Annotated in this window: 41 protein-coding genes and 1 pseudogene (1 of these 42 only partly in view); 22 read left to right on the top strand and 20 right to left on the bottom strand. The window is 57.3% G+C overall.

Features of this window, described 5'->3' with window-relative positions:
* Window positions 1–190 precede the first annotated feature (190 nt).
* The 4 genes from gcvT to BQ5361_RS00470 form a co-directional block, all read right to left on the bottom strand.
* Window positions 191–1,288 carry a glycine cleavage system aminomethyltransferase GcvT gene (gcvT, locus tag BQ5361_RS00485; RefSeq protein WP_035474061.1) on the bottom strand — a complete coding sequence of 366 codons (1,098 nt, stop codon included), beginning with the start codon at window positions 1,286–1,288 and terminating at the stop codon, window positions 191–193.
* Window positions 1,289–1,324: 36 nt separating this feature from the next.
* Window positions 1,325–2,521: a hypothetical protein gene (locus BQ5361_RS00480; RefSeq protein ID WP_035474063.1), complete on the bottom strand. Its 1,197-nt coding sequence runs from the start codon at window positions 2,519–2,521 to the stop codon at window positions 1,325–1,327.
* 280 nt (window positions 2,522–2,801) lie between these two features.
* Entirely contained in the window at window positions 2,802–4,541 is a 1,740-nt protein-coding gene (locus tag BQ5361_RS00475; protein ID WP_143047439.1) for a hypothetical protein, read from the bottom strand.
* 5 nt (window positions 4,542–4,546) lie between these two features.
* Window positions 4,547–5,230, bottom strand: coding sequence for an Ig-like domain-containing protein (locus BQ5361_RS00470; protein ID WP_071424849.1), 684 nt, complete (start codon window positions 5,228–5,230; stop codon window positions 4,547–4,549).
* 411 nt (window positions 5,231–5,641) lie between these two features.
* Between BQ5361_RS00470 and gdhA the strand changes: the two genes are divergently transcribed.
* Window positions 5,642–6,982 (top strand): NADP-specific glutamate dehydrogenase, encoded by a 1,341-nt coding sequence (gene gdhA, locus BQ5361_RS00465; protein ID WP_022062686.1) that lies wholly within the window; start codon window positions 5,642–5,644, stop codon window positions 6,980–6,982.
* 113 nt (window positions 6,983–7,095) lie between these two features.
* On the opposite strand, the gene BQ5361_RS00460 is transcribed toward gdhA, so the two are convergent.
* The 8 genes from BQ5361_RS00460 to BQ5361_RS00425 all read right to left on the bottom strand — a co-directional run bounded on the left by BQ5361_RS00460 (window position 7,096) and on the right by BQ5361_RS00425 (window position 16,348).
* Entirely contained in the window at window positions 7,096–7,383 is a 288-nt protein-coding gene (locus BQ5361_RS00460; protein WP_022062687.1) for a winged helix-turn-helix domain-containing protein, read from the bottom strand.
* Entirely contained in the window at window positions 7,368–7,997 is a 630-nt protein-coding gene (locus tag BQ5361_RS00455; RefSeq protein WP_035474099.1) for a hypothetical protein, read from the bottom strand. The genes BQ5361_RS00460 and BQ5361_RS00455 overlap by 16 nt, the downstream gene beginning before the upstream one ends.
* Before the next feature lie 603 nt (window positions 7,998–8,600).
* Window positions 8,601–9,863 carry a retropepsin-like aspartic protease gene (locus BQ5361_RS00450; RefSeq protein WP_035474097.1) on the bottom strand — a complete coding sequence of 421 codons (1,263 nt, stop codon included), beginning with the start codon at window positions 9,861–9,863 and terminating at the stop codon, window positions 8,601–8,603.
* 451 nt (window positions 9,864–10,314) lie between these two features.
* Window positions 10,315–11,202, bottom strand: a complete 888-nt coding sequence (locus BQ5361_RS00445; RefSeq protein WP_071424848.1) for a Bor/Iss family lipoprotein — start codon at window positions 11,200–11,202, stop codon at window positions 10,315–10,317.
* 1 nt (window position 11,203) lies between these two features.
* Window positions 11,204–11,569 (bottom strand): Bor/Iss family lipoprotein, encoded by a 366-nt coding sequence (locus tag BQ5361_RS00440; protein WP_046445395.1) that lies wholly within the window; start codon window positions 11,567–11,569, stop codon window positions 11,204–11,206.
* 355 nt (window positions 11,570–11,924) lie between these two features.
* Window positions 11,925–12,869 carry a hypothetical protein gene (locus tag BQ5361_RS00435; RefSeq protein ID WP_143047438.1) on the bottom strand — a complete coding sequence of 315 codons (945 nt, stop codon included), beginning with the start codon at window positions 12,867–12,869 and terminating at the stop codon, window positions 11,925–11,927.
* Window positions 12,870–13,132: 263 nt separating this feature from the next.
* Window positions 13,133–13,600: a methylglyoxal synthase gene (locus BQ5361_RS00430; RefSeq protein WP_022063283.1), complete on the bottom strand. Its 468-nt coding sequence runs from the start codon at window positions 13,598–13,600 to the stop codon at window positions 13,133–13,135.
* 126 nt (window positions 13,601–13,726) lie between these two features.
* Complete coding sequence (locus BQ5361_RS00425) at window positions 13,727–16,348, bottom strand: valine--tRNA ligase (RefSeq protein ID WP_071424847.1); 2,622 nt, start codon at window positions 16,346–16,348, stop codon at window positions 13,727–13,729.
* 171 nt (window positions 16,349–16,519) lie between these two features.
* Here BQ5361_RS00425 and lon point away from each other — a divergent pair, with 171 nt between their 5' ends.
* Complete coding sequence (gene lon, locus BQ5361_RS00420; RefSeq protein ID WP_035474093.1) at window positions 16,520–18,952, top strand: endopeptidase La; 2,433 nt, start codon at window positions 16,520–16,522, stop codon at window positions 18,950–18,952.
* A 294-nt stretch (window positions 18,953–19,246) separates the two neighbouring features.
* Here the strand turns inward: lon and BQ5361_RS00415 are convergent, their stop codons facing one another.
* Complete coding sequence (locus BQ5361_RS00415) at window positions 19,247–20,065, bottom strand: helix-turn-helix domain-containing protein (protein ID WP_052131116.1); 819 nt, start codon at window positions 20,063–20,065, stop codon at window positions 19,247–19,249.
* A 195-nt stretch (window positions 20,066–20,260) separates the two neighbouring features.
* Here BQ5361_RS00415 and BQ5361_RS00410 point away from each other — a divergent pair, with 195 nt between their 5' ends.
* Entirely contained in the window at window positions 20,261–21,475 is a 1,215-nt protein-coding gene (locus BQ5361_RS00410; protein WP_052131115.1) for a multidrug effflux MFS transporter, read from the top strand.
* 307 nt (window positions 21,476–21,782) lie between these two features.
* Window positions 21,783–23,152, top strand: a pseudogene (locus tag BQ5361_RS00405) (MATE family efflux transporter).
* 163 nt (window positions 23,153–23,315) lie between these two features.
* Here the strand turns inward: BQ5361_RS00405 and cysS are convergent.
* Window positions 23,316–24,782: a cysteine--tRNA ligase gene (gene cysS / locus BQ5361_RS00400; RefSeq protein WP_022063277.1), complete on the bottom strand. Its 1,467-nt coding sequence runs from the start codon at window positions 24,780–24,782 to the stop codon at window positions 23,316–23,318.
* 260 nt (window positions 24,783–25,042) lie between these two features.
* On the opposite strand from cysS, the gene BQ5361_RS00395 reads away from it, so the two are divergent.
* Entirely contained in the window at window positions 25,043–28,141 is a 3,099-nt protein-coding gene (locus BQ5361_RS00395) for a glycosyltransferase family 117 protein (protein ID WP_071424846.1), read from the top strand.
* A gap of 113 nt (window positions 28,142–28,254) precedes the next feature.
* Here BQ5361_RS00395 and BQ5361_RS00390 read toward each other — a convergent pair whose 3' ends face one another.
* The 3 genes from BQ5361_RS00390 to mnmA all read right to left on the bottom strand — a co-directional run bounded on the left by BQ5361_RS00390 (window position 28,255) and on the right by mnmA (window position 30,752).
* Window positions 28,255–29,196: a hypothetical protein gene (locus BQ5361_RS00390; protein WP_035474091.1), complete on the bottom strand. Its 942-nt coding sequence runs from the start codon at window positions 29,194–29,196 to the stop codon at window positions 28,255–28,257.
* 8 nt (window positions 29,197–29,204) lie between these two features.
* The gene (locus BQ5361_RS10640) at window positions 29,205–29,375 is read right to left on the bottom strand and encodes a hypothetical protein (protein WP_022063274.1); all 171 of its coding nucleotides are present in this window, start codon (window positions 29,373–29,375) and stop codon (window positions 29,205–29,207) included.
* A gap of 189 nt (window positions 29,376–29,564) precedes the next feature.
* The gene (gene mnmA / locus BQ5361_RS00380; RefSeq protein ID WP_035474087.1) at window positions 29,565–30,752 is read right to left on the bottom strand and encodes a tRNA 2-thiouridine(34) synthase MnmA; all 1,188 of its coding nucleotides are present in this window, start codon (window positions 30,750–30,752) and stop codon (window positions 29,565–29,567) included.
* 170 nt (window positions 30,753–30,922) lie between these two features.
* On the opposite strand from mnmA, the gene BQ5361_RS00375 reads away from it, so the two are divergent.
* From BQ5361_RS00375 to BQ5361_RS10635, 7 genes are all read left to right on the top strand, one after another.
* A complete protein-coding gene (locus BQ5361_RS00375; RefSeq protein ID WP_035474085.1) occupies window positions 30,923–31,969 on the top strand; it encodes an endonuclease/exonuclease/phosphatase family protein in 1,047 nt (348 codons plus the stop codon).
* 132 nt (window positions 31,970–32,101) lie between these two features.
* Entirely contained in the window at window positions 32,102–34,822 is a 2,721-nt protein-coding gene (gene ppdK / locus BQ5361_RS00370) for a pyruvate, phosphate dikinase (protein WP_071424845.1), read from the top strand.
* Between the two features lie 529 nt (window positions 34,823–35,351).
* Window positions 35,352–36,845, top strand: a complete 1,494-nt coding sequence (locus BQ5361_RS00365; protein WP_083389203.1) for a BACON domain-containing protein — start codon at window positions 35,352–35,354, stop codon at window positions 36,843–36,845.
* 399 nt (window positions 36,846–37,244) lie between these two features.
* Window positions 37,245–38,699 carry a BACON domain-containing protein gene (locus BQ5361_RS00360; protein WP_081976885.1) on the top strand — a complete coding sequence of 485 codons (1,455 nt, stop codon included), beginning with the start codon at window positions 37,245–37,247 and terminating at the stop codon, window positions 38,697–38,699.
* A 557-nt stretch (window positions 38,700–39,256) separates the two neighbouring features.
* A complete protein-coding gene (locus BQ5361_RS00355) occupies window positions 39,257–40,741 on the top strand; it encodes a BACON domain-containing protein (protein WP_161940407.1) in 1,485 nt (494 codons plus the stop codon).
* Between the two features lie 26 nt (window positions 40,742–40,767).
* On the top strand, window positions 40,768–42,120 hold the full coding sequence (locus BQ5361_RS00350; RefSeq protein ID WP_071424843.1) for a BACON domain-containing protein: 1,353 nt from the start codon (window positions 40,768–40,770) through the stop codon (window positions 42,118–42,120).
* A 9-nt stretch (window positions 42,121–42,129) separates the two neighbouring features.
* Window positions 42,130–42,291, top strand: a complete 162-nt coding sequence (locus BQ5361_RS10635; RefSeq protein WP_154818432.1) for a hypothetical protein — start codon at window positions 42,130–42,132, stop codon at window positions 42,289–42,291.
* Window positions 42,292–42,439: 148 nt separating this feature from the next.
* Here the strand turns inward: BQ5361_RS10635 and BQ5361_RS00345 are convergent, their stop codons facing one another.
* From BQ5361_RS00345 to BQ5361_RS00335, 3 genes are all read right to left on the bottom strand, one after another.
* Window positions 42,440–42,640, bottom strand: coding sequence for a helix-turn-helix transcriptional regulator (locus tag BQ5361_RS00345; protein WP_035473770.1), 201 nt, complete (start codon window positions 42,638–42,640; stop codon window positions 42,440–42,442).
* A 32-nt stretch (window positions 42,641–42,672) separates the two neighbouring features.
* Complete coding sequence (locus tag BQ5361_RS00340) at window positions 42,673–43,116, bottom strand: hypothetical protein (protein ID WP_035473719.1); 444 nt, start codon at window positions 43,114–43,116, stop codon at window positions 42,673–42,675.
* A gap of 431 nt (window positions 43,117–43,547) precedes the next feature.
* Window positions 43,548–44,891: a glucose-6-phosphate isomerase gene (locus tag BQ5361_RS00335; protein WP_071424842.1), complete on the bottom strand. Its 1,344-nt coding sequence runs from the start codon at window positions 44,889–44,891 to the stop codon at window positions 43,548–43,550.
* Between the two features lie 309 nt (window positions 44,892–45,200).
* Between BQ5361_RS00335 and BQ5361_RS00330 the strand changes: the two genes are divergently transcribed.
* From BQ5361_RS00330 to BQ5361_RS00285, 10 genes are all read left to right on the top strand, one after another.
* Window positions 45,201–45,911 (top strand): TlpA family protein disulfide reductase, encoded by a 711-nt coding sequence (locus tag BQ5361_RS00330; RefSeq protein WP_071424841.1) that lies wholly within the window; start codon window positions 45,201–45,203, stop codon window positions 45,909–45,911.
* 185 nt (window positions 45,912–46,096) lie between these two features.
* Window positions 46,097–46,624 carry a GrpB family protein gene (locus tag BQ5361_RS00325; protein WP_035473712.1) on the top strand — a complete coding sequence of 176 codons (528 nt, stop codon included), beginning with the start codon at window positions 46,097–46,099 and terminating at the stop codon, window positions 46,622–46,624.
* Window positions 46,625–46,802: 178 nt separating this feature from the next.
* Entirely contained in the window at window positions 46,803–47,822 is a 1,020-nt protein-coding gene (locus tag BQ5361_RS00320; protein WP_022063044.1) for a rod shape-determining protein, read from the top strand.
* A 112-nt stretch (window positions 47,823–47,934) separates the two neighbouring features.
* Entirely contained in the window at window positions 47,935–48,771 is an 837-nt protein-coding gene (mreC, locus tag BQ5361_RS00315; RefSeq protein WP_022063043.1) for a rod shape-determining protein MreC, read from the top strand.
* Window positions 48,772–48,780: 9 nt separating this feature from the next.
* Window positions 48,781–49,305 carry a hypothetical protein gene (locus BQ5361_RS00310; protein WP_022063042.1) on the top strand — a complete coding sequence of 175 codons (525 nt, stop codon included), beginning with the start codon at window positions 48,781–48,783 and terminating at the stop codon, window positions 49,303–49,305.
* 79 nt (window positions 49,306–49,384) lie between these two features.
* A complete protein-coding gene (gene mrdA / locus BQ5361_RS00305; protein ID WP_022063041.1) occupies window positions 49,385–51,202 on the top strand; it encodes a penicillin-binding protein 2 in 1,818 nt (605 codons plus the stop codon).
* On the top strand, window positions 51,183–52,640 hold the full coding sequence (gene rodA / locus BQ5361_RS00300; protein ID WP_022063040.1) for a rod shape-determining protein RodA: 1,458 nt from the start codon (window positions 51,183–51,185) through the stop codon (window positions 52,638–52,640). Before mrdA ends, rodA begins: the two co-directional genes overlap by 20 nt.
* A gap of 129 nt (window positions 52,641–52,769) precedes the next feature.
* Entirely contained in the window at window positions 52,770–54,806 is a 2,037-nt protein-coding gene (locus BQ5361_RS00295; RefSeq protein ID WP_035473709.1) for a M13 family metallopeptidase, read from the top strand.
* 346 nt (window positions 54,807–55,152) lie between these two features.
* The gene (locus tag BQ5361_RS00290; RefSeq protein WP_161940406.1) at window positions 55,153–56,643 is read left to right on the top strand and encodes a BACON domain-containing protein; all 1,491 of its coding nucleotides are present in this window, start codon (window positions 55,153–55,155) and stop codon (window positions 56,641–56,643) included.
* A gap of 23 nt (window positions 56,644–56,666) precedes the next feature.
* Window positions 56,667–57,671, top strand: partial view of a BACON domain-containing protein gene (locus BQ5361_RS00285; RefSeq protein ID WP_035473703.1) — the 5' portion only. It continues 516 nt past the right edge of the window; only the first 1,005 of its 1,521 coding nucleotides appear in the window; it begins with the start codon at window positions 56,667–56,669; its stop codon lies beyond the right edge, outside the window.

Here is a 57,671-nt window from a genome sequence, read left to right as displayed (position 1 = left end):
TCCCTGCCGACGGCATCAATCATCCTCTCCGTTTTTCGCCTTTTCGTCTTCTCCGCACGAAGCAATGCTGCCGTTGGCACAGCCATTCTCCCCGCCGACGCATGTCCGCTCCTCCAAGCCTTACGTCCCCAAAGCAGTCGGGCCGCAGGATACCTGCGGCCCGACTCGTTTCCGTATGCAAAACGCTCCGTTATACGAACGGCAGTTTTACCACCTCGGCCTTGAGCAGTTTCTCGCGCACCTTGATGTACACGTTGTTGCCGGCCTTGGAAAACTCCGGCTTCACATATCCCATGCCGATACCTATCTTAAGGCAGGGCGACATTGTACCCGACGTCACGACGCCGATTTTATTCCCCTCGGCATCGGCGATATCGTAGCCGTGGCGCGGTATACCCCGGTCTATCATCTTGAAGCCTACCAGCTTGCGGGTAACCCCTTCGGCTTTCTGCTTCTCCATGAGCGGACGGTCGATGAAATCCTTGCCCTCGACGAACTTGGTTATCCATCCCAGACCGGCTTCGATAGGGGACGTCGTATCGTCTATATCGTTTCCGTAGAGACAGAAACCTTTCTCCAGACGGAGCGTGTCGCGTGCCCCGAGGCCGATATTCTTGAGACCGTACTCCTCGCCGGCTTTCCAGAGTGCCTCCCAGAGCTTGTCGGCATCCTCATTGGCGATGTATATCTCGCAGCCGCCCGCACCGGTATAACCCGTCGCGGAGAGGATAGCATCCTTAATACCGGCCACTTCAGTCTTGACGAACGTGTAGTAAACGAGGTCTTCGACAGGCTCCTTGCACATCTTCTGGACAATCTTCATGGCAAGCGGACCCTGTATGGCGAGCTGGCATATCTCGTCCGAAGCGTTGTATATCTCCTTGCCTGCGGTGAGACCGAACTTCTTGCCCTCCTCCACGATGTGGTCGTAATCCTTCGCGATATTGGCCGCATTGACTACGAGCAGATAGGTTTCGGCATCAATACGATATACGAGCAGGTCGTCCACGATACCGCCGCGGCCATTGGGCATGGTCGTGTACTGTACCTTGCCATCGGTCAGGGCAGCCACGTTGTTGCTGGTTATCCGCTGGAGGAAATCGAGCGCTTTCGGTCCCTTTATCCATATCTCGCCCATGTGGCTCACGTCGAACACGCCGGCTTTTTCACGCACGTTGAGGTGCTCTTCGTTGATGCCCGTAAACTCGATAGGCATGTTGTACCCCGCGAATTCGGACATTTTCGCACCGTTCGCGATATGGTACTTGGTAAATGGTGTAGTTTTCATTATCTGAAGTTTGTATATGAAGTTAAATCGTCTCTGTCAGTTCCGTTTCACCCCCAGGCGCGGGCAGCGCTTGAACTCCTTGGTACGGTCGAAAAGGTAACGGTAGGTCACGTGCGTCTTATTGCGGTGGGCACAGACGTAATTCTCCACCATGCGTATCATGACGGGGTTGAAGTCGCCCATCCAGGCCAGCTCCAGCGTCTTGTAGTGTATCTCGCCGCGTGCCACCGTCTGCTCGAATTCGTGCATGATACCCGACTCGATTCCGCGGCCGTGATATTCCGGCGCTACGCCGAAGATGATGGCGAAAACCCGGTCGGCCTTGTGCGTACACTTCAGGATAGCCATCAGACGGAGTTTGTTCACGAGGTTCATCTTTCCGTGGAAACGCCCTATCACCCGGTTGAGGTCGGGAACCATGATGAAGAAACCGACCGGCTCGTCGTTGAAATAGGCGAAATAGATGAGTTTCTCGTCGATGATGGGTTTCATGTTCCGCATAAGTGCCTGGGCCGCCTCGCGCGTCATAGGACGCACCCCGGGGAAATTGGCCCATGCCTTGTTATAGATAAGGCGGAAATCATCGGCCACCTGCTCGAGGTTCCTCTTGTCGATGTGGTCGAAGCGGTAACCCGGCGTCTCTTCCAGACGCTTCACCCGGTCGTAAACGCTCTGGTTGAATTCACCCACCCGTATGTTCCGCTGATAGGTATACTGGTTGAAATAGTTCTGGAATCCGTAATGCTCGAACAGCTCCTTGTAATAAGGCGGATTGTAGGGGTTGGTATAGAGCGGCTGAAGCTCGAATCCCTGCACGAGGCACCCCCACCATTCGTCCCGGTTACCGAAATTGATGGGACCGTCCATCGCCTCCATTCCCTTGCTGCGGAGCCACTCGCGGGCCGCATCGAAAAGCATGTCGGCGACCTCCTGCGAATCAATGCATTCGAAGAATCCGCAGCCACCGGTAGGCTGTTCCTCCTCTGCGGCCTGGTCGATATTGTAAAAGGCGGCAATACGTCCCACCACATCGCCCTCCCCGCTGCGGGCAATCCAACGGATGGCCTCTCCGCCCTCGAACATCCGGTTCTTTGCGGGGTCGAACACGGCCCTGATATCGTCGTCCAGGGGCTGTACCCAGTTGCGGTTACCGCGGTAGAGTCGCTTGGCCATGGAGAGGAACTCCCGCTCCTGCCGTTTGGTCACGACCTCTTCGAGCATATATTTTCCCATACGCTTTCTGTTTTGGCATCCAAAGATACGAAAAGTCGGGTGCAAAAACGAATATCATTCGTTTTTGCCGAAACGAAGTATCTAAAATAAAGTCAAAGGTACGAAAAAAACACGGAATGTCGCTTCTTGTGCTCATTCCGCCGCCCGGTCCTCCGGTGTCTGTCCGCATGAACCGGCTCCCCCGGCGGAAATACGGGGGAGCCGAAACGCGAAAACGGCCGGCATATAAAAGTATCGGACAGACTGCCGGCAGAAAGACGGACGCCGTCCCTCCAAATCGCTACCGGTATTCGATACCGACGATTTCATAGTCGTACCGGTATCCGTGGAGCGTGAGGTAATCCTTCGCCTCGAATGTGTAGGGCAGGTTGTAGGTCGTAACTCCCGCCGGAAGCATGACCGTATCCTCCATCACCTTGTCGTTCTTCGTCGGATTGCCTTCTGCGTCGTGGTGACGCCTCCATACGATGTAGTGGCAGGCGGCGGAGTGCTGCAGCGAAAGCTTCTCCGTGCAGGCTTCGTCCGAATAGAAGTCGATGTAGTATTGGATGACTTTATCGAAGTCTATCGCCCGCCAGTTCAGCGTATGGTAGATGTCTTTGGGATTCGTCAGTTCGGGAAGGACGAAATCTTTGCGGATAACGAGGGTCTCGGAACCGTTCGATACGGTGGCCACCGCACGATAGGTGCCCCGTTCGGTCAGCCTGAAGGCCCAACGTTCGTTCGGCGTGTAGGATTGGTGCGTTATCTCCTCCCCGGTCCGCAGATTGACGAGTTGGACGGAGCAGGAGAAGTTTCTCCATGCGGCATCGTCGGTCTCGAAGGAGCAGCGCACCACGATTGTGCGCGAGAGGTCGATGTCTTCGGGATGGGAGAGGATGGGCATGGTGAGTTCGAATCCGGGGAGAGTCACCTCGAAATCCGCGGTGCCGTAGCGGCACTCGAAGGTGCCGTCTTCGCGCCGGACGGCCGCCCCGTAATGGAGCGTGTACTCGCCTGGCTGCAGCCGGCAGCTGCCGGCCTTTCCGCGCATGACCTCCTCGCCGGTGTACAGGTCGTATATCCGCATCCCCCTGACCTGACCGTCCGCCCATTCGCTGCCTGTCAGCCGTACGCGAACGTCGATATTCACCGAACCGTAGGCATACGGCCCGCCCATGGCGATGGCGAAGCCGTCATCCGCTATCCATTCCATGGACCGGTCGCTGAAATCGACTTCCGGTTCCGGCTCGGGTTCCGGCTCGTCGGTGGGATATACGGCCTTGAATGCCTTGATGTCGTTTTCACTGAAGCCGCTCCAGCGCAGCGGGTCGGATTCCCTGACCATGATGGATGCGGGGTCGTATTCCGCCGTGCCTTCGATGTAGGAGCCGTCGCCCTTGTCGCCCGGCGATTCGGGCGTATGTCCGAATCCAAAAGCATGTCCGAAGGCATGGAGAAGCATATACATGGCCTGTTCGCCAGACGGAAGGTATCTGCAGGCCGTATTGATGACGATATCGCCCGGTTCGCCTGTTGAGAAAGGCGGTGAAACGACCAGCAGCGTCTCCTCGTCGGGAGTGTCGAGTACGTCGCCGTTATAAGTCCAAAGTACCTCTTCCCGAATGGAGATTTTGTGCATCCAGTTCTTATCATCGAAGACGATGTTGCATTGGGCATTTTCGTTCCAATATTCCATGGCTTCAAATATCTTTTCGTTAAAGTTTGGTCCGCCATAGGTAACGTATAATATTTGTAGGTCTTTGCCCACAAAGTAATTCCCGTTGCGGGTATGCCGTGTCTGGGGTGCGGAGAGGAAATCTTCGAGGTGTTTTGAAGTCAGCAGGATATCGCCCTCGACGACATATCCGTCTTTGACCGCGAATGCTTCCGATGTATCGTATCCCATCTCCCGGATGGTGTTCATGTCCTGTTCGTACTTGAGTTGTTCCGGCGAACATGGTTCAAGCGCAGTTTCCCGTCCGCAGGAAACTACGGAAAACATAAGCGCTGCGGCTGCAAATGAATAAAAAGTTTTCATAAGGTTCATTGTTTAATTTGTTTCGGATTATGCCCATATTGGAGTACGACCTCCTTTTCTCGATTGGACCATACGACTTTTACAGCAGCAAGTGTTTCATAATGAGTGTAAAAGTTGATAACGTAGGCATTGATTGGAACTGGCAGGTATCGTTCGGACAAAAAATTCTTTACTTCGCTTTCATATCCTTTGTCAAACCGAACGGTTATCGCATTAAGCTCATCTTCATCGGCTACATCATAAAAATACTCGACCCTTTTGATGTAAGGCAGTTCTCCTTTATATGCAATCGAAAACTTCGTTTCTTCGATTTTTTCCCGTTTTTCGACCGCATCTATCTCCGCATGCGAAATCGTTTGGCCGATTAATTCGTAGGCCGGTTCGACGAACGTATTGTACCGGGGCTGGACTTCCACGGTGCATGCGGCGCTGCCGGAGTCGGCTGTAGCGGTCACGGTCGTGGTGCCGACATGCCGGGCGGTGACGGTACCGTCGGCGTCCACCGCGGCATAGAAGTCGTCCGCGGCGCTCCACGCGACGGGCCTGTCGGCCGTGATTCGTACCTGGTCGCCCACATAGAGCCGGACGGCCTGCCGGTCGAGTTTCGGTGCATCCTGCTGTTTGCATCCTGCCGTCCCGGCAGCGATGCCTGCCACTACGGCCAATAAGAGCATACGTTTCATAAGCATGAGTAGTGAATGGTTTATATTTTATCAAAACATGTATCGTAAAGTTAATATTAATCCGGTTAATGACAAATATTTTATACTAAAAAACACGGCGGAGGGGACAGACCGGCCAACCGACTGCCGGGGCGACGGACATCGCGCCCGGAGCGGGGACCGCTCACCCGGACGGTCACTACGCGCGCGAAGCTACGACAGGCGGCCGACGGGACGAGAGAAGGAAGCATGCCGGACGGTTTTACATTATTTTTTATTCCGTAATTATAATCTATAAGGAAAAATGCCTATATTTGGGCGAAATTAAAAGGGGGTATGGAGAGTCCCCTTTGGTTTCGGAAAATTGCAGGAAGCTCGTTAATAAAAGAGTATATTTTAGATTAACATTTTCTTTAAACAAACTAATAACTTTCAATCATGAATGTTCAGAAATTGATGGCGGACCTGGAACTTCGCCACCCAGGTGAAAGCGAATACCTGCAGGCAGTACGCGAAGTCCTCGAATCTATCGAAGAGGTTTACAACCAGCATCCCGAATTTGAGAAGGCCAAAATCGTTGAACGTATCGTCGAGCCGGACCGTATCTTCACTTTCCGCGTAACGTGGGTTGACGACAAGGGCGAGGTACAGACCAACCTCGGTTACCGCGTACAGTTCAACAGCGCAATCGGCCCGTACAAAGGCGGTCTGCGTTTCCACAAGGCAGTGAACCCCTCCATGCTGAAGTTCCTCGGTTTCGAGCAGACCTTCAAGAACGCCCTCACCACGCTTCCGATGGGCGGTGCAAAGGGCGGTTCCGACTTCGACCCGGTAGGCAAATCCGACGCTGAAATCATGCGTTTCTGCCAGGCATTCATGCAGGAACTCTGGAACAACATCGGCGTGGATACCGACGTTCCCGCAGGTGACGTAGGCGTAGGCGGCCGCGAAATCGGCTTCCTCAACGGCATGTATCAGAAACTCGCCCGCAAATACCACACCGGCGTGCTGACCGGCAAGGGCATGACCTGGGGCGGTTCCATCCTCCGTCCGGAGGCAACCGGCTACGGTGCACTCTATTTTGTACAGCACATGCTCCATCTCGCAGGCAAGAGCCTCAAAGGCGCTACCATCGCCATCTCTGGCTTCGGTAACGTGGCATGGGGTGCAGCCAAGAAGGCTACCGAACTCGGCGCCAAGGTTATTGCCATCTCCGGTCCGGACGGTGTCATCTACAACCCGAACGGCATGACCGACGAGAAAATCAACTACATGCTCGAGCTTCGTTCCTCGAACCGCAACATCGTCGCTCCGTTCGCAGAGAAGTTCAAAGACGCTACCTTCACTCCGGGCAAGAAGGCTTGGAGCGTGAAGTGCGACATCGCCCTCCCCTGCGCATTCCAGAACGAGCTCAACGGCGACGACGCTGCCGAACTGCTCAAGAACGGTACCTGGTGCTGCGCCGAGGTTTCCAACATGGGATGTACTCCGGAAGCTATCCACGCATTCCAGAAAGCAGGCATCCTCTTCGCTCCGGGCAAGGCCGTTAACGCAGGTGGCGTTGCGACTTCCGGTCTCGAAATGACGCAGAACTGCATGCACCTCTCCTGGTCGGGCAAGGAAGTGGACGAAAGACTCCACACCATCATGGAGAGCATCCACGAAGCCTGCGTAGAGTACGGCAAGCAGCCCGACGGCTACATCAACTACGTGAAGGGTGCGAACATCGCCGGCTTCATGAAAGTCGCTCAGGCAATGCTCGAACAGGGTATCATCTAATCCATACCCCGCATACGAAAAAGGGAGAACCGAAACGTTCTCCCTTTTTCTTTGTTGCTACACCGGCAAGGCGGTACCCGAAAGGAACCGTCTTGTTCGCTTCCCCTCCGGCCCTACTCCGTACCGATATATCCTTTCAGCGCCTCGACATACTCCTCGAACGCTCTCCTGCCGTCCGTCGTGATGCTGCACGATGTACGTGTCTTCCGCCCTACGAACTCCTTCTTCACCCGGATATAGCCCGCCCCGGAGAGCTTGTCCAACTGTACGCTGAGATTCCCCGCCGTGGCACCGGTCTTCTCGCGGAGCCAGGTAAAGTCGGCCTCCTCCACCGAAACCAGCAGTGACATCACCGCCAGCCTTAGCCGCGAATGGAGCAGCGGATTCAATTCCCGGAACATGCCCTCTTCGCTTTACGGTTGATAATATGTCCCGGCACTACCATCATCACCAGAAACGAAAGCCCGAACCAGAGCCCCCAGTAAAGACGACAACCGTCGACCGGCAGGGCATAGGAAACCAACATGCCAACAGCGGCCACGAAGCCGACAAGCGGCATACAGACCAACCACGGTTCCTTGATGACGATGCCGGTAACGGATGTGCCGAAACAGGCATACAACAGGCCGAGCGGCAGCATCAGCGAGAAATCCGCCACGCCGTAAACGAAGGCCATCGCACACAGGACAATCACCGTCAGAAAGAACAGGGCGCCCACTATCCGCCACATGCCGGACAGCACACCGTCCATATAGGTGACGACCGCCGGCCTTCTCTTTCGGGAGGCGGCTGCATCGACCATTCCCGGAATGAACATCAGGAACCATGCGAAATTCCACCGTGGGTCGCCTGTAAAGCGTATCAACAGGAATACCGCTACGGAGAGCGCTACAGCGCTGTATCCGTAAAGCAGGAATTTGTTGCCGCTTCCGACCTCCATACGCTTCTTCGTCGTTTCAATCATCCGGGAGATGAGCTCCAGACTCTCCGCTCCCGTCAACTTCTTCTCTTCCATGACACATATAAATTAAAGGTTAATGAATTACGCCCGTACCGTCGGCACAAGCTCCGTACGCCACAAACAAGTTTACAATATAAACTATATAAAGCAAAAAAACGATTCGCCTCTTCTCCGGCATCCCAACCGGACGAACGGGCATCCTTCTGCCGCCGGGCTGCAAACTCTACCGTCTGTCATATCCTGTACCCACTTCGTCTTTTCTTCTGCAAATATAAACAAGTTTATATTATAAACAAAATATTCCACCGACAAAGCGATGGAAAGAAAGGCCTCGAACGCCGTCCGACCTTTTCCGAACCATTGCGCGCACACAGCGCAATCCGTCCGAAGAAGGCACAACTATGCATACAGCCGGTCATCGTCCGCAAAATTACGTTAGCCGATGCTTCCTCCGCTGCCGGCCGCCCGCTCCGACAGAAACCATCGGTTTTCCCGTCCGGCAACAGTCCGGAACAAAACGCTGCCGGAAACCGCAGGAAACGATACCAACGCATCCGCCGGAAAGCGACGACACGAAAATCCGTCCGTTTCCGCGGTCGGATTACAAAAAAACGCAGGTACAGCGATGCACGACGCGTCACCCAACCCGCTTCTGGTTCAAGGTAGGAAAATCAACCGGCCGCTCCGGTAACTCAACACCGTCTTCTGGCCGGAGAGTATCGGAAAGCCGATTAATCCGTCCAGTCCGCGTTTCAGAGAACGGTTAAGATGGCTCATATCGTTGAATACGGTCGGGACCCTCCGGAACTCTCTGTCGCCGATTTTCAGCCGCTTCACCTTGGCGGAACGCACCCGGCGCGCTTCAGCGTCCGCCCCCGTAAGCGTCGTCTCCCGACGCCCGGTCAAGGCGGGCCGCAACGACTCCCACAACCGGTCGTCCAGCAAATCGGCACCGGCCCCGCAGTCGATGCCAAGACGCAACATACGTTCGCCGATGCACGCTTCCACACAGGCAATATGTCCTTCCATTTCAATAGGCACTTCCGTCACGGGACGTCCGCCTGTCAGAGACGCCACACAGGCATCCGTAACAGTCGGGTCGAGCAGCGTCAGCGTTCCGCCCTCGTAATCGAACAACAAATCCCAATCCTTATAGACTTCGTAACCGAGCAGGCCGAAAATCTCCGTTTCCTGCTCCAGATGCGACATGTCGAACGCGAGAAACCTTCTCCTTTCCGCACGGATTCCGTGAAAATCGAATTCGGAGACTTCCACAATATCCATTCCCCCGATGGAGGAATTCACTCCTTTCGAGGACGAAATCCGCAATGCAGCCGTATCGCGGTCCGTTCCATAGCGGCTGCTGTTGAGCATCAGTCTCGGCGCTCCATTGTCGATGATGAACGTACGTTCCCTTCCGTCCAGGAACGCCGTCGCGGCCAACAGGTTGCCGAGCCGGCGAACCGGTACGTCGAGCCGACCGGAAGACGGCCCCACAAAAGCGTCTTCCTCCTCCGGTAACGTTTCGACCCGCATCGGAAACAGTTCCAAACGTTCCAGACGGTTTTTCCCGTCGAAAAGGAAAGTCGCCTCCTTCCGGCCCAGTGCGCCCGCATAGGTAAAGGCACAGACCAGTTCCAGACCTCTTTCCGTCCGTTCCGCCCGAAGCATTTCAATCCGCTCCACCCGGTCGTCAAGCTGTTCCACGAGCAGTTTCATCACCGACCGGGCCCGGTCGCCCTCCTGTCCCGAAAACATGAATCCGGGCGCCAGAAAAGGCTCGACCCCCTCAATCGAACCGGCCCCGACGGCCTCCGCCACGAGGTGCACAATCCGTTCGCATTCCGCCCGGTCCTGAGCATGCGATGCCGTGCATACGCTCCACAGCGATGCCACGACCAACAATATTTTCCTCATCATCTCCGTAAACCATATTCCCCGACGACACCGATTCCCCCTCCGGTCATGCCAACCGATTCATGGATTCGCACCGACGGATGATAAATCATACCATAGCTACGCCGCCGACCGACCGGCCCGATACTCCGCGGAACACGGAATACCGGAAACCGCCCTGCATTTCCGGCAACGGTCCCATTCGTCCGAACGAGGCAAATATAATCCGATACAACCATACAAACAAAATACGAATATGAAATCACCGTCATGCTGCCCGTATGTCCGAATACCCGTGCATCCGCGGACACACACCCGGACGTCCTGCCCCGCAGTCCTTCGCAAAGGCGAAGAGCGATGGCAATCGCAGCGGATACGACACCCCCACAACCAACGGAAACGTCCGGAAAGCGGCCCTTCCCAACACGAAAAAGGGAACGGTTTTCCGTCCCCTTCTCCTGGCCCGACGTTTCGTTCAAAGCGTGATGCTGAACCCGATTTTAAGCAACAGCGCGTTCAGCGAACATTCCTTGAGCACGAAAGGGGAATCGATTTCAGAGAAAAACTCGCCCAATCGGTAGCCTATGCCGATGTCGAAACCGGCATTACGATGGCGCCCCACCCGGAAGCGGTATCCTATCATGGGAGTGAGGGCCAATGCAGGGTCCCACTCGTCTCCCCAGTTATCGCTTTCCACACGCTCCAAAGGCACGCCGAGGTCGATGCCCACGAACGGCGAACTGTTCCGGTCGAGCACCGTGTAGCGGAAACGCAGGAAAGGCTGCAACAGCGTAACGAGGTCTCCGTCGCCAGGCATCGAGTAAGCGCTCAAATCGAAACCCGCCGCCATGTAAAAGTGCGGATTCGCCTGATAACCGAACGTCAGCGCGGTATTCACCGTAGCTTCTGTCAGCCAACGACCGATGCCCGTGCGCGGACCGGGCCATGCACCGCCGCCCGTCTCGACTCCGATAACGAACCCCCTGTCTTTGTGTACACGCTCTTTGCGCTGCTTTTCTTTACCCACGAAATCGAAGTCATCCATATACCGCACCGGAATGTAATACTTCGTGGTCGTCGGAGTGTAAATATAACCCGTCACGAACGACAGCATGATGTCTCCGAACCCGTAACGGGTAAGTACGGCGTAATTCTCCGCATCGCCGACATGTTCCTGCGCGATGGTCTTTCCCGTCTTGACCAACCCGCCGAGGAAATGAGCGTTGTGTTCCTTGGATACTTCAATCATCGGCTCTTTGGGTTTGACGTCGCCGACAAGAATACGACTCGTGCTGCACGAGGATGCACAGACTGCCGCCGCGACCGCTGCGGCCGCAACGACGATTCCTTTCACGGTTTTCATACTACTCCTCCTCTTTTGCAGACTCCCTGCCGGCAGCCGCCGTCTTGTTCAACTCCTCTACCGGCAGATAGAATTTGGTCTGGGTCGGGGTATAGATTCCCGCCGTGACTCCCCCGACAAGGCCGTTCAGAAAACCGGTACTGGTCTGAACGACGAAACTGTCGGCGTCGTCCACATACTCCGACGCCGTCATCGTGGTATTGCCGCCGGGAATGAGTCCGCCGACGAAATGGTGATTGAACGATTCCTGACTCACCTTGACTTTTCTGTCGTCGGGCCGGGCATTGCCTACATAAAGGTTCGTGCGGAAACAGGACGTCAGTCCCACACAGCACAAACACAGGCAAAACGGTAAAATTCTCTTCATGGCTTATATATTGAAAGATTCAGGTCGCCTCTTCATGTTCCGGCAGAACGGGTCATCACCGCACACCGTGCTGCCGGCTCCGGCACCTGCGAACGGCAGACCTCCTCCCGCCCCTGCACCGACGTACTGCCATTCCCGTCTCAATAAGCTACGGTACCGTCTTCAACCAACGGTAAAATCCTCTTCCCGGAAAGGCCGTCGCGCACATCTCGCGCATACGCCGGAACGCACCGCATCGCCGTCGGATTGCGCAGGGAACAGCCGCATTCCGCCGCCGACGGATGCACTCGTTCATCGCAAAGGTAACGAGGGAACAAACAATTGTCCAATATAATATATTATATTATTTTAGTATTCAATAAAAAAGACTATCTTTAGAAATTGCATGCATCGCCGGAATCCGACGGACAGCCCACCCCAGTGCAGGCAGCCCCTGCGGAAACACTTCCGGAAATCCGGCCCCGTCCCTTCCGAAAAACATGCGGTCCGTTCCGTTCACGGCCCCGGCCGTATCATCCGCCCGGACGATACCAACCAGACCGCGATACCATCGCCAGACGGTCACCTGCTCCACGGCAATGACCTCCGTACCGCCGGGAACGATGAACTCTCCCAACCCCCTCCTCTGGTCAGCGTCCCGATGCCAGTCATAGGTATATCCGAGACGTGTCCACGGATACGGATTCTCCTCTCCGTATGAAAGCGCCGTCCGCGCCTCGAACCACTTCCGGTACGGTGCAGGCAGGTCGCCGGGAGACACATCGGGAGCCGCACACGCCCCGACGTCCGGATTGGGACACGGTCTGAGCAACGTACTGCGGTCGGCATAGAAAAAGAGGAGCCGGTCGTAAGGGCTGTCCGGCGGAAGGCCGAGCAACTGCAGCATCCGCATCCTACACTCCAATGAATCCCCCATCAGAGGCATACGCCGCATACGCTCCTCCAGTTCATACGGCAGAACGACCCACAACGTATAACCGTCCGTAACGAACTGCCGTCCCGCCGTCCACACACCGGCATACTCCCCGTCCGTCATGGAACAGACGAGCACGAACTGCCGTCCGCCGCGCTCCGTCCACTCCAACCCGTCGCCGGAGTCGGGGGAAACGATACAGGGCAGGTCGCGGTACACCTCCGACGCGTCGGACACAACGGCATCCGCCACGGCCGCCAGATAATCCGTCCGCAACTGCGCCCGGTCGAGATACCACGGCGCACCGCTCCACCGGCCGCACGCCGCATGGAACAAGACACATGCCGCACATACGGCTACATATCCTGCATGAACCCTTCTCTTCATACGGCTTTCATTCTTCCTCTGTCTGCCGCTCCGACACCGCCCGAAACGGAAACCGCCCCGACAGCCAGCATACGGGAAAGAGCGCCCGTGCACTCCGGTACCGCACCGTTCCCTTTCCACGCACCGTCTGTTCTGCACCGCTCATCCCCGACCGCCAATGATGGAAAGTCCCGTCCTGCATGAACAGAACGGGACAGATGATTCACTGACGGAAGAACGACGGACAAGCCACGCTTCCGCCGCGACACCCCACCGCCGCCGGCCTATCTGCCGAGGCTTCGCTCCACATACCCGCGGTAATCCTTCACCACCGGTTCATAATCCCCGTCGAAGAGCGGCGAGGAGACCATGAAATCGGCCGTGGAACGGTTCACCGCCGTCGGAACGTTATACAACGTCGCCAGACGCAGAAGCGCCTTCACATCCACGTCGTGCGGCTGGGCCTCCATCGGGTCCCAGAAAAATATCAGGGCGTCTATCCTGCCCTCGGCTATCATCGCCCCCAACTGCTGGTCGCCGCCGAGGGGACCCGACTTGAGCAGCCGGATGTCGAGCCGGCATTTTCCGTCCCCTTTCTTGCCTATCAGGACGTCGGCCACCATCCTGCCGGTCGTCCCCGTACAGACGAGACTATGACACAGCAGAAGTTCGCGGTTCCAGTCGGCCCACTCCACCAGGTCGGGCTTCATGTTATCATGCGCTACCAGCGCTATCGTCTTCTTTCTTTCCATCGGTTCAATCCATTCGCGGTGCAATGAAAACACAATGCCGTTGCACCGCCGTCACGACACCGTTACGATTCCGTTAATATTCCGGGGCCTCAATCCGACACAGCATACAGGCCCGACACCTCTTTCTTACTTTAGGGCGGCCATGCGTTCGCGGAGCGCCTTTATCTTCGCCTCGGCATCGTTCTTCTTGGCGTATTCCGTCTCCACCACCTTTTGCGGAGCCCCGCTAACGAACCGCTCGTTGGAGAGCTTCTTCATCACCGACGCGAGAAATCCCTCCAGATAGGCGAGTTCGTCGGCCAGCTTCCGCAGCTCGGCCTCCACGTCCACCATTCCGTCGAGCGGTACGAAATACTCCGTAGTCTTGACAATGAAAGAAGGCGCCGCCGGACTCTTCTCCGCCACGCACTCCACGCCCGACAAATTCGCCATCTTGACCAAAAGCGGATTATAGGCCTCATGATAGTTTTCGTCGCGGATGACTTTCAGGGCAAGCGGTTCCCTGTTGGGAATACTCTTCTGCTGCCGGATGTTCCTTATCGCCGTCACGGTCTCTTTCACCAGTTCGAAACGCGCCAGCAGGGCATCGTCCCATGCAGCTGCCCGCGGCATGTCGCTCACCATGATGCTCTGTCCCTCCAGACGCGGGGCAAGGTGCTGCCACAGCTCCTCGGTAATGAAGGGCATGAAGGGGTGCAGCATGCGCAGCAACTTATCGAAGAACGCTTTGGTCTGGGCAAAGGTCTTCCCGTCGGCCGGCATCCCGTATGCGGGTTTCACCATCTCCAGATACCACCCGGAAAATTCGTCCCAGAACAGCCTGTAAATCTTCATGAAGGCATCGGAGATGCGATAAGCCGCGAAATCGGCCTCGATACCCGCCAGGCTCCTGTCAAGCAGATTACCGAACCACTCTGCCGCCAGACGGCCGCTTTCGGGCTGCTCCAGTCCCTCGTCCACGCTCCACGAGCTCACCAGCCGGAAAGCGTTCCATATCTTGTTCCCGAAATTGCGTCCCTGCTCGCACATCGCCTCGTCGAACATGATGTCGTTACCCGCCGTGGAACAGAGCAGCATGGCCACCCGCACCCCGTCGGCGCCGTAACGGTCTATCAGGTCGAGCGGGTCGGGCGAGTTGCCGAGCGACTTGCTCATCTTGCGTCCCAGCTTATCGCGCACGAGCCCCGTAAAATAGACGCTCTGGAAAGGCTTCTCGTGCATATACTCGTATCCGGCCATTATCATGCGCGCCACCCAGAAGAAGATGATGTCGGGCGCCGTCACCAGGTCGTTGGTCGGATAGTAATAGCGTATCTCCGGATTCCCGGGATGCATGATGCCGTCGAAGAGCGCGATGGGCCACAGCCACGAACTGAACCACGTATCCAGCACGTCGTCGTCCTGCCGCAGGTCAGCGAGCTGCAGGTCGGCACCGCACTTGCGGCGGGCAAGCTCCAGCGCCTCCTCCGCCGTTTCGGCCACCACATAGCCGCCTTCGGGCAGATACCAGGCCGGAATGCGGTGTCCCCACCAAAGCTGCCGCGAAATACACCAGTCCTTGATGTTCTCCATCCAATGGCGATACGTATTGCGGAACTTGGGCGGCACGAAGCGTATCATGTCACTCATGACAGCATCGAGTGCCGGAACTGCCAATTTGTCCATTTTCAGAAACCACTGCATGGAAAGTTTCGGCTCTATCGGAACATGCGTACGTTCCGAGAAACCGACGTTGTTGGTATAGGCCTCCGTCTTTTCGAGCAGACCGGCCGCATCGAGGTCCTTCTCTATCCGTTCACGCAGCGCGAAACGGTCCATACCTTCGTACAGACCCACCTTGCCGTTCACCGTACCGTCCGGATTGAAGATGTCGATGACCTCCAGATTGTATTTCTCGCCTATCACATAGTCGTTCACGTCGTGGGCCGGGGTCACCTTCAGCACACCCGTTCCGAACTCCGTATCCACATAATCGTCCGCGATGACGGGAATGCTCCTGCCCACGAGCGGCACCCTCACGGCACGCCCCACGACGCCCGCGTAGCGGGGGTCGTTCGGATTGACGCAAAGGGCCACATCGCCGAGTATCGTCTCCGGACGCGTCGTGGCCACCGTCAGATAGCCGCCGCCCTCCTCCAGCATGTAGCGCAGATAGTAGAGCTTCCCGTGCGTCTCGCAAAAAACCACCTCCTCGTCCGAAAGAGCCGTCTGCGCGGCGGGGTCCCAGTTCACCATACGTACCCCGCGGTAAATCAATCCTTTGTTATAGAGATCCACGAAGACGCGGATGACGCTGCGCGAACGCACCTCGTCCATCGTGAATGCGGTACGCTCCCAATCGCACGAGGCGCCCAGCCGGCGGAGCTGTTTGAGGATAATCCCCCCGTGCTCCTCCTTCCACTGCCAGGCATGGCGCAGGAACTCCTCGCGCGAGAGCGACGATTTCTCGATACCCTGCTCCCGGAGCCTGGCCACCACCTTGGCTTCGGTAGCTATCGAGGCGTGGTCGGTTCCCGGCACCCAGCAGGCGTTCATCCCGTTCATCCGGGCACGGCGGACAAGCACGTCCTGCAGGGTATTGTTCAGCATGTGCCCCATGTGGAGCATACCTGTCACATTCGGGGGTGGTATGACTATTGTATAGGAAGGTCTGCTGTCGGGTTCCGAATGAAAGTACCCGCCCGCAAGCCAGTAGTCGTACCACTTGCCTTCGAGCTCCTGGGGAACGTATTTGTCTGCTATCTTCATAGTGTATGAATATTTCCGTTACAAAATGTGTGAATTGCAAAGATAGCGATTTTGACGTTCGGATGGAGCCGGACATGTTAATAAACTGATGATTGTTTTCGGAATACAGATAACATTTAAGGGAACGGATTCGTTATCTTTGTACCCAAATCGAAAAGGAGATTTCAAAGAATGAGCAAAAAAAGCAATAAGATAGAGATAGATATCCTGTCGGATATTTCCGACATTCAGGAGGGACACAGCCAGGTCATCCCGATAGTTACCGAAAACGAAGACGAACTTTCGGAAAACTATTCGATACCCGAATCGCTGCCCATCCTCTCGCTGCGCAGCTCGGTGCTGTTCCCCGGCTCGATTACCCCCATTACGGTGGGCCGGGAGAAGTCCATGAAGCTGATACGCGACGTGGAGGCCGGCACGGGAATACTCGGTGCGGTACTTCAGAAGGAGTCCGACGTCGAGCAGCCCGCACCGGACGACATGTACCGCATCGGCACGGCAGCCCGCATTCTCAAGACGCTCGACATGCCCAACGGCAACCTGACCGTCATCCTGCACGGCCTCGAAAAAATCGAGATAAACGAATACCTCTCTTCAGAGCCCTACTTCACGGCGACGGTCACGCCGCTCAAGGATACGACGCCCGCCTCCGGCAACGTGGAGTTCGAGGCGCTCGTGGAGTCCATCAAGGACGTGGCGCTGAACATCATCAGCGTTTCGCCCAACATACCGAAGGAAGCATCGTTCGCCATCAAGAACATCGACAGCAAACGCGGCATCATCAACTTCATCTGTTCCAACCTCGACTTCGAGGATGCCGACCGCCAGCGGCTGCTCGAAGCGCCGGGACTGCTGGCGCGTGCCCGCCGCCTGCTGGAGATACTCGTACGCGAACAGCAGCTCGTGGAGCTGAAGAACAAGATACAGAGCAAGGTCAAACAGGATATCGACCAGCAACAGAAAGAATACTACCTCCAGCAGCAGATACGCACCATCCAGGAGGAGTTGGGCGGCAACGAGGACGAAGCCGAAATCGCCCGCATGCGCGAGGAGGCCAAGACGAAGAAGTGGAGCAAAGAGGTGGGCGAAATGTTCAACAAGGAGCTCAACAAGCTCGAGAGGCTGAATCCCGCCGTGGCGGAATACTCGGTACAGATGAACTACCTGCAACTGATGCTCGAACTTCCGTGGGGCGAGTGCACGCAGGACAACCTCGACCTCAAGCATGCCCGCGAACGGCTCGACAACGACCACTTCGGCCTGGAGGAGGTCAAGGAGCGGCTGCTGGAACATCTGGCGGTCATCAAGCTGAAAGGCGACCTCAAGTCGCCGATTATCTGCCTCTACGGCCCTCCCGGAGTGGGCAAGACGTCGCTCGGCAAATCGGTGGCGGGAGCATTGGGCCGCAAGTTCGGACGCATATCGCTCGGCGGCCTGCACGACGAATCGGAAATCCGCGGCCACAGGCGCACCTACATCGGCGCGATGCCGGGCCGCATCATCCAGACCATCAAGCGATGCGGCTCCTCCAACCCGGTCATCATCCTCGACGAGGTGGACAAAATCGGCGTAGGGAACCACGGTGACCCGTCGTCGGCACTGCTCGAAGTGCTCGACCCGGAACAGAACACCACGTTCCACGACAACTACCTCGACACGGAGTACGACCTCTCCAAAACGCTCTTCATCGCCACGGCCAACAACATACAGAACGTACATCCGGCCCTGCGCGACCGCATGGAGATGATAAACATCCCCGGCTACCTGCTCGAAGAGAAGATTGAAATCGGACTGCACCATCTGCTCCCCAAGGAACGCGAGGCGCACGGCATCCCCGCCGAGAGCCTGCTCCTGTCGCGCGAAGTGATGGAGCGGATTATCTCCGACTACACCCGCGAAGCAGGGGTGCGCGGACTGGACAAGATGCTGGCCAAAATCGCACGTCACCGGGCGAAAGATATCGGATTCGAGCAGGAGTACAACCCGGAGATATCGGTCGAAGATTTGGAAAAGATACTCGGCATGCCCAAGTTCCGCAACGAAAAGTACGAAGTGAGCGGCATCACGGGTGTAGTTACCGGCCTGGCATGGACCGAAGTGGGAGGCGACATCCTCTACATCGAGTCGATACTCAGCCCCGGCAAGGGCAAACTGAGCCTGACGGGCAACCTCGGCGACGTGATGAAGGAGTCGGCGACGATAGCCCTCGAATGGACGAAAGCCCACTATGCGGAGCTGGGAATCGACAAGGAGAAGTTCGAGAATTTCGACATCAACATCCACGTACCGGAGGGAGCCATCCCGAAGGACGGCCCGAGCGCAGGCATCACCATGGTGACGTCGCTGGTATCGACCTACACCGGCCGGAAGGTGAAAGACCGCATCGCCATGACGGGTGAAACGACGCTCCGCGGACGGGTCATGCCCGTAGGGGGCATCAAGGAGAAAATCCTCGCCGCCAAACGCGCGGGCATCTCCGAAATCATCCTCAGCGAGGACAATGCAAAGGATATCGCCGAAATCAAGGAGGACTACGTAGAGGGACTGAAATTCCACTTCGTCCGCACGAACGAAGAGGTACTCGAACTCGCACTCGAAAAATAGAACAAGGTACGTATCCGTATCGGCGAAAGCCCCGGAGGAACCGGTTCCTCCGGGGCTTTTCGTTTCCTGCTCCGACAGTCAGTCCGGACAAACAAGGAACCGGACGGCCCTCCGCCTCGAACAATGGAACGGTTCCGCTCAAGCGGCCCCCACAGGAGCCGAAACGGGCGGCATACCGACGGCTAAACAGTCTCAAGGAAAACCGCCAATCATACCGTCCTGCAAACAGCAGGAATTGCGGTACCGGAGAAACGGACCCGCAACGGCCCCATCCTTTACAGCACACACGGCAGTTTACCGGCGGCACCGCATACGGTAATCGTAGGGAGAGAACCCCGTCTTCCGTTTAAAGAAGCGGCTCAGATAGGACTGGTCGGGAAAGCCGAACCGGTCGGCTATCTGCGTCACGGAGAGGTCGGAGATGTAAAGCAGGGCCTTGATTTCGGCCACGAGCTGTTCGTCTATCAATTGCTTGGGTGTCTTATGGGGTGCAAGCCCGGCCGTAACCACCCGCAGGTAACGCTGCGATATGCAGAGTTCGCCGGCATAAAACGCCGTATCGCGCCGTTCGGTACAGTGCTGCCGCACCAGCGACAGAAAACGGTGGAAGATGTATTCCCGGCCGAAAGATTCGGCCGAAGCCGTCTTCTGCGGCATACTCCGGCACATCGCCACCAGGAATCCCTGCAGGAAGTTGCGCCGGGCTATCTCTCCGTATATTCCGCCCTGACACACCTCCCGGGCCATATCCATCCACAAAACGGCCGAGGCCCACGACTCGGAACCCGCCGGGTGGAGAAAAAAGGGTTCGTCGCGCAGGAAGCGGATACAGCCGGCATCGAGCGGTATCGCCGCCTCATGGAAAAGTCCGTCCGGAAAAGTGAACATCCGAACGGCCAAATCCTCCCCCGCTTCGAGCAGATGCAGTATCGCACCGGGAAAGAGCAACAGTTCAGCTCCCGCCTGCAGGCGGTAATGTTCGATACCCGTCGAGACATCGGCACGGCCGTGCACACAGAGCATGTTCACCCCGCATCCTATCCGCACCGGCCAATGCCTGAACATCTCCACTCCACCTTCTGCATAAGCCATCTGCCCGTCGCTCCTCTCCATAACCGTCACCCCTCCCTTTGCAGACGCACGCCCCCTTGACAGAGGTAAAACCCGCGCATCCCTTTACGACACAAAATTACGCCATTTCCCGATACTCTCCGCCCTTTTTATGCCGGAAATGAAATATTACGATGTAAATACGGCCGCCTGCCCATCCGGTTCCGTACCCTATCTTTGCAGACAAAAAAGAACGCAATGCAAACCGGTATTTCCTATTCGCATGCCAAGACGTCCGCGGCACGCTACTCGAACTACCTTATCGTCCTGCTCGGCATCCTCACGGCCTTCGGTCCGCTCGTGACGGACATGTACCTGCCGACGCTCCCCTCCATGACAGTTTATTTCGGCACTTCGCAGTCAATGGTACAGATGGGCCTCACCGCGAGCATGGCGGGCCTGGCGCTCGGCCAGCTCCTTTTCGGCCCGCTGAGCGACAAGTTCGGCCGGCGGCCGCTGCTCCTCGTCTCCCTGCTGCTGTTCGTCGCTTCCACAGTGATTTGCATCTTCTCGCCCACGATATACGTATTCGTGGGCATGCGGCTCTTCCAAGGCATAGGGGCCGCCGGCGGCATCGTCATCTCCCGTTCCGTGGCCACCGACCGTTACCGCGGCAAGGAGCTGGTCAAGGTCCTCGCCGTCATCGGTGTCATCAACGGCATCGCTCCGGTGGCGGCTCCGGTACTCGGCGGCGTACTGACCGATGCCGTCGGGTGGCGCGGCATCTTCGTCATCCTGCTGGCCATCGGCGTCATCCTGCTCGGAGGCTCGATGCTGTTCCGGGAGTCGCTTCCTCCGCGCCGCCGGGCAGGCCAAAACCTGCTGCGCACGTTCGGGAATTTCGGAACCATCCTGCGCAACAAACGCTTCATCCTGTACGTCCTCCAACTCGGTTTCGCCCAGGGTATCCTCTTCGCCAACATCGCCTCCTCTCCATTCATCATACAGGAACACTACGGATTTTCGGCACTAGAATTCAGCATCGTTTTCGCAGTGAACTCGCTCGCATTCATGGCCGCGGCCCCGCTCTCGCTTCGCTTCCGCCGCCCGCAGGACGGCATCATGGCGAGCTGCATCGGGATGTGCGTGCTCTCCGTCGCCGAACTCGCAGCCCTGTGGTGTGGATGCGGTTTCTGGGTATATGAAGGCATCCTGTTCCTGCTGCTCTTCACCATGGCACTCACCTTCACCCTCTCCACAACGCTCGCCATGGAGAGCGAACGCCGATATGCCGGGAGTGCATCGGCCATTCTCGGTGCGGTTTGCTTCGCCTTCGGCGGTATCGTCTCGCCCATCGTAGGAACGGGCGACATTCTCAAGACCACCGGCATCGTCTTCGTCGTATGCGCCGCCGCATCGCTCTGCTGCGCAATCGCGGCAGACCGGCAGCATCCGACCGCATCGCGTCCCTGAACCGAGAGCGGCTCTCCGTTGGGAAAAGAGAGAGGGGGCCCGAAGATACCCCATCCTTTCCGTCTTCCGGTCCGCGGGGAGTATCCCCGACAGATCGGAAGACGGAAGACACGGCGACCCCACATGCGCCAACCCGCCCTTCCCTTTCCGCTCCCCGCCCGACCGGATAAAAAACAACGGACGCATACCGGATTTTCGAGGATATTCCGTACCTTTGCCCCGCCTTAGGGACGGGACCCCCGCCTTGACACCAGGCTATGCATTCCCATGCCTGTCTCCCGATTCCCCTTTCCGGCTGCAAGCATTTATGACCTTATCGAGAAACAATCCCGAACTGCTGGGAACGGAACCCGTCGGCAGGCTGCTGAAGCGGTACGCCCTGCCAGCCATCATAGCGATGTCGTCGTCATCGCTCTACAACATCATCGACAGCATCTTCATAGGCCACGGCGTCGGAGCGATGGCCATCAGCGGGCTGGCCATCGCCATGCCGCTGATGAACCTCATGGCGGCCTTCGGGTCGCTGGTAGGCGTCGGAGCCTCCTCGCTCATCTCCATACGTCTGGGACAGGGCAACAAACAGCGGGCATTCCTGATACTCAGCAACGCCATCATGCTGAACGTGGTGATAGGACTCACCTTCACCACGCTGGGGCTCATCTTCCTCGACGACATTCTCTACTTCTTCGGCGCAAGCGACCAGACCATCCCCTACGCCCGCGACTTCATGCGCATCATCCTGTCGGGCAACGTCATAACCCATGTCTTCATGGGAATGAACGAAATTCTGCGTGCGTCCGGCTATCCGAAAAAAGCGATGGCATCATGCTTACGGCCGTGTTCATCATCGTCTGCCTCAATCCGCTCTTCATCTTCGGATTCGGCTGGGGCGTCCGTGGCTCGGCTTTCGCCACCATCACCGGACAGTGCGTGGCGCTCGTACTCGAATTCACGCACTTTCTCAACCGGAAACACTTCCTCTACCTCAAACGCGGTACGTTCCGTTTCATCGGCACCATCGTACGCAAGGTGCTCTCCATCGGCATGGCCCCCTTCCTGCTCAACGTATGCGCCAGCATCGTCGTCATCTTCATCAACAATGCCCTCAAAAAAACGGGCGGCGATATCTCCATCGGCGCCTACGGCATCGTGAACCGCGTGCTGATGCTCTTCGTGATGATTGTGAACGGACTCAACCAGGGCATGCAGCCCATCGTGGGCTACAACTACGGCGCCCGTCAGTTCGACCGCGTCATCCGGACACTGAAACTGAACATCGTGTGCGCCGTATGCGTCACCACCTTCGGCTTCATTCTGGGCCACTTCTTTCCCCACCTCGTGGCCGGTATGTTCACCGACGACCCCACGCTGCTGAGCGTAGCCGAAATGGGACTGAAGATATCGCTCCTCGCATTCCCGATAGCCGGATTCCAAATCGTCTCCTCCGGTTTCTTCCAATACATCGGCAAACCGCAGAAGGCCATCCTGCTGTCGCTCACGCGCCAGCTCCTGTTCCTCGTACCGCTGCTGGCCGTCCTGCCCGACCTTTACGGCACCATGGGCGTATGGGCGAGCATGCCCATCGCCGACTGCCTCGCGGCATTCCTCGCCGGGGTGCTCCTCTTTTTCCAGATACGCAAGATGCGCAGGCATCCGGACGAAATCAAGGTCATCTGACTGTTCCGCACCGCTCCGGTACAAGTGACGGCGGTTTCCGCTCTGTCCGCAAACAGTACAGCGTTGTGAAGCGGGCAACATACCGACCGGATGCCGGCAAACGAAAACGGCGGGAGGATATTTCGAATATCTTCCCGCCGCCGTACCGGTATCGTTCCGGCACCTATTCGATTTCCCAGTCGCAACCGTCCTTACGGTCCTTGACACGGATGCCTATTTCGTTCAGCCGGTCCCGGATGCGGTCGGAAGCGGCCCAATTCTTCGCAGCCTTGGCCTCGGCCCGCACGTCGAGCAGCATCTCCACCAGCGGCGTCACCAAGTCGTCAGCCTCGGCGGCCTTTTCATCGCACAGGCCGAGCACATCGAACACCACGGTATGCACCAGGACGCGCAACCGGTCGAGGTCTTCCGCCGTTATGGATTGCTGTTTCTCGTAAATCTGGTTAATGATGCGCACCCAATCGAAGAGGGCGGCTATCACGAGAGGCGAATTCAGGTCGTCGTTCATCGCCTCCTCGTAACGCTCCCGCAGGTCGTCCACCTCCACGGTGGAAACGGCCGACGGGGTGAGCTTGCCGAGCGTTTCGACCGCCTTCATCAGGCGGTCCAGTCCCTTCTCGGCGGCTTGCAGCGCCTCGTTCGAGAAATCGAGCGTGGAACGGTAGTGGGCCTGCAGGATGAAGAACCGGATAGTCATCGGCGAATAAGCCTGCGCCAACAGGGCGTGGTTCCCCGTAAAGAGCTGTTCGAGGGTGATGAAGTTGCCCAGCGACTTGCCCATCTTCTGCCCGTTGATGGTAATCATGTTGTTGTGCACCCAATATTTTGCGGCACCGTGCCCTTCGGCCGCGGTATTCTGCGCCAGTTCGCACTCGTGATGGGGGAACATCAGGTCCATTCCGCCTCCGTGTATGTCGAAAGTCTCGCCGAGATATTTGGTGCTCATGGCCGAGCACTCCATATGCCAGCCGGGAAAACCGTCGCTCCACGGCGAAGGCCAGCGCATGATATGCTCCGGCGAAGCCTTTTTCCAGAGCGCGAAATCGGCCGGGCATCGCTTGTCGCCCTGTCCGTCGAGGTCGCGCGTCCCGCAAAGCATGTCGTCGAGCCGACGCCCGGACAGGATGCCGTAATCGTAATCCCGGTTGTAGCGTTCCACGTCGAAATAGACCGAACCGTTGCTGACGTAAGCATAACCGCGGTCAAGAATGCGCTGCACATAGGCTATCTGTTCGATGATATGACCGGAGGCGAGCGGTTCGATGGAGGGCGAAAGCACCCCGAGCGCACGCATGGCATCGTGGTAACGCTCCGTATAGTAGTGAGCTACTTCCATGGGTTCCAGCTCTTCGAGCCGCGCCTTCTTCGTTATCTTGTCTTCCCCCTCGTCGGCATCGTTCTCCAGATGGCCCACATCGGTGATGTTGCGCACGTAGCGCACCTTGTAACCGAGCGAACGCAGGTAGCGGAACAGCAGGTCGAAAGTAATGGCCGGCCGTGCGTGCCCCAGGTGCGGGTCGCCATAGACGGTCGGGCCGCAGACGTAAATGCCCACATGGGGCGGATTCACCGGTTCGAACTCCTCCTTGCGCCGGGTGAGGGTATTGTGGAGCATCAGCTTTGACTTCATATACGGATATCTTTTAAATTCGGATTCGGGACAATCCCGCACGGCGGGAAGCCCTGCGGTACGCATCGGCAGCACAGCCCCGCCGACGGTTCCGGCAGCCGCCGTTTGCGATGGTAAAAATAGCAACTTTAGCCGATAAGTCCGGAAGATTTGCAGTTTTACCCCTTTATTTTTTTACTTTTGTGAACCGGAGCATATTTTTTCCGCATTTTCTCCGTTCTAACGATTAAAAACCGCTCGGACAATACGAAAGCAGACAGATGAACTATTTCAAGAAGTACGACAGGATAACGGGATGGCTCGTGTTCGCCATAGCCGCTGCCGTTTACCTGCTCACCATGGAGCCCACCGCCAGCCTGTGGGACTGCGCCGAATTCATCGCGACCTCCTATAAACTCGAAGTGGGACACCCCCCCGGAGCACCGCTCTTCATGATGATATCGCGCTTCTTCACCCTTTTTGCCCCCGGAGCGGAATACGCCGCGGTCATGGTGAACACCATGTCGTCGCTGGCCAGCGCCTTCACCATCCTCTTTCTCTTCTGGAGCATCACGCACCTGGGACGCAGGATAACGGCCAACCGCGGCCAGGAACTCACACCGGCCCGCACATGGACCATTCTGGGCGCCGGCATCGTCGGTGCGCTGGCCTACGCCTTCACCGACACCTTCTGGTTCTCGGCCATCGAAGGGGAGGTCTATGCTCTCTTCTCGTTCTTTACGGCCGTGGTCGTATGGGCCATTCTCAAATGGGAGGAGGTGGCCGACGAGCCCCACGCCAACCGCTGGCTCGTGCTCATCGCCTACCTCATGGGGCTCTCCATCGGTGTACACCTGCTCAACCTGCTCGCCATTCCGGCCATCGTCTTTATCTACTATTTCAAGAAGACGCCGAAGGTGACCGCATGGGGCGTGGTCAAAGCCACGCTGATAGCGGCCGCCATCCTGCTCTTCATCAACAACATCGTCATTCCCTATACCGTAGCGGCGGGCGCCGTCGTGGACCGCTGGTTCGTCAACGGGCTCGGACTGCCGGTCAACAGCGGACTGCTGACCTTCGTCCTGCTGCTCATCACGCTGGTTGCCGGTGCCGTCTATCTCACCTACCGGAAAGGAATGGCGGTATGGAACACCATACTGCTCTGTCTGGGCGTCATCCTGATAGGTTACAGCAGCTACGCATCGGTGGTTATCCGCGCCGCGGCGAATCCGCCGATGAACAGCAACGACCCCGACAATGCCTACGGGCTTCTTTACCTCCTCAACCGCGACCAGTACGGCTCCGTACCGCTGCTGACGGGGGCCCAGTTCTCCATTCCCGATGCCCCCATCGAAGACGTAAAATACGCCAAGAAATACTACCTCGACACGGAGGGCAAATACCGCGCCACCGAAAGCGTGGCGGACTATACCTATCCGGCCGAGTTCGTCACCCTCTTTCCCCGCATGTGGTCCACCAACCCCTCCCACATCGAAGGGTACAAACAGTGGAGCCAGATGGACAAAGGGAAGACGGTCTTCTACAAGGGAGAGCGCTACGAAGTCCCCACCGGCGCCCAGAACCTGCGCTACTTCTTCAGCTACCAGATGAACTTCATGTACTGGCGCTACTTCCTGTGGAACTTCGTGGGCAGGCAGAGCGACAACCAGTCCTACGGCGAAATCACCGACGGACAGTGGCTCTCCGGCATCGGCCCCATCGACCAGCTCTACCTCGGCCCGCAGAAAGAGCTACCCTCGGAGATGGCCGACAACAAGGGGCGCAACAAATACTACTTCCTCCCCTTCATTCTCGGCATCATCGGTCTGATTTACCAGCTCAACCGCGACCCGAAGAACTTCACCGTGGTGATGTGGCTCTTCGTCATGATGGGCATCGCGCTGGTCTTCTACTTCAACCAGACCCCGTCCGAACCGCGTGAAAGGGATTACATCTATGCCGGTTCGTTCTATGCCTTCTCCATCTGGATAGGGCTGGGTGTGATGTGCGTCAGGGAGTGGGTCGGAAAACTGACCCGCAAAGACAACGTGGCGACCTCCGCGATAGCCACTGCGGTATGCTGCTGCGTACCGGCGATATTGGCGGCACAGAACTGGGACGACCACGACCGCAGCCACCGCTACGTGGCGCGCGATATCGGCTACAACTACCTGATGACCTGCCTGCCGAACTCCATCATCATGAACTTCGGGGACAACGACACCTTCCCCCTGTGGTACAACCAGGAGGTGGAAGGCGTGCGGCCCGACGTGCGCATCATGAATACGAGCTACCTCGACGGAAGCTGGTACATCGACGAAATGAAGCACCGCTACAACGAGTCGGCCCCGGTACCCTTCTCGCTGCCGCAGCATAAATACGCGATGGCGGAGAACGACTTCATCTACGTGGAAGATGTGTTCCAGGAGCCCAAACCCATCAAGCAGGTCATCGACTTCATCCGCAGCGACGCCCCCATCAGCCGCATCAAACTCGACGAACAACTCGCCGTCGACTTCATCCCGACACGGACGCTTCTGCTGCCGGTGAACAAGGAGAATGCCGTGAAAAGCGGCATCGTCAAGCCGGAAGACGCCCACCTGATGGTCGATACGATAACCATCAACCTGCAGGCATCGTCGCTGCGCAAATCGGAGATGATGCTGCTCGACCTGCTCGCCAACTTCGACTGGGAGCGGCCGCTCTACGTCACCTCTCCCTCACTGGTCGCCAATTTCGGTCTGCAGGATTACCTGCAGTTCGACGGTTACGCCTACCGGCTCGTCCCGATAAAGACGACCTACACGGACCTCTGGAATGCAGGCCGCATCGACACCGACCTCCTTTACCATAACCTGATGGAGGTCTATCGGTACGGCAACGTCGCCGACCCGCGCGTCTACGTGGACACCTTCGTCAACTACAACTTCAACGCGACCAACATCCGGATAGCCTTCGCAAGGCTGGGCGCCGAGCTCGCCCGACGCGGCGAAAAGGAGAAAGCGGTCGAAGTGCTCGACTACGGACTGGAACAGATGCCCGTATCGCAGTTCCAATACACCTATCAATACCTCCCCTACATCCGGGCCTACTACGAAGCGGGAGCCACCGAGAAGGGCGACGCCCTCTTCGACAGCTATGCGAAGAATCTCGAAGAGTACGTCGACTACTTCCTCTCCTTCCCGGACAACCGGCAGTATCTTATCGAAAACCAGTTCGCCGACAAGCTGACCGCACTCGCCGAACTGCACCGCATCGCCGAAAATTACGGACGCACCGACCGTGCGGCACGGATACTGAACCTTTTCGACTGGCTCTTCGGGCCGGAAGGACAAACGGACTATACGGAATACGAGCAGACCGTCCTCCCGACGGAATGACCGTTTATCCGGAATATTTTCGGTACGACAGAGCGGGGGCGGATGAATCATCCGCCCCCGCTTCCATGACTGCCGCTCTATGCACCCTCCCGGGCACCGGCATGCCGGCCGGCTCAATTCCCGACATCCAGTGCTGGCAGGTTGAGTACTCGCGCCCGCGTGACGGTAAACGGCTGCCTGGTACGTTTGGTAATCACGCTGCCGTCCGCCCGAGTGAACCGGAACTCCGTACCCGCGCCGTACTCGCCGGCAGGCAATACGGCATAAAATACCGAGGGCACATCGGTAAGCTGGACGGTTCCCGTCCAGACTATCTGAAATTCGCTGCCGTGCGAGGAGTTGAGAAAGGTGGTCTCATAGGTATTCTCATCCACCTGGAAGCGGCCGGTTATCTCCTTCTGCGGCGTGGTAGTATCGATATAAATCGTCTTGACGGAGATGTTGTCTCCCGTCACGGGAAAACAGATTAGACCGAAAGGACACACGAAATTCACCTTGCCGTCGGCACCCGCCGCACCGTACATGGGAAAATCGACGATATTTTCGATTCCGAGGTATATTTCGCGCGGAGCTTCGAGAACGACCTCCCTGTTCTCCGGCGTTATGGTGACAAACATGGCCGGATAACCGGCAATCAGCGAAGAATAGGTATCAGGCAACTCCATGGGCACCTGCACATCGGGGTCGCTCGAATACCCGAGTCCGCTGTAAACGAATTCGGCCTGCCCCGTGCCGACGCCGCTCTGCAGATTGAACACACGCATAGCTCCCTGAACGCCCGTATCGAAATGAATGACAATCTGGTCGTTGGCCTTCCATACTATCGGATGGGGCACCGTTCCTTCCTGAATGACGGTACGCTGGGCGACACTGCCGTCAACAGCCTCCCCGAACAAGGCGGCAGGCGCCGCAGCCGATACAGGCTGTTCGATGGAAGCGTACAATACGAAATCCGAAACAGGAGGGACACCGTCCTGCTGTTTGTCACAGGCTACGAAAGCGAGAATGCCCAGCGCACTCGCCGCAGCGCACAAAAAATGTCCGACGTTTTTCATAAAACACCTCATTCCCAAAAATCCGCAGATGACGAGTTCAGGGTATCCTCCCCGACGCTCTCGATTGAATTACCCGTCGGCTGGACGGAAACGGCTATTCCCCGCTCCGCAGCGAACGACAAAGACTCGACGGCCGGCGCCAGATAGCGCCGCCGGCCACTTTCCAATATTTCTTCCATAATTTCGATTTTAACAATCTGTAACGATATATCAAACTGCAAACGACATGCCACATCCCCCGGCGAACGGCCTGCAAACGACAATACCGGCGAAAGGAGAGATATCCGCATCCCGCCGAAGAAGAAGACGGAAAGAGCGTCCTCCGTGCGGTTCCCGGAACGGATACAGCAGAGTTGTGTACCCGGCGGCTATTCAGCGATGACACCCGAACCGACCAGCTCCTCTCCCGCATACCACGCGGCAAACTGTCCGGGGGTGATGCCGCGCTGCGGCGAATCGAACACGATGTAGGCCCCGTCGGCGCGAAGGTGCAACACCCCGCCCTGCAAAGGCTGGCGGTAGCGTATCCGGAACGAGAACGGCGCCTGCTTCCCTGCTGCGAACCGTCTGTCGGGACTCACCCAATGCACATCTCCGGGCAGAATCCGCAACGCCCGGCGGTAAAGGCCGGGGTGCCTCTGTCCCTGCCCGACATAGACCGTATTGGAGAGCGTATCGGTAGCGATGATGAAAAGCGGTTCGGCCCGTCCGCTCACTCCGAGCCCCTTGCGCTGGCCGATGGTGTAGTAGTGCGCACCGTTGTGTTCGCCCACCTTCACGCCGTCGGCCGGAGTATAACGGTACGGAAGCGCCAGCTCCTCAAGTCCCGTCCGGGCGGCAGCCTCCGCATAACCGGGCCAATCGGCGGCTATCTCCACGATGTCGCCCTGCCGCGGAGCGAGTTTCTGCTGCAGGAAGAGGGGCAGGTCCACCTTCCCGACGAAGCATATTCCCTGCGAATCCTTGCGTTTGGCAGTGGCGAGCTGCTGCTCGGCTGCGATGCGGCGCACCTCGGGTTTCAACATGTCGCCGATGGGAAACATGGCCCGCGCAAGCTGCGCCTGCGAGAGCTGACACAAAAAATAGCTCTGGTCCTTGTTGGGGTCGGAACCCGCCAGCAGCCGGTGATATACCCTTCCGCCGACCTCCTCGTCGCGGCGGCGGCAGTAGTGTCCCGTAGCGACGTAGTCGGCGCCGAGCTTCAACGCCTCTTCGAGAAACGCATCGAACTTTATCTCCCGGTTACAGAGTACGTCCGGATTCGGGGTACGTCCGCGGCCGTACTCGGCGAACATGTAATCCACCACACGGGCCCGGTACTGTTCGCTGAGGTCCACGAAATGGAAAGGGATGTCGAGCCGTCTGGCCACCAGCTCGGCGAAGACCTGGTCGTCGTACCAGGGACAGTCGCCCTCGAGCGTTCCGGCGGTATCGTGCCAGTTACGCATGAAAAGCCCCACTACATCGTACCCCTGCTCCTTCAGCAGGTAGGCGGCCACCGACGAATCCACCCCGCCGGAGAGCCCCACCACAACCCTTGTCTTGCCATTCTCCATACGATTGCAAAATTACGACATAATCCGGGATATTCCGACACTCCTTTCGCATACCCGCCGACGGACGGCACGGAACAGGGGCCGTCCGTAACTTTTTTATCGGAAACCGTCTTGCCGCCGCTGCCGTTCCGCGAAAAATCACTATATTTAGGAGATAAAATCGCAGGACGATGCAACACAGGGGAGAGCATACCCGCAACGGCAGACCCGACAAGGCGCGAACGCGCCGGGTTTCTGCCGCTGCGCCGCATCTCTTCTTTTTCCTTTTCCTGTCGGCTTCCGCTCTCCTGTCGCAGGAGGATGCCGCGGCCCAGCACAGAAAGGTATCGGCAGCCTTCTACAACGTCGAGAATCTGTTCGACACCATCTCCAGTCCGTTCCGCAACGACAGCGATTTCACCCCTTCCGGCCGCTATCGCTGGGACGCGGAACGCTACCGGACGAAACTTTCCCGCATCGCACGGACGATAGACGACGCGGGCTTCGATATCGTGGCTCTCGCCGAAGTGGAGAGCGAAAGGGCAGTACGCGATTTGACAGCCACGCTGGCAGACGACTACAACTTCATCCACCGCACCACTTCCGACCGGCGCGGCATCGACATCGCGCTGCTCTACAAAGGCGACAAGTTCTTCCCTTCGGAGGTAAGCCAGATACCCTCCGGCACCTCGCGCGAATTCCTCTTCGTCCGGGGCGACCTGATAGGACACGAAACGGGCCTGCTGGTGTGTCACCTCCCCTCGAAATTCAACGACAAATCCTACCGTACCCGTGCGGCCGTCCGGCTCGCGGCTGTGGCCGATTCGCTCCTGTGCAAGGCCGGATGCGAACGGCTTCTGGTCATGGGCGATTTCAACGGAGAGCTGCACGAACCGGCATTCCGGAAAGCCTTCGGCCGCGGGCGGAACGGAGCATACGCAGAAGGGAAGTTCCGCAACGCGCTCCATGAATGTGCCCGCGGCGGATTCGGCTCATACTGCTGGAACGGCCAATGGCTACTGTACGACAACATCCTCGTATCGGAATCCCTTGCGGGGGATAAAGGACTGCATATTACGCAGGCCGGGGTATTCGTAAGGAAATACCTGCTCACCGGAGACGGGGCGGACACCCCTTCCCGGGAAAGGCGCGGATATCCTTTCAGAACCTTTTCCGGGGCACGATATTTGGGAGGATACAGCGACCACCTCCCGGTATTTGTTATTTTAAGCAGATAATTTTGCAGATGGGTTAAAAATTTAGTATCTTCGCGTCCCCTTGCACCCCTCTGTGCATTCCGCGGGGAAGAAACCGGAAAACACGGTTAAAAATGTCACTTCAGTTGTAAACAGATAAATAACTAAAATCCTATGTCAACAGTCAAGAGAGTCTACACGTTCGGCAACAAGCAGGCCGAAGGCAACGGCAAGATGCGGGAACTGCTCGGCGGCAAAGGCGCCAACCTGGCGGAGATGAACCTCGTGGGAATCCCCGTCCCCCCCGGATTCACCATCACCACCGAAGTATGTACGGAATATTACGAGAAGGGACGCGACGCCGTGGTCGAAATGATACGTCCCGAAGTGGAGAAAGCGATTAAAGGCATAGAGAAACAGACGGGCATGACGTTCGGCAGCGACACCATGCCGCTGCTGGTCTCGGTACGTTCGGGAGCCCGTGCCTCCATGCCGGGCATGATGGATACCATTCTGAACCTCGGGCTCAATGACACCGCCGTGAAGGCACTTGCCAAGCGTACGGGCAACGACCGTTTCGCATGGGACTCCTACCGCCGTTTCGTACAGATGTACGGCGACGTGGTGCTCGGCATGAAACCGCAGAGCAAAGAGGACGAAGACCCGTTCGAGGTCATCATCGACGAGATGAAGAAGGAGCGCGGCGTCAGGCTCGACACGGAGCTCTCCACCGACGACCTCAGGGAACTGGTCGTGAAGTTCAAGGCGGCCGTCAAGGAGCGCACGGGAGCCGATTTCCCCACCAACCCGTGGGAGCAGCTCTGGGGCGCCATCATGGCCGTGTTCCAGAGCTGGATGAACGAACGCGCCATTCTCTACCGCAAACTCAACAACATCCCGGCCGAATGGGGTACCGCAGTCAACGTACAGGCGATGGTCTTCGGGAACATGGGCGACCGGTCGGCGACCGGCGTAGCCTTCACCCGCGACGCAGCGACCGGCGAAAACATCTTCAACGGCGAATACCTCATCAACGCACAAGGAGAGGATGTCGTGGCCGGTATCCGCACCCCGCAGCAGATAACCCTCGAAGGTTCGCGCCGCTGGGCCGCCGCACAGGGGGTAAGCGAAGAGGAGCGCAAGGCCAAATACCCCTCCCTGGAGGAGGCGATGCCCGCCGCCTACAAGGAGTTGTTCGACATACAGGAGCATCTGGAGCGCTACTTCACCGACATGCAGGACCTCGAGTTCACCATACAGGACGGCAAACTGTGGATGCTCCAGACGCGTAACGGCAAACGTACCGGCGCGGCCATGCTCAAGATAGCGATGGACATGCTCGCCGAAGGGCTCATCGACGAAAAGACGGCCGTACTCCGATGCGAACCGGCCAAGCTCGACGAACTGCTCCATCCCGTATTCGACGCCACGGCGATGAAAAATGCCAAGGTACTCACCAAGGGTCTTCCCGCCTCGCCCGGCGCAGCGACCGGCGAAGTGGTCTTTTTCGCCGAGGACGCCGCCAAGTGGAACCGCGACGGCCGGAAAGTCATCCTCGTGCGCATCGAAACCTCGCCCGAAGACCTCAGCGGCATGAATGCGGCGGAGGGTATCCTGACGACCCGCGGAGGCATGACCTCGCACGCGGCCGTAGTGGCCCGCGGCATGGGCAAATGCTGCGTATCGGGAGCCGGAGAGCTCATCATAGACTATAAAGCCCGGACCATCCGCATAGGCGACACCCTCATCCGGGAGGGCGACTGGATTTCCCTGAACGGCTCGACGGGCGAAGTCTATCTCGGCCAGGTAGCGACCAAGGCCGCCGAACTTAACGACGATTTCACCAAACTCCTCGGCCTGGCCAAGAAGTATTCGGTAATGAGGGTACGCGCCAACGCCGACACCCCCGGCGACGCCCGGACGGCATTCTCTTTCGGTGCGGAGGGTATCGGTCTCTGCCGCACGGAACACATGTTTTTCGAAAATACCCGTATCAAGGCCATGCGCGAGATGATTCTCGCCGATGACGAAGCCGGCCGCCGCGTGGCGCTCGCCAAGCTGCTGCCGATGCAGCGCGGCGACTTCGAAGCGCTCTTCGAGGTGATGAACGGCTATCCCGTCACCGTCCGCCTGCTCGACCCGCCGTTGCACGAATTCGTTCCGCAGGACGAGAAGGGCCAGCGCGAAATGGCAGCGGAGATGAATGTCAGCTACGACAAAATCAAGGCGCGCGTCGATGCGCTCCACGAAGTGAACCCGATGCTCGGCCACCGCGGATGCCGCCTGGGCAACACCTATCCGGAAATCACCGAGATGCAGGCACGCGCCATCATCGAGGCGGCCATGAACGTCGAAAAACGCGGCATTCCGGTCAAGGTGGAAATCATGGTGCCGCTGGTGGGCAACCACAAGGAGCTCCGCTACCAGCGGGATATCATCGAACATGTCGCCGAAGAGGTCTTCGCCGAACGCAATGACAAGATGGAGTACATGGTGGGAACGATGATAGAGATACCGCGTGCGGCCGTGACTGCCGACCAGATAGCCGAGGTAGCCGATTTCTTCTCGTTCGGCACGAACGACCTCACGCAGATGACGCTCGGATTCTCGCGCGATGACATCGGCAAGTTCCTGCCCGTCTACCTCGACAAAGGGCTCATCAAGGCCGACCCGTTCCAGACGCTCGACCAGAACGGTGTGGGACAGCTCGTCAAAACGGGCGTCTTCAAGGGCCGCGATGTGAAACCGCAGCTCAAGTGCGGCATCTGCGGCGAACACGGCGGCGACCCCGCTTCCGTGGAGTTCTGCCACTTCGCGGGCCTCAACTACGTATCCTGCTCGCCGTTCCGGGTGCCCATCGCATGGCTGGCTGCCGCCCATGCCGCCCTGAAATAACAGTAGCATACACCACAGACAGGGCGGGCCGTCCTCAATGGACGGCCCGCCCTGTCTGTACGCCTTCCCGGCAGCAAGTCCGAGGCCGTCCGTCCCGCCGGACAGATTCCCGGAGCGGCGAAAAGTACCGACGACATACTCCGCCGGGCATCTTCCGCGTTCTATGAATGAACCGTCCACAGCAAATAATAATCCGTCCACGCCGAAAACGAACGGCAGAAAATACAGCTCCGCGGAGCGATGCAAACACTCCGGACGACATATATACGCACTGAACGGTGCTTCGCCGCCCGGAAATACGGCATCGGATAAAATAAAAACATCCGTCGGAATCCGGAAGCAATTTAAGCACAATGCGGCCATAAAAAGCGGCCCCTTGTTATGCAAATATCCAAAAAGAATGAATATGCAAATTTATTAACACCCCCATTTTACATATATATTTTATCGTTAGCTTTGTACAGGAATTTGTTGGACAGGCTTTGCCGTCCGAGTTACACATAACCTATCAAACAACTAAGTAACATTTATGAAAAGACTTTTTTCTGCAAAACTCATCGCAGCTCTTTCCGTCGCGGCAGCCGTACTGACAGGCTGTACTACCGGAACGGAAGAGACTCTTCAGTACGTCAATCTGAGCCAGGTGTCGTGCTCGTTCCTGGGTGAAGGGAATCAGCCGCTGGTCATCGAGGTGAAGGCCTCCCCGGCTACGTGGGAAGCCACTCCCGGGGCAACGTGGGTAAAGGTGGAGCGCACGGACGACCGGACGCTCACCGTGACCGTCGATGACAACGACACCGGTGCCGAACGCAGCACCACCATCGCCATCGTAGCCGACCAGGCTTCGCAGGAGATACGCGTGAACCAGCTCGCCAAGGACAACGAATTCGCCCGTTTCCGCAAGCTGGACACCTTCCAGATGGGGGCTGCCATGTCGCCCAGCGGCAAGTATGCCGGCGGTTTCACCGCTTCCATCGCAGCGGACGACTCCTGGCAGTACTCCCCGACCATCGTGGACCTGGAGACCGGCGAAGTCTATGAGTTCGGCCCCTTCCCCGAATCGCTCTATTACCTGACGCAAACCATGGCCATCACCGACCAGGGTCTGCTCTTCATCAGCGACGGGTCGAACGGCGGCCAGATAGCCATCGACCTCACCGGCAATATCTTCATTCCGGAGGCACCGGCCGGCTTCACCAGTAAACCCGACATCCAGGGTACTTCGGCCGACGGCAAATATTGGGTAGGTTTCGGTATGAAAGGCAAAGCATTCGAGGACGAAACGCCGTGCAAGGCGCTGCTGTGGACGGACGGCGTTCCGACCGAACTTCCCTGGCCCGACCTCAACTACCGTGACGAGGAGCCGTGGTACGGCGGCATGGCCCGCGGCATCTCCGCAAACGGCGAAATCATCTACGGTACCTCGTGGGAGAACTGGGACTTCGGCATGCTCTATTGGGTAAACAACGGTGCGAATACCGAAAAACCGAAATGGGTCGGCGAAGACGTGCGCGAAGTATGGGAAGAGACCATGAAGAACAGCGACGGTACCGAATATACGACGCATCTGGTAAACGGTCTCATCTGCCAGGCACAGCTCACCAAAATCAGCCCCAACGGCAAATGGATTGCCAGCTCGTACCGCACTGAAACACCTGCAGAAGACCGGCTTTCGATAGTCACGACGCAGACGGCCGCTTTCTACAACACCGAGACCGAGACGACGACCATCGTCAGCGACTACGGCGAATCGGTCGGCGTACACGTGACCGACGACGGTATCGGCTTTATCGGCATCGGTACGCTGGGCATTTCGTCGGGTGCGGTGTACGACCTGAATACGGGCACCGACCTGGGCAGCACGCAGGAGTGGGTATATGACAACTACGGCATCATCATCCCGGCCGGTTACATCAACTACGTTTCCGCAGACGGCCGGTTCGTGCTCGGCACCAAGGCCGAATCTTCGGCAGGTGGGGTCAGCTTCATCAACTGGTACATCGCTCCCCCCGTAGCAAAGTAACATACCTATCGGATAACCGCCGGCCTTTCCGAGGCCGGCACCAAAAATCGAAGGCAACCGACCGCTCGCGGCCGGTTGCTCTTTTTATGGCTATCCATGCCGCAACCGCCAATCCCTTCTATTTCTCTATTCCACTTTCTCCCCCGACACTTCACTTTTCCGACCTCCGATACCCGGCCTCTCCGCACGGCTCCCCTTTCCGGCCAAGGAAGACCGGAAAGGGAAATCGTCCTTCATTTTGTGATATTCATAGCAATGACGCAGAAATACGTAAATTTCACAACAACTATATATATTATTGACTTATTTATATATAATTACTATGTTTGTCTGAAACAGACGACGGTCCGCCCAAAGACCGCCGCCGAAACGATTAAATTAACCATTAACTGACAAGCCATGAAAAGAATCTTATCAGGCGGTATCGCAGCTGCGATGTTCTTGTTATCCTCCCTGTCGGGATGCGTGAAAACGGAAGAGACGTTCCATTACGTAAAACTCAGCCAGGTGGCCTGCTCGTTCGACGGTGACGGCAACACCCCGCTGGCCATTACCGTCGAAACTTCGCCCGCAGCATACGAAATCACCCCCGGCGACACCTGGGTGAAAGCGGAAAAGAGCGAAGAGGACAACACTCTCATCCTGACGGTAGCGGACAACGACACCGGTGCCGAAAGGAGCACGGTCATCACCGTCACGGCCGGAAGCGCCTCCCGGGAAATCACCGTACAGCAGCTCACCCGCGACAACCGGATTGCACGCTACCGCAAACTGGATACGTTCTCGTCAATGGGCGGTGCCATGTCGCCCAGCGGCAAATACGTGGGCGGGTTCTCAGAGCAAGTAGACGAAAACGACATGTGGTACTTCACGCCCATCATCATCGACACGGAAACAGGCGAGAAGCATGAGTTCGGCCCTTATCCGCAGTCGCTGTATGCTTTATCCCAGGCAAACGCCATCACCGACCAGGGACTGCTCTTCATCAGCGACGGCCAGAACGGCGGCCAGATAGCCATCGACCTTACCGGCAATATCTTCATTCCGGAAGCGGCCGGATACACGAACAAACCCGAGGTCTCGCAAACATCGTCCGACGGGAAATATTGGGTGGGATACATTCAGGCCGGCATGTTCAAACCGCTGCTGTGGACGGAGGGCACAGTCGCCGAACTCCCGATGCCGGCCTTGAATTACCGTAACGAAGAGTTCTGGGCAGGTGTCCTGGCCCACGGCATCTCCGCAAACGGTGAAATCATCTACGGAACCTCGTGGGAAAACGACGATTGCGGCATGCTCTACTGGAAAAACAACGGCACGACCGTCGAAGAGCCCAGATGGGTAGGCGACGACATACGCCGGCTCACTCCGGTCATCGTCGAGGATTGGATGGGCGAGTATGAATACAACCTCGTGGACGGCTGCATCTGTACGGCCGAGATTACGAAAGTCAGTCCATCCGGCAAATGGATTGCCACCACCTACCGGAAAGAAGAGGTGGGCAGCGACGGCTTCATAGCATACGTCCAGCGGCCCGCATTCTACAACACCGAAACCGAAACGACCACCGTAGTGGAGGATTACGGTGAAGCCACGGGCATGCACGTCACCGACGACGGCATCGCCTTCATCGGCATCGGCACGATGTTCATCACCGAGGGCAAAGTTTACGACCTCAACACGGGTACCGACCTGGGCAACATGGCGGACTGGGTCGCCGAGAATTACGGTATCATCATTCCGGGAGGCGTCATCGAATACATATCGGCAGACGGCCGATACATATTCGGTACGTCCGTGAACGCGCTCGGCAGCGGCTTCGACGACTGGTACATCGCCCCTCCCCTGCAATAATCCGTGCCTGCACGGCCAGAAAGACAGCGGCAGTCCCGACAGGGCTGCCGCTGTTCCGTAGAACGGAAACGGTTCAGCCGCGAAAGTACCTGCACCCGCGGCCGAAAAAGGCAGGTACGACAAAAAAACGGCCCGCCGCAGTGCCCCGGCGATACCAGCCCCACACCGCCGCCATCCGTCAGTTCCCATTCAACCACGGCACAATACGTCATCATTTTACATGTACCCCACAGGAGCCTCTCCCGCCCCCTCTTTCTCCCCGGCAACAAACCACCACACAAAATATATAAATCAATAAAATAAATACAAAGAATCCGCTCATCTCATCAATCCCGCCGTTAAAAATAACACGCTGCAAGGAATATCTCCCCTTATACATGCAACACGCTGCCGTGACAATCTACAACCCGAACATGCATGGAACATCAAAAAAGAAATATGCAAATTTCACAACATGTGTTATTATTCATTTTATTTTATTATTATGTTTGTATCCGTACATAAAAACACTTCCCCGGGGCCTTGTACAGACAAAAAACCTAAAAAACCATCCAAACATGAACAGAAAACCATTTTACAAAAGCATGGCAGGACTTCTGGTTCTCGCAGCGCTGACAGGATGTACGACCGACCAAGAGGAGTACCACTACGTAAACCTCAGCCAGATTGCATGTACTTTCCTCGGCACGGATAATCAACCGCTCGAAATCACCGTCAAAACTTCGCCCACAGCATATGAAGCCTCGCCGGGGGCTACCTGGGTAAAGGCAGAAAAGAGCGAAAACGGAACAACTCTCACGCTAACCGTGGAGGACAACAATACGGGTACGGAAAGAAACACCGTCATCGTCGTAACAGCCGGACAGGCTTCACAGGAGATTATAATCAACCAACTTCCCACCGAAAACGAATTCGCCCGTTACAGAAGGATGCTGAATTTTTCGAGCGGGGGCGTCATGTCTCCCAACGGTAGGTACATCGGCGGTTATGTCCCCTCTCTGGCCGCCGATGATTCCTGGCTTCGTTCGCCAACCATCATAGACCTCAAAACAGGCGAAGTTTACGAATTCGGTCCTTTCCCTGAAGCACTGTACTATTTTACCAATACATCCTGCATTACCGATCAGGGGCTACTTTTTATTGATGACGGTTATAACGGCGGGCAGATAGCCATCGACCTCACCGGCAATATCACTGTTCCCGCAGCACCAAGCGGGTTCGAGTGTAAACCAACGATTTCAGAGACTTCCGCAGACGGTCGGTATTGGGTAGGTTACGCAAAAGAAGGATATGGATTGGAATATTTGTACAAGCCATTGCTCTGGATTGACGGTGTACCGCACGAACTGCCCATACCCGATAAAAATTTCCGCGATGAAGAAATCTGGGTCGGCGTCATGGCCCGCGGCATCTCCGCAAACGGCGAAATCATCTACGGCACCTCGTGGGAGAACTCCGATTTCGGCATGCTCTATTGGGTAAACAACGGCGAAAATACAGGAAAACCGAAATGGGTAGGCGAAGATGTACGAAAAGTAACCCCTGTCGTACTCGAACGTCCGGACGGAACAACCTACGAAACCCATATTGCCGACGGTCTCATCTGCGATGCAACCGCCACGAAAATAAGTCCCTCCGGAAAATGGATAGCCAGCACTTACCGTACCGAAGAAATAAGCGAAAACAAGCAGGCAATCAAAAAAATACAAAAAGCTGCCTTCTATAATACGGAAACAGAAACGACGACTATCGTAGAAGATTACGGCGAATCCATGGGAATGTATGTCACCGACGACGGCATCGCCTTCATCGCTATCGGTACATATGCCTCCACATCATCTGTCGTTTACGATTTGAATACGGGTACCGACCTCGGCGACATGGCCGATTGGATAAAAAACAATTACGGAATCATCGTCCCGGACGGAAACATCAGCCGTATAACACCCGACGGTTCATGTGTACTCGGATTTTCGCCATTGGCATCTGCATCCGGAGTAAATTTCTTTTGGTGGTACATCGCACCGCCCCTCGAGGAATAACTACACTAACCTAAATACATACAACTATGAAAAAGCTATTATTCATCGCGGCGGCCTGTCTGCTCGCCGCCGCATGTACGCCGCAGGACGGGGGCGGAGAGACCGCTTCCCTCGAGGTGTCGCCCAAGTCGCTTACTTTCGGGGCAGAGGATACGACTCCGCAGGAGATTACCGTGACCGCCACCGGCGTGGAGTGGGAATATGCCGTTCCTTCGTCGGCCGACTGGATTACCGTGGACGACGGGACGGCCGGAAAACTGCTGGTCTCGGTCGCCAAGAATCCGACGGCCGAGAAACGTACCGCTTCGATTCGGATAACTGCCAAAGATAACGATGACTTGGAACCCGTGAGCGTGACGGTTACGCAGGCCGGTTCTGAGACTCCGGAGGTCTATTCACTGACGGTAGACCCGGCGGCACTGACTTTCGAGGCCGAGGGTGCCGCAGGCCAGAGCGTGAAGGTGACCGCTTCGGGCGAGGGGATGACCTGGAGCGCCGCGGTTGATGAGGCCGCCAAAGAGTGGATAACCCTCTCTGCGACGGAAGGTACCGAAGGGGAGACGACGCTGACCGTCACGGTGCAGGACAACCCCGACACGGCGGAACGTTCGGCGAACGTCACCCTGACGCCGAGTGCGGAGTCGGTAGGCCCGAAGGCCATCCGCGTGACGCAGGAGGCCAAGGTGCTGCCCCCGTCGCTGACGATGACTTACAACGACGGCGACGTACCGGAGGAGGGGTTCGTTATCGACTATCTCGGCCGAAAACGTTATACAATCAATGTCGTTCCTGTCAATCTCGATTGGAATGTCCGGGTCTCATACGATAACGAAAAAGAAAAAGATTGGTTAACAGTAAACCCCTTCAAAGACGAAGACAGTGGTATCCATAATATTAGCATCAATGCCAACGACAAAAAAAATGAGAACTCCGCTCCGCGGACAGCGCGCGTGATTGTCACTACTGACGTCGAAGGTATCGGCCCGTTCGAGATTCCCGTGACGCAGGAGGGCAAGCCCGAATTTCTCAGTACGCTTGAAGAGGATGTCGATTTCGGAGTGCTCACCCAAAGCCGAATAGCTGTCTATCCGAATGACGAGTTGAGGCATCAACCATACACACTGTGGGAGTTGAAATTGTGGGATGAAGGCATTACGTTGACCTCGTCGCAAATGTTTATCGGCACTGGCAATCGCCTCCACATGAAATTATACACAGACCCCATAGAAAAAAATGACGACAACATTTACATCCTTCCGGAGGGTACTTATACAGTCACTACGGCAGACATAGAAGATAGTGCATACCAATTCGTTTCACGAGATATCATGTGCGGCCGTGCAGGATTCTCCCACCCGAAGTTTCCGAGCGGCACCTGATACATCCGCATGGAAAACGATACCGTGACGGGCGATGCCTGCATCACCGGTGGTACGATAACCGTGACCCGGAACGGCGAAGAGTATGACATCGCCTTCGATTTCACCAGCGACGCCGGCTATAAAGTGACCGGTTCGTTCGAAGGTATTTTAGACCTACATGTACAATAACCCGAATCCGCCAACCCCGGCAATTCGCCGGCAATCAACACACGACGGGACATGCCGCACTTTCAGATGCGGCATGTCCCGTTCCCGACCGTCCCAAAGCAGACCGAAGGTTTTCCCGATGACCGTCCGGCAACCTGTACGGGGCGCCTCAATCCTCCTCTTCGAGCGTGAAGACCTCCTCCACGCGCCGTCCGAACGCCGCCGCAACCTTCATGGCGAGGACGGCCGACGGAACGTACTTGCCGAGTTCGACCGCATTGATGGTCTGTCGGCTCACTCCCACCCGGTCGGCAAGCTCCTGCTGGGTCATGTCGTGCATGGCCCTCTGCACTTTAATGCTGTTTTTCATCTCCTTCAACTCTCTTTCAACTGCCTTAAACATCAGATACCTGTCTTCCGGGCCTCCCGTTTCGCCCGCCATACCGCTGTCCTGAATTTGACGATGTACAGTACGAGCAGCAGAAAAAGCTGCAGGAAAAGAGCGTAAAGGTAGGCGAATTCATACAGGAAACAGGTCGCAAGAAGCACGAAAAGACTGTCGGCCAATACGGCCCACACGAGCGACGAAGCCCGTAAACGCGTCGTATATTCATCCTCGTCGCGCTCGCGCGAAAAGGCGACCAGCAACAGTCCGGCCATCAGTCCGATGACGATGACCTCGTCTATCCATCCTCCCAACAGGTCCGAGACCTGCCGCATTTTACCGTCCGGCGTATACCATACAACAAAATCGATACTCCACGCAAGACCGGCCGCACCGAACAGGGCGGTCAGTATCCATCCCGGTACCCGCCACGCATGCGGAAACAAGAAATCCTTTTTCATAACAAACATCAATTTTAGATAATACTTTCTTCCCGTACTTGTACAGGTACATACAACACTACACTGCAAATGTAAAATATATTTTACATTTAGAAAAACAAATTTTACTTTTTATCAACAACACAGGACACATGTATCCGGAACGGAGCGGCGAACATCCTTCGACGGTTCCTTCCGGGCACGGCAGCCGATACAGGGAAAGAGAGTACCGAAAAGGGAGCCGGCCAGAAGAGGCCGGGACGAACGGACACAGAAAAAGACGAAACAGGAAAAGAAGATGCCGCAAAACAGCATTGAGAAGACGGTACCGCACAAATGCCGCCGAGCAGGAAAATCCTGAAAGCAAAATGCCGGATTGATAAAGGCGTATCGGTAGCGGGACGGAAACCCGCAGATACGCCCTTATCAATCCGATATCCGGAAAAAAGAGACTACCGCTCTTTCAACCGTTCGCGGAGCCGACGCCCCTCCTTTTCGTAACCCGGCTTGTCGAGCAAGGCATACATATTCCTCTTATAAGCCTCCACGCCCGGCTGGTCGAACGGATTGACACCGAGCAGGTAACCGCTTATTCCGCAAGCCCGCTCGAAGAAATAGAGCAGTCCTCCGACACCATAGGCATCTACCCGGTCGATGTCCACCCGCAGGTTGGGCACCCCACCGTCGCAATGGGCCAGGGCAACGCCCGCTTCGGCCATGCGGTTCACCTCGCTCAAACGCCGGCCGGCCAGAAAGCCGAGTCCGTCCTCGTCTCCGCCGGTCCCTATCCGCAACTCGTGAAGCGGCGAAGCGACCGAAACGACCGTCTCGAACAACATTCTCTCTCCATCCTGAATATATTGTCCCATGGAGTGCAGGTCGGCGGTCAGGGTAACGGAAGCCGGGAAGATACCCTTCCCCTCCTTGCCCTCGCTCTCGCCGAACAGCTGCTTCCACCACTCCCCGACATAATGGAGCGACGGTTCGTAACTGCCGAGTATCTCCACCCTGTATCCGGCTCCGTAAAGCACGTTGCGTGCCGCCGCATACTGCTCCGCCGGGTTCCTTCCGAACGGCACGCCGGCAGCCGTCGCCGCCTCCATCTCCCGGGCCCCGGCGACCAATGCACCGATGTCGATACCCGCCGCAGCCAGCGGCAGCAGCCCCACGGGGGTCAGGACGGAATAACGCCCCCCCACATCGTCCGGGATAACGAAGGTCGCATACCCCTCCCGGTCGGCCAGTCCTTTCAAGGCTCCTCTGGAACGGTCCGTCACCGCGACGATGCGCTCCCGCGCCCCGGCCTTTCCGTAACGTCTTTCGAGCTCGCCGCGAAGGATACGGAAGGCTATCGCCGGTTCGGTGGTCGTCCCCGACTTGGAGATGACGATTACCCCGACCGAACGCCCCTGCAAGGCTTCCAGCAAATCATACAGATAATCTTCGCTGATATTCTGTCCGGCAAAGACCACATCCGGCCCCGAACGTTCCCGCCGCAGACAGGCGAACGGATTGCCGAGCGCTTCGAGCACCGCCCGTGCACCGAGATACGAACCGCCTATGCCTACCACGACAACCACATCCGCCACGGCACGCAACTTTTCCGCCGCATCCTTCACCCGGCGCAGCTCCGTCTCCGTCACCGAAGAGGGCAACGAAACCCACCCCAGAAAATCGGCACCGGCGCCGGTACCCTCTTCCAGCATCCGGTTGCACTCCCCGGCACGCCGGCCGAGCGCTTCGATGGCGGAAACCGGAACACCGGCCGCCGCCATTCCATAATCGAACCTCAACATATCATCACTCTTTACATGTCCGTTCCAATCCGTCGTTCGGTCCGCATGCCGCTGCGGCCATGCGGACCGAACGACGGTGCAAAACAGATGCCGCCGACAGGAAACGGGCCCCGGCCCCGCACTTCCCGCAAACGACCGGCATACGCACTGCAATTTAACGTTTATTTGCCACAATCGGACCAAATATCCACGAGATGTCGGATATTCCCGCCCGGGAGAATACAAATATCGCTCTATTCTGTTGCTTTCCGACAACGGAACGGATACATTTGCAGCATGTAACCAAAACGTATCACCGCCCGTTTTCTTATGAGAACATCAATCTTCGCTGCCTGCCTGGCGCTGCTTCTCGCAGCCGGTACATGCAAGGGCCAACCGGCACGCATCTTCCTCGCGGCCGAAAAGGAGACGACCATCAAACTATTCGGCACCGTCGACGGGGCGTTCCAGCCTTTCCACCATGCCCTCCGGGAATTCACGCTGACGCCCGGTTCCGAATCCGCCGCCATCATCGCCTCGCTCGAACGGCAGCGCAAAGGGCGAGCAACGGAACACGCACGAGACGACGGAGAAATCCGTTACGTCACGGACGAAATCGAAACCCTCGCCGAGATAGTCTCGCTGCCCGGCCTCTGCGGCCGCTACTGCCTGATAGACCTTTGGGCGAGCTGGTGCATCCCCTGCCGACAGCAGTTCCGGTTTACCGAACAACTGCACGAAATAACCGCCCGGTACGACAACCTGCAACTGGTATATATTTCGATAGACAAACCGGAGACAGCCGACAGATGGACGAAGGCCGTCGAAAAACATGCGCTCGCCGGGTGGCACATCCGGGCCGGTCAATCCCTGCTGGAAGACATCACCCAAAAGGTCTATCAAAACAGGAATATCACGATACCCCGATACATTCTGCTCGCCCCCTCGGGAGAAATCGTCTGTCCCGACCTGCCGCGCCCGAACCGATATGAAGCGCTTGCAGCGGCGCTGGCCTCCTGCCTCGAAGACGAGGGGCAGTAATCCCGGCTACAACCCGCCGTTCCGGCCGACCGTCGGACAAGGAGTTCCCCAAAACCGGAGAGCATTTCGGACAACAGCACACCTTCCGCGAAAACCGCTACCTCTACAACCAACCTCCGTCCACGGCACCCGCCGAAAAAGGGCTGCCCGCCGGAGGACATACGTCCGACACAGAACGAACTCAGATGAACATCCGCGTCGTACCCTACAATCCCGAATGGCCGGCCGCCTACGAACATGAGGCGGCGACGATTGCACGCATTCTCGGCAACGAACTCGTGGCCATCTACCACATCGGCAGTACATCCGTACCGGGCCTCGCGGCCAAACCCGTCATCGACATCATGCCGACGGTCAGAAGTATAGAGGCCATCGACCGGTTCGACGCCTCGTTCGAGGTGCTGGGTTACGAATGCATGGGCGAATTCGGCATTCCCGGCCGGCGTTACTACCGCAAAGGCGGCGACGAAAGGACACACCAGGTACACATCTTCGGCCGGAACAATGTCCGCGACATCGAACGACACCTCGCCGTCAGGGATTATCTGCGCGCACACCCTGCGACGGCACACCGCTACGGAGAGCTGAAAAAGTCCCTGGCCCGGCGGTTTCCCGACGATATCGAAGGCTACTGCGATGGCAAGGAGGTCTTCATGCAGGAGCTCGAAAGGGCTGCCCTGACCTGGTATCGCTGCGGAAAAGGCATCCTGTAAATTCCCCGTCCACGCCCCCGTTCCGACCGGTATCCGCAGCCTATTTTAACGACCGGACAGCGATTACGGCATTTCGCGCCCCGGTGAAAGAAAAAGATTAGTATATTTGTAAATTGATTGGGGAATCAGATGCCAATCGGTAAAATCAGGCAGGGAATACAATACAAAGACCGGACAAATGGGACTATTTTCATTGACACAGGAGTTGGCAATAGACCTGGGAACCGCCAATACCCTTATTCTATATAACGGCAAAGTCGTCGTGGACGAACCCTCCATCATCGCCATGGACATACACACCGGCAAGGTGGTAGCCATCGGCGAGCAGGCCCAGCAGATGCACGGCAAGACACACCAGAACATACGGACTATCCGACCGCTCAAAGACGGAGTGATAGCTGATTTCAATGCGGCCGAACTGATGCTGCGGGGCATGATAAAAAAGGTCAAGATGAGCGGCCACCTCTTCAGCCCGTCGCTGCGGATGGTGATTTGTATCCCGTCGGGTTCGACCAACGTAGAGATACGTACCGTCCGCGAATCGGCCGAACACGCCGGCGGCCGCGAGGTGTACATGATATACGAACCGATGGCGGCCGCACTCGGTGCCGGCCTCAACGTGGAGGCACCCGAAGGGCACATGGTCATCGACATCGGCGGCGGTACGACCGAGATAGCGTGCATATCGCTGGGCGGTATCGTATGCAGCGAGAGTATCGACGTGGCGGGAGACGTATTTACCGAAGAAATCCAGAACTACATCCGCCAGCAGCACAACATCCGGGTGGGCGAACGCACCGCGGAGAATATCAAGATGGCAATAGGCGCTGCCGTACCCGAACTCGAAGAGGCTCCGGACGACTACGTGATAACGGGCCCGAACATCCTCACGGCGCTCCCCACGACGGTTACCCTGTCGTACACGGAGATAGCCTACGCGCTGGAGAAATCGCTCCTCAAGATAGACGCAGCCATCATGAAGGTCTTGGAGATGGTTCCGCCGGAACTCTATGCCGACATCGTGAAGAGCGGCATCTACCTCGCCGGCGGCGGCGCCCTCATCAAGGGGCTCGACAAACGCTTCTCGTCCAAGAACGGCATCCATTTCAACATCGCGGAAGACCCGCTGCGCGCCGTAGTACGCGGTACGGGAATCGCGCTGAAGAACATCAACCAGTTCTCGTTCCTCATGAAATGACAGGCGCTGGCCGACGGAACGGAAACGGCACGGCCGCCCCACACTCCACCAGTGAAGAGTCACGACGCCTGCCGCATTCCCGAAACGGCAGGCGCCACTTTAACAGGCCAAGATGTACAGGCTCGTACGCTTTTTCAAACGGTACTATGCGGTATTCCTCTTCGTATTGCTCGAAGCAGGGGCGATAAGCTATTACGCCAATTCGACCAGCTATACCCGCGCCACGCTGCTCGCCGGCGCCGCACGGGTGACCGGGGGAATAGAGGGCTTCTTCGCCTCGGCGGGAGACTACTTTTCGCTGCGGCGCGAAAACGCCGTGCTGCTCGAACGCCTCGCCGAAGCCGAGACCAGACTACATGCCGCCATACCCGCAGGCGATACACTGGCCGCCCGGACGGACGGAATGAAATATCTCTTCGGAACTGCAAAGGTCGTCAGCAACTCCATCGCGCGGCAGGACAACTTTTTCGTGATAGATAAAGGTACCGCCGACGGCATCGAAGAGAACATGGCGGTATTGTCGCCGGAAGGTGCCGTCGCTGGTTATGTCCGCAGGCACTCCGACCATTACGCAGTCTGCATGTCGGTACTCAACGGCAGTTTCAGCATAGGTGGCCGCCTCAAGGGCAGCGAATATTTCGGTTCGGTCTATTGGGACGGCACCGACCCGCGGGAGATGACCATGGTAGACATCCCCCGTTACGCGGATGTCAAACGGGGAGACACGGTACTGTCGGCCTATTCGCTGCGGTTCCCGCCCGACTGTTTCATCGGTACGGTAGCCTCCGTGAGCGAATCGCCGGACGGAATATACCATGTGATAAAGATACGGCTCGGCGCGAAGATGAACGCACTGTCCGACGTGCTGCTCGTGAAATACACAGACTACGAAGAGCTCGAAACCCTCGCGGGAGAACACTTCTCCGATGCCGACAAAAAAAAGAAATAACGAAAGGGTATGCACAAAATAGCGGAATACGGACTCATATTCATCGTATCGGTGTTGCTGCAGGTGTTCCTGTTCGACAACCTGACCGTATCGCCGTACCTCTATCCGCTGGTGTATGCCGGATGCATCATCCTGTTGCCGGCGAATATCGACAGAGCACTGCTATTGATATTGAGTTTCGCGCTCGGCTTGTCGGTCGATCTCCTGTCGGGCATGGCCGGCCTCAACACCATAGCCGCCACGGCTACGGGATTCCTGCGCCCTGCACTGTTCAGCCTGACCGTCGGCAAGGATGCGGCCCGGGAGGGTTTCATGCCGTTGCCGCTCAACACGGGACGCACGAAATGGCTGCGTTATGCGGCGGCGACCCTCGCCGTACACTGTACGGTCTTCTTTCTTTTCGAAGCGATGACCTTCAAATACTTCGGATTCACTTTACTGAGAATAGCAGGCAGCACCGTAACGACCACGCTTCTGGTCTGGTTCGCCGCCAGCCTCCTGCCGACCGGCAGGTCGCACGGCTCCCAGACATGATACGGAAACCGGACGAAAGAGAACAGAATATCAGAAACCGTATGCCGTGCGCGGCAGCGGCACAGAGAGAATAAAACAGATGAACCGCAGGGCGAAAATAATCTCCTTATTCGTTATCGTGGCCTTCGCCATCCTGCTCCTGCGTCTTTTCCAGATACAGGTACTCGACGATTCATACAAAAGGGCCGCCCAGAACAACGTGCTGCGGAAAGAGGTGCAGCACCCGCCACGCGGCGAGGTGTACGACCGCAACGGCGAACTGCTCGTACGCAGCATAGCCTCCTACGACCTGATGGCCATTCCGCGCGATGTAGGCGAGTTCGACACGCTCGCCCTGGCCCGCATCGCGGGCGTTACGCCCGAAAAGCTGAAATCCGAGCTCGACAAGGCCGCCCGATACTCGCGTCGCCGCCCCTCGGTCATCGTCAAACAGATGAGCCTTGAGGCCAAACTACTTTTCGACGAAGGAGAATTCTCCGGTTTCTATACCGTCTACCGGACCATGCGCTCCTATCCACGCAAGATGGCGGGCAACCTGCTCGGTTATATCAGCGAGGTGGACGCGGCGACGATAGCCCGCGACGATTACTATCAGACCGGCGATTATCGCGGCATGTCGGGCATAGAACGCACCTACGAAGAGGTGCTGCGCGGCGAAAAGGGGATGAAAGTAAGCATCGTGGACGTGCACGGCATCGAAAAGGGCCCATACATGGACGGCGCGGCCGACCTGCAAGCGATACCCGGTACGGCCATCACCACATCGCTCGATGCCCGTCTGCAGGCACTCGGCGAAGAGTTGATGGAGGGCAAGGTGGGCAGCATCATCGCCATAGAGCCTGCAACGGGAGAAATTCTCGTTATGGTCAGCAGTCCGGGCTACGACCCCGACGAACTGGTCGGCCGCGACCGGGGCAACAATTACATGAAACTGCTCGCCAATCCGCGCCGGCCGCTTTTCAACCGAGGCGTCATGTCGCGCTATCCGCCCGGCTCGACATTCAAGCTCGTCAACGGTCTCATCGCCCTGCAGGAAGGGGTCGTCACCCCCTCCCGGAAATATCCCTGCCACGGCGGATACACCATCGGCAAGGGCGTGAAGTGCCACAACCACTACTCGCCGGTCAACCTCCGGCAGGCGGTTCAGATGTCGTGCAACGCCTATTTCTGCTATGCGTTCCGCGCCGTGCTGGACAACAACCGCTACGACAGCCCGAAACAGGCCCTCGAAGTGTGGGACGACTACGTGGAGAGTTTCGGTTTCGGACGCAGTCTCGACAGCGACCTATCCGGAGAGCTTTCCGGATTCGTTCCTACACGGGAGACCTACGACAGGATATACCGCGGAAGCTGGAACTCGTTGACGGTCATCTCTCTCTCCATCGGACAGGGAGAGCTCGGCTGCACGCCGCTGCAGATGGCCAACCTCGCGGCGATACTCGCCAACCGGGGCTACTACTACACGCCGCACATCGTCAGACACATCGATGGAAGGGACTCCGTCGACTCCCGCTTCTACGACAGACACTATACGAAGGTGGAGAGCCGCCATTTCGACCATATTGTCAAAGGGATGTACGACGCGGTGCATGCGGACGGCGGGACGGGCCGTCGTGCCTACGTCCCGGGGCTGGACATCTGCGGCAAGACGGGGACGGCCCAGAATCCCCACGGCGAAGACCACTCGACGTTCCTCTGCTTCGCTCCCATGGACAATCCCCGAATAGCGGTGTCGGTCTATGTGGAGAACGGCGGTTTCGGCGGTACGATTGCCGCTCCGATAGCGAGCCTCATCGTGGAACAATACCTGACCGACAGCATATCGAGGCCGGCCCTCAAAGAGTACGTGAAGAACACGACCATATCCTATCCCTACTATGACAGGCAGCAGCACTAACAACCGCATGGCCCGCAACGGCATCGACTGGGGTTCGGTGGCGATATTCTTTTCGCTGATGCTCCTCGGCTGGCTGAACATCTATGCCGCAGTGTTCGACGATGCAGCCCGGGCAGGATTTTCCATGGACTCCCGTTACGGTTCCCAGTTGATATGGATGGGCGTCAGCGTACTTGCAGCGGTGGTCATCATGCTGATTGACGAAATCTACTACCACATCCTCGCCTACCCCTCCTACATCCTCATGCTCGCGGTACTGCTGGCAACGCTCTTCATCGGCACGGAGGTCAACGGCGCGAAATCGTGGCTCCGCCTCGGCGGATTCTCCGTGCAACCCGCCGAGTTCGCCAAATTTACGACGGCACTCGCCCTCGCTCGTTACATGAGCTCCTACAGCTTTTCCATGGCCGACTGGCGGAGCCGGCTGTTCGCAGTGCTCCTGCTGGCGGCCCCCATGGCCGTCATCCTGCTCCAGAACGACGCCGGTTCGGCCATCGTGTTCGCCTCTTTTCTCATCGTCTTCTACCGCGAAGGTTTCAATTCGTGGGTTTACGTCGCACTGGGGATGGTGGTCTTCCTCTTCGTCTTCTCCTTCCTCTGGAACCCTGCGACGCTGCTCGCGGCGGTCATCGTTATCTGTACCCTCATCGAAGGGTTCATGAACGGAGGATGGCGGGACAAGGTGCGGTATCTGGCCGCCGTGGCGCTCGTCTCGGCCGTCATCTATCTGGCGGCCGCCCTGCTCACCCGGGGAGAGGCCGGCTTCTACGGATGCCTGCTCGCCGCCGCGGGCCTCTCGCTCATTGCGGTCGGCATCTATGCCTGGCGGGCGAAACTGAAGAACGTTCTGATATGCATCGGAATGTTCGTCGGTTCGGTTGCCTTCACCCAGGTCGTGGACACTGTTTTCGACCATATGCAGCTCCATCAGCAGAAACGTATCCTGAACCTGCTCGGCGTGGAAAGCGACCCGCAGGAGTGGGGATACAATGTCAATCAGTCCAAAATAGCGATAGGCTCCGGAGGTTTCTTCGGGAAAGGATACCTGCAGGGAACGCAGACCAAATACGACTTCGTTCCGGAACAGAGCACCGACTTCATCTTCTGCACCGTGGGCGAGGAGTGGGGCTTCGTCGGCTCGGCCGTCGTACTGGGGCTCTTCTGCTGGCTCATCCTGCGTCTCATCCGTATGGGAGAGAGACAGCAGGAGGCGTTCGGCCGGGTCTATTGCTACGGAGTGGCCTCCATCTTCCTTTTCCACGTACTCGTTAATGTAGGCATGACCATCGGCCTCATGCCCGTGATAGGCATTCCCCTGCCGCTCTTCAGCTATGGCGGGTCGTCGCTGTTTGCCTTCACGCTCCTCTTTTTCGTCGCCGTCAAACTCGATTCGCGCCGACGGGAGAGCGACGGCCATTTCGGTGCCCGCCCGAAATAATCCGCCGCCCGAAATGCCCTTCCGAAGCCCCTGCAGGCCAAAATATGGACCCGCGCAATAACAATCTATCACATTTTCGCCTACCTTTGCGTGAAAAGCGAAACACACAAATCGATAAACGTTTAAAATATGAGAAAAGCAATGATTGCATCCGCTCTGCTGATAGCCGGCATCGCCGGACTGACAGGCTGCGGCAACGAGAAAAAGAGCGCATCCGTACCGGCACTCGACCCGACCAACATGGACCTCTCGGTAAAACCCGGCACGGACTTCTATCAGTTCGCCAACGGCGGCTGGATGAAGAACAACCCGCTCCAGGCACAGTATTCGCGCTACGGCATCTTCGACCGGCTCGGCGATACGAGTCTCGACCAGATACGCACGATAGTGAACGAGGCCGCCTCCATGGACCAGACGCAGGGAGGGATACCCCAGAAGATAACCACCCTCTACCAGTTGGGAATGGACAGCGTGACGCTCAACGCCCAGGGCGCCGAACCGATACGCGAGGAGCTGGCTCGGATTGCTGCCATCAAGAATGACAAGGAACTCGCGGCGATGATTGCCACGCTGCACCGCGAGGGCATCTTCCCCTATTTCGTCACCTTCGTGGATGCCGACGAGAAGAACAGCACCATGAACATTCCCGCCCTCTACCAGTCCGGCCTCGGCATGGGCGACCGCGACTACTACCTGTCGGAAGAATCCAAAGAGATAAAGGATGCTTACAAGGAGTACATCCGCACGCTCTTCACGCTGGTGGGATACAGCGCCGAGCAGGCCGACGAAGCGGTAAAGGCCGTACTGAAGATAGAGGACAAGATAGCGGACGCATCCTACAGCCGCGAAGTACTCCGCGATTCCCATAAAAACTACAACAAGATGACCGGCACGGAATGGGTGAACTCCAACGGACTGCTCGACTGGAACATCTATTTCGACACGTTCGGAGTGCCGGTTGCCGAAAATATCGTAGTAAAACAAACGGGGTTCTTCAACGACCTGGCCAAGGCCATGAAGGACGTCACGCTCGACGAGCAGAAGCTCTATCTGGAGTATAACCTTATCAGCGCGGCCGCTCCCTACCTCAGCGACGATTTCGTGAACGCCAACTTCGACTTCTTCGGCCGCGCGATGTCGGGCCGCGAAGAGTTGCAGCCGCGCTGGAAACGCGCGCTCAACACGACAGACGGCGCCCTTTCCGAAGCGCTCGGCCAGCTCTACGTAGAGAAATACTTCCCCGCATCGTCGAAAGAGAAAATGCTCGAAATGGTAGGCAACCTGCAAACGGCTCTCAGCGAAAGAATCGAGGCGCTGCCGTGGATGAGCGACGAAACGAAAGCCCGCGCACAGGAGAAACTCGCCGCTTTCCGTGTGAAGATAGGTTATCCGGACACATGGCGCGACTATTCCGCCCTCGACATCAAGGACGATTCGTACTGGGCGAACGTGCGCCGCTCGAACATCTTCGAGATGGACTACATGCTCTCGCAGGTCGGCAAACCGGTCGATAAGGACAAATGGCTCATGAGCCCGCAGACCGTGAACGCCTACTACAACCCGACGACCAACGAGATTTGCTTCCCGGCCGCCATTCTTCAGCCTCCGTTCTTCAACCCGGATGCCGACGACGCAGTCAACTACGGTGCGATAGGCGTAGTCATCGGCCATGAAATGACGCACGGCTTCGACGACCAGGGCCGCAATTACGACAAGGACGGCAACCTGAACGACTGGTGGACGGCAGAAGACGCCGCACGTTTCAAGGAACGCACCGACATCCTCGTAGAGCAGTTCAACGCAGTGGAGGTGGCTCCGGGCGTCTATGCGAACGGCAGCTACACCCTCGGCGAGAACATCGCAGACCAGGGCGGCCTGCTCGTATCCCGCATGGCTTACGAGAACAGCCTCGAAGGCAAGGAGCGCCCCGAACCGATAGACGGCTATACCGATGCCCAGCGTTTCTATATCTCCTACGCTACGGTATGGGCACAGAACATCCGTCCGGAGGAGATACTGCGTCTGACCAAGATAGACCCGCACTCGCTGGGTAAGAACAGGGTGAACGTAACGCTCCGCAACATCGACGATTTCTACACCGCATTCGACATCACCGAAGGCGATGCGATGTACCTCGCACCCGAAAAACGGGTGAACGTATGGTAACGGTGCTGTAACCCGCCCTGAGAGCAAAAGCCGCGGCCTTTTCCCTGGCCGCGGCTTTTTTCATGCCGTTCGCGGACGCATCTCCCCTCGAATGCGTGCCCTTCCGCAAAGAAACGGTACCGACGGCCCTCCGCATCTCACCCGCGCCCGACTTGCCCTTCCCATCACCTTCAGAGAGGAAACGAAAACCGCCAATGTTACAATTTTACTCAAAAACAAGAAATATGTAAATTTAAAAACATACATAATTATTATTTATTTTTATTAATATATTTGCTACTAAAGACTATAGCCCGGCAGGGCCGTAGCCGATATGAACCTATACACTAATAAAACTACTTCAACCATGAAAAGACTCTTCACTACGGGAATCGCCGCAGCGACGTTGCTGCTATCTTGTCTGTCAGGATGTACAAAAACGGAAGAGACGTTCCACTATGTCAATCTGAGCCAGGTGTCGTGCTCGTTCCTCGGCGAGGGCAACCAGCCGCTCGAAATCACCGTCAAGGCCTCGCCCGCTGCATACGAAGCCACGCCCGGCGCCACATGGGTGAAAGCGACGCAGAGCGAAGACGGCAAGGTACTCATCCTGACCGTCGATGACAACGACACCGGTGCGGAACGCAGTACCACCGTCACCATCGCCGCAGGAGAGGCCTTGCAGACGATTACGGTAAACCAGCTTCCGAAGGACAGCGCCATCGCACGGTACCGCAAGCTGGATACCTTCCAGATGGGGGCTGCCATGTCGCCCAGCGGCAAGTATGCCGGCGGTTTCACCGCTTCCATCGCACCGGACGACTCCTGGCAGTACTCCCCGACCATCGTGGACCTGGAGACCGGCGAAGTCTATGAATTCGGTCCCTATCCGGAATCGCTCCATTACCTGACGCAAACCATGGCCATCACCGACCAAGGTCTGCTCTTCATCAGCGACGGCTTCCATGGCGGCCAGATAGCCATCGACCTCACCGGCAATATCTTCATTCCGGAAGCACCGGCAGGTTTCACGAACAAACCGCAAATACAAGGCACGTCGGCCGACGGTAAATATTGGGTAGGTTTCGGTATGAAAGGCAAACTTTTCGAAGACCCGGCCCCGCAAAAAGCGCTGCTGTGGATAGACGGCGTACCGCACGAATTGCCCTGGCCGGAACTCAACTACCGTAACGAAGAGGCATGGTACGGCGGCATGGCCCGCGGCATCTCCGCAAACGGCGAAATCATCTACGGCACTTCGTGGGAAAACTCCGATTTCGGCATGCTCTACTGGATTAATAACGGTACCAGCACGGCAGCCCCCAAGTGGGTGGGCCATGACGTCAAAGAGGTCTGGGAAGAGACCATGAAGATGAGCGACGGTACCGAATATACGACGCATCTGGTAAACGGTCTCATCTGCCAGGCACAGCTCACCAAAATCAGCCCCAACGGCAAATGGATTGCCAGCTCGTACCGCACCGAAACGCCCGCCGATGACCGGATTTCGATAGTCACGACACAAAAAGCCGCTTTCTTCAATACGGAGACTGAAACGACCGTTATCGTGGAGGATTATGGCGAATCGGTCGGCGTACACGTCACCGATGACGGCATCGCCTTCATCGGCATCGGCACGCTGGGCATCTCCTCGGGCAAGGTGTACGACCTGAATACGGGCACCGACCTGGGCGACACGCAGGATTGGGTGTACGACAAATACGGCATTATCATTCCGGCCGGTTACATCAACTACATTTCCCCAGACGGCCGGTTCGTGCTCGGCACCAAGGCCGAATCTTCGGCAATGGGCGTATCCTTCATCAACTGGTATATCGCACCGCCCCTCGCGAAATAAGTAACTTAACTTAAATGATAACTATGAAAAAGATATTGTTCGTTGCAGCGGCCTGCCTGCTCGCCGCAGCCTGCTCGCCGACCGACGGTGAGTCAACCACCGCATCGCTCGAAGTATCCCCCTCGTCGCTCACCTTCGGGGCGGAGGATACGACTCCGCAGGAGATTACCGTGACCGCTACCGGCGTGGAGTGGGAATATACCGTTCCCTCGTCGGCCGACTGGATTACCGTGGACAACGGAACGGCCGGAAAACTGCTGGTTTCGGTAGTCAAAAACCCGACCGCCGAGAAGCGTACCGCATCCATCGCCGTCAAGCCCGTGAACAACGACGACGTGAAGGCCAAGAGCGTAACCGTCACGCAGGCCGGTTCGGAGACTCCGGAGGTCTATTCGCTGACGGTAGACCCGGCGGCACTGACTTTCGAGGCCGAGGGTGCCGCAGGCCAGAGCGTGAAGGTGACCGCTTCGGGCGAGGGGATGACCTGGAGCGCCGCGGTTGATGAGGCCGCCAAAGAGTGGATAACCCTTTCGACGACGGAAGGTACCGAGGGGGAGACGACGCTGACCGTCACCGTACAGGACAATCCCGAAACCGTACAGCGCGTAGCGAACGTCACCCTGACGCCGAGTATGGAGTCGGCAGGCCCGAAGGCCATCCGCGTGACGCAGGAGGCCAAGGTGCTGCCCCCCTCTTTCTCGATGTCCTACAACGACGGCGACGTACCGGAGGAGGGATTTATCATTGATTATAAGGGGCAAAACAAATACAGTATCGATGTTGTTCCCGTCAATATCGAATGGAACGTAAAAACGGAATACGACGAGGGAGGCTCCGATTGGTTACAGGCGGAAAAAATCGAAGGGGATGCAGTCAATCGCATCAATATCGGCGTCAGTATCTTCAATTCGGAGAACACTTCCTCCGACCCGCGTACCGCCCGAGTGGTGGTCACCACGAATGTGGAAGATATCGGCCCGTTCGAGATTCCCGTGACGCAGGAGGGCAAGCCCGAATTCCTCAGCACG

Origin of the sequence: Tidjanibacter massiliensis (assembly GCF_900104605.1) — a bacterium.
In the GTDB taxonomy this organism is placed as follows: Bacteria; Bacteroidota; Bacteroidia; order Bacteroidales; family Rikenellaceae; genus Tidjanibacter; species Tidjanibacter inops.
This window is presented reverse-complemented; position numbering and strand designations above follow the sequence as displayed.

What these genes read in the sequence shown, in the direction of transcription:
- mrdA (WP_022063041.1), top strand. Translation starts at nt 49,385, where the DNA reads ATGAACCGCAGGGCGAAAATAATCTCCTTATTCGTTATCGTGGCCTTC.
- BQ5361_RS00395 (WP_071424846.1), top strand. Translation starts at nt 25,043, where the DNA reads ATGAACTATTTCAAGAAGTACGACAGGATAACGGGATGGCTCGTGTTC.
- BQ5361_RS00470 (WP_071424849.1), bottom strand. Translation starts at nt 5,230, where the DNA reads ATGCTTATGAAACGTATGCTCTTATTGGCCGTAGTGGCAGGCATCGCT.
- BQ5361_RS00340 (WP_035473719.1), bottom strand. Translation starts at nt 43,116, where the DNA reads ATGAAAAAGGATTTCTTGTTTCCGCATGCGTGGCGGGTACCGGGATGG.
- ppdK (WP_071424845.1), top strand. Translation starts at nt 32,102, where the DNA reads ATGTCAACAGTCAAGAGAGTCTACACGTTCGGCAACAAGCAGGCCGAA.
- BQ5361_RS00445 (WP_071424848.1), bottom strand. Translation starts at nt 11,202, where the DNA reads ATGAAAACCGTGAAAGGAATCGTCGTTGCGGCCGCAGCGGTCGCGGCG.
- BQ5361_RS00475 (WP_143047439.1), bottom strand. Translation starts at nt 4,541, where the DNA reads ATGAAAACTTTTTATTCATTTGCAGCCGCAGCGCTTATGTTTTCCGTA.
- BQ5361_RS00430 (WP_022063283.1), bottom strand. Translation starts at nt 13,600, where the DNA reads ATGGAAAGAAAGAAGACGATAGCGCTGGTAGCGCATGATAACATGAAG.
- BQ5361_RS00460 (WP_022062687.1), bottom strand. Translation starts at nt 7,383, where the DNA reads ATGTTCCGGGAATTGAATCCGCTGCTCCATTCGCGGCTAAGGCTGGCG.
- BQ5361_RS00455 (WP_035474099.1), bottom strand. Translation starts at nt 7,997, where the DNA reads ATGGAAGAGAAGAAGTTGACGGGAGCGGAGAGTCTGGAGCTCATCTCC.
- BQ5361_RS10640 (WP_022063274.1), bottom strand. Translation starts at nt 29,375, where the DNA reads ATGGAAGAAATATTGGAAAGTGGCCGGCGGCGCTATCTGGCGCCGGCC.
- BQ5361_RS00480 (WP_035474063.1), bottom strand. Translation starts at nt 2,521, where the DNA reads ATGGGAAAATATATGCTCGAAGAGGTCGTGACCAAACGGCAGGAGCGG.
- BQ5361_RS00355 (WP_161940407.1), top strand. Translation starts at nt 39,257, where the DNA reads ATGAACAGAAAACCATTTTACAAAAGCATGGCAGGACTTCTGGTTCTC.
- cysS (WP_022063277.1), bottom strand. Translation starts at nt 24,782, where the DNA reads ATGAAGTCAAAGCTGATGCTCCACAATACCCTCACCCGGCGCAAGGAG.
- BQ5361_RS00330 (WP_071424841.1), top strand. Translation starts at nt 45,201, where the DNA reads ATGAGAACATCAATCTTCGCTGCCTGCCTGGCGCTGCTTCTCGCAGCC.
- BQ5361_RS00335 (WP_071424842.1), bottom strand. Translation starts at nt 44,891, where the DNA reads ATGTTGAGGTTCGATTATGGAATGGCGGCGGCCGGTGTTCCGGTTTCC.
- mreC (WP_022063043.1), top strand. Translation starts at nt 47,935, where the DNA reads ATGTACAGGCTCGTACGCTTTTTCAAACGGTACTATGCGGTATTCCTC.
- BQ5361_RS00415 (WP_052131116.1), bottom strand. Translation starts at nt 20,065, where the DNA reads ATGGAGAGGAGCGACGGGCAGATGGCTTATGCAGAAGGTGGAGTGGAG.
- gcvT (WP_035474061.1), bottom strand. Translation starts at nt 1,288, where the DNA reads ATGAAAACTACACCATTTACCAAGTACCATATCGCGAACGGTGCGAAA.
- BQ5361_RS00425 (WP_071424847.1), bottom strand. Translation starts at nt 16,348, where the DNA reads ATGAAGATAGCAGACAAATACGTTCCCCAGGAGCTCGAAGGCAAGTGG.
- BQ5361_RS00345 (WP_035473770.1), bottom strand. Translation starts at nt 42,640, where the DNA reads ATGAAAAACAGCATTAAAGTGCAGAGGGCCATGCACGACATGACCCAG.
- BQ5361_RS00310 (WP_022063042.1), top strand. Translation starts at nt 48,781, where the DNA reads ATGCACAAAATAGCGGAATACGGACTCATATTCATCGTATCGGTGTTG.
- BQ5361_RS00350 (WP_071424843.1), top strand. Translation starts at nt 40,768, where the DNA reads ATGAAAAAGCTATTATTCATCGCGGCGGCCTGTCTGCTCGCCGCCGCA.
- BQ5361_RS00295 (WP_035473709.1), top strand. Translation starts at nt 52,770, where the DNA reads ATGAGAAAAGCAATGATTGCATCCGCTCTGCTGATAGCCGGCATCGCC.
- BQ5361_RS00290 (WP_161940406.1), top strand. Translation starts at nt 55,153, where the DNA reads ATGAAAAGACTCTTCACTACGGGAATCGCCGCAGCGACGTTGCTGCTA.
- BQ5361_RS00360 (WP_081976885.1), top strand. Translation starts at nt 37,245, where the DNA reads ATGAAAAGAATCTTATCAGGCGGTATCGCAGCTGCGATGTTCTTGTTA.
- BQ5361_RS00325 (WP_035473712.1), top strand. Translation starts at nt 46,097, where the DNA reads ATGAACATCCGCGTCGTACCCTACAATCCCGAATGGCCGGCCGCCTAC.
- BQ5361_RS10635 (WP_154818432.1), top strand. Translation starts at nt 42,130, where the DNA reads ATGGAAAACGATACCGTGACGGGCGATGCCTGCATCACCGGTGGTACG.
- BQ5361_RS00450 (WP_035474097.1), bottom strand. Translation starts at nt 9,863, where the DNA reads ATGATGAGGAAAATATTGTTGGTCGTGGCATCGCTGTGGAGCGTATGC.
- lon (WP_035474093.1), top strand. Translation starts at nt 16,520, where the DNA reads ATGAGCAAAAAAAGCAATAAGATAGAGATAGATATCCTGTCGGATATT.
- rodA (WP_022063040.1), top strand. Translation starts at nt 51,183, where the DNA reads ATGACAGGCAGCAGCACTAACAACCGCATGGCCCGCAACGGCATCGAC.
- BQ5361_RS00435 (WP_143047438.1), bottom strand. Translation starts at nt 12,869, where the DNA reads ATGAAGAGAAGGGTTCATGCAGGATATGTAGCCGTATGTGCGGCATGT.
- BQ5361_RS00440 (WP_046445395.1), bottom strand. Translation starts at nt 11,569, where the DNA reads ATGAAGAGAATTTTACCGTTTTGCCTGTGTTTGTGCTGTGTGGGACTG.
- BQ5361_RS00375 (WP_035474085.1), top strand. Translation starts at nt 30,923, where the DNA reads ATGCAACACAGGGGAGAGCATACCCGCAACGGCAGACCCGACAAGGCG.
- BQ5361_RS00365 (WP_083389203.1), top strand. Translation starts at nt 35,352, where the DNA reads ATGAAAAGACTTTTTTCTGCAAAACTCATCGCAGCTCTTTCCGTCGCG.
- BQ5361_RS00390 (WP_035474091.1), bottom strand. Translation starts at nt 29,196, where the DNA reads ATGAAAAACGTCGGACATTTTTTGTGCGCTGCGGCGAGTGCGCTGGGC.
- BQ5361_RS00410 (WP_052131115.1), top strand. Translation starts at nt 20,261, where the DNA reads ATGCAAACCGGTATTTCCTATTCGCATGCCAAGACGTCCGCGGCACGC.
- gdhA (WP_022062686.1), top strand. Translation starts at nt 5,642, where the DNA reads ATGAATGTTCAGAAATTGATGGCGGACCTGGAACTTCGCCACCCAGGT.
- mnmA (WP_035474087.1), bottom strand. Translation starts at nt 30,752, where the DNA reads ATGGAGAATGGCAAGACAAGGGTTGTGGTGGGGCTCTCCGGCGGGGTG.
- BQ5361_RS00320 (WP_022063044.1), top strand. Translation starts at nt 46,803, where the DNA reads ATGGGACTATTTTCATTGACACAGGAGTTGGCAATAGACCTGGGAACC.